The 57671-nt window shown below is 36.6% G+C and carries 47 protein-coding genes, 1 riboswitch and 1 other annotated feature (2 of these 49 cut by a window edge); of the genes, 7 read left to right on the plus strand and 40 right to left on the minus strand.

Annotation, left to right across the window (positions count from 1 at the left end):
- Window positions 1-355, plus strand: partial view of an AI-2E family transporter gene (locus tag IGI43_RS04815; protein WP_438756692.1) — the final stretch only. Its footprint begins 701 nt before the window's first position; 355 of the gene's 1056 nt are visible here — the last part of the coding sequence; its start codon lies off the left edge, out of view; its stop codon occupies window positions 353-355.
- Window positions 356-513: 158 nt separating this feature from the next.
- Window positions 514-716: a binding site (T-box leader), on the plus strand.
- Between the two features lie 51 nt (window positions 717-767).
- Window positions 768-2036 (plus strand): tyrosine--tRNA ligase, encoded by a 1269-nt coding sequence (gene tyrS, locus IGI43_RS04820; RefSeq protein ID WP_438756693.1) that lies wholly within the window; start codon window positions 768-770, stop codon window positions 2034-2036.
- 176 nt (window positions 2037-2212) lie between these two features.
- On the opposite strand, the gene lpdA is transcribed toward tyrS, so the two are convergent.
- The 12 genes from lpdA to IGI43_RS04880 form a co-directional block, all read right to left on the minus strand.
- Window positions 2213-3619, minus strand: coding sequence for a dihydrolipoyl dehydrogenase (lpdA, locus tag IGI43_RS04825; RefSeq protein WP_438756694.1), 1407 nt, complete (start codon window positions 3617-3619; stop codon window positions 2213-2215).
- Between the two features lie 7 nt (window positions 3620-3626).
- On the minus strand, window positions 3627-5270 hold the full coding sequence (locus IGI43_RS04830) for a dihydrolipoyllysine-residue acetyltransferase (protein WP_438756695.1): 1644 nt from the start codon (window positions 5268-5270) through the stop codon (window positions 3627-3629).
- A gap of 135 nt (window positions 5271-5405) precedes the next feature.
- Window positions 5406-6383, minus strand: a complete 978-nt coding sequence (locus IGI43_RS04835) for an alpha-ketoacid dehydrogenase subunit beta (RefSeq protein WP_438756696.1) — start codon at window positions 6381-6383, stop codon at window positions 5406-5408.
- A 2-nt stretch (window positions 6384-6385) separates the two neighbouring features.
- Window positions 6386-7501: a pyruvate dehydrogenase (acetyl-transferring) E1 component subunit alpha gene (pdhA, locus tag IGI43_RS04840; RefSeq protein ID WP_438756697.1), complete on the minus strand. Its 1116-nt coding sequence runs from the start codon at window positions 7499-7501 to the stop codon at window positions 6386-6388.
- Window positions 7502-8059: 558 nt separating this feature from the next.
- A complete protein-coding gene (gene mgtA, locus IGI43_RS04845) occupies window positions 8060-10696 on the minus strand; it encodes a magnesium-translocating P-type ATPase (protein ID WP_438756698.1) in 2637 nt (878 codons plus the stop codon).
- Window positions 10697-11237: 541 nt separating this feature from the next.
- A riboswitch (M-box (ykoK) riboswitch) is annotated at window positions 11238-11406 on the minus strand.
- 65 nt (window positions 11407-11471) lie between these two features.
- Window positions 11472-11864: a DUF1398 domain-containing protein gene (locus IGI43_RS04850; protein ID WP_438756699.1), complete on the minus strand. Its 393-nt coding sequence runs from the start codon at window positions 11862-11864 to the stop codon at window positions 11472-11474.
- A 112-nt stretch (window positions 11865-11976) separates the two neighbouring features.
- Entirely contained in the window at window positions 11977-12909 is a 933-nt protein-coding gene (gene trxB, locus IGI43_RS04855; RefSeq protein WP_438756700.1) for a thioredoxin-disulfide reductase, read from the minus strand.
- A 298-nt stretch (window positions 12910-13207) separates the two neighbouring features.
- Window positions 13208-14992, minus strand: a complete 1785-nt coding sequence (locus IGI43_RS04860; protein ID WP_438756701.1) for an ABC transporter ATP-binding protein — start codon at window positions 14990-14992, stop codon at window positions 13208-13210.
- Window positions 14992-16743 (minus strand): ABC transporter ATP-binding protein, encoded by a 1752-nt coding sequence (locus IGI43_RS04865; RefSeq protein WP_438756702.1) that lies wholly within the window; start codon window positions 16741-16743, stop codon window positions 14992-14994. The genes IGI43_RS04860 and IGI43_RS04865 overlap by 1 nt, the downstream gene beginning before the upstream one ends.
- 164 nt (window positions 16744-16907) lie before the next feature.
- The gene (locus tag IGI43_RS04870) at window positions 16908-17129 is read right to left on the minus strand and encodes a YneF family protein (protein ID WP_010760812.1); all 222 of its coding nucleotides are present in this window, start codon (window positions 17127-17129) and stop codon (window positions 16908-16910) included.
- A 295-nt stretch (window positions 17130-17424) separates the two neighbouring features.
- Complete coding sequence (locus IGI43_RS04875; protein WP_438756703.1) at window positions 17425-18315, minus strand: deoxyribonuclease IV; 891 nt, start codon at window positions 18313-18315, stop codon at window positions 17425-17427.
- A gap of 365 nt (window positions 18316-18680) precedes the next feature.
- On the minus strand, window positions 18681-19127 hold the full coding sequence (locus IGI43_RS04880) for a DUF1801 domain-containing protein (RefSeq protein ID WP_438756704.1): 447 nt from the start codon (window positions 19125-19127) through the stop codon (window positions 18681-18683).
- 197 nt (window positions 19128-19324) lie between these two features.
- Between IGI43_RS04880 and IGI43_RS04885 the strand changes: the two genes are divergently transcribed.
- A complete protein-coding gene (locus tag IGI43_RS04885) occupies window positions 19325-19666 on the plus strand; it encodes an iron chaperone (RefSeq protein ID WP_438756705.1) in 342 nt (113 codons plus the stop codon).
- A 152-nt stretch (window positions 19667-19818) separates the two neighbouring features.
- Window positions 19819-22284, plus strand: a complete 2466-nt coding sequence (locus IGI43_RS04890) for a transglycosylase domain-containing protein (RefSeq protein ID WP_438756706.1) — start codon at window positions 19819-19821, stop codon at window positions 22282-22284.
- Between the two features lie 183 nt (window positions 22285-22467).
- Here IGI43_RS04890 and ccpA read toward each other — a convergent pair whose 3' ends face one another.
- Entirely contained in the window at window positions 22468-23469 is a 1002-nt protein-coding gene (gene ccpA, locus IGI43_RS04895) for a catabolite control protein A (protein WP_438756707.1), read from the minus strand.
- 211 nt (window positions 23470-23680) lie between these two features.
- Here ccpA and IGI43_RS04900 point away from each other — a divergent pair, with 211 nt between their 5' ends.
- Window positions 23681-24781: an aminopeptidase P family protein gene (locus IGI43_RS04900; protein ID WP_438756708.1), complete on the plus strand. Its 1101-nt coding sequence runs from the start codon at window positions 23681-23683 to the stop codon at window positions 24779-24781.
- Between the two features lie 42 nt (window positions 24782-24823).
- Here the strand turns inward: IGI43_RS04900 and IGI43_RS04905 are convergent, their stop codons facing one another.
- The 6 genes from IGI43_RS04905 to hprK all read right to left on the minus strand — a co-directional run bounded on the left by IGI43_RS04905 (window position 24824) and on the right by hprK (window position 30531).
- Complete coding sequence (locus IGI43_RS04905; RefSeq protein WP_438756709.1) at window positions 24824-25414, minus strand: YtxH domain-containing protein; 591 nt, start codon at window positions 25412-25414, stop codon at window positions 24824-24826.
- A 23-nt stretch (window positions 25415-25437) separates the two neighbouring features.
- On the minus strand, window positions 25438-25881 hold the full coding sequence (locus IGI43_RS04910; RefSeq protein WP_438756710.1) for a DUF948 domain-containing protein: 444 nt from the start codon (window positions 25879-25881) through the stop codon (window positions 25438-25440).
- 193 nt (window positions 25882-26074) lie between these two features.
- Window positions 26075-26971, minus strand: coding sequence for a UTP--glucose-1-phosphate uridylyltransferase GalU (galU, locus tag IGI43_RS04915; RefSeq protein ID WP_438756711.1), 897 nt, complete (start codon window positions 26969-26971; stop codon window positions 26075-26077).
- A 19-nt stretch (window positions 26972-26990) separates the two neighbouring features.
- Window positions 26991-28007, minus strand: a complete 1017-nt coding sequence (locus IGI43_RS04920; RefSeq protein WP_438756712.1) for an NAD(P)H-dependent glycerol-3-phosphate dehydrogenase — start codon at window positions 28005-28007, stop codon at window positions 26991-26993.
- Window positions 28008-28519: 512 nt separating this feature from the next.
- Entirely contained in the window at window positions 28520-29350 is an 831-nt protein-coding gene (gene lgt / locus IGI43_RS04925; protein WP_438756713.1) for a prolipoprotein diacylglyceryl transferase, read from the minus strand.
- Window positions 29351-29592: 242 nt separating this feature from the next.
- Window positions 29593-30531, minus strand: coding sequence for an HPr(Ser) kinase/phosphatase (gene hprK / locus IGI43_RS04930; RefSeq protein WP_438758815.1), 939 nt, complete (start codon window positions 30529-30531; stop codon window positions 29593-29595).
- Between the two features lie 255 nt (window positions 30532-30786).
- On the opposite strand from hprK, the gene IGI43_RS04935 reads away from it, so the two are divergent.
- Window positions 30787-31761, plus strand: a complete 975-nt coding sequence (locus IGI43_RS04935; protein ID WP_438756714.1) for a GIY-YIG nuclease family protein — start codon at window positions 30787-30789, stop codon at window positions 31759-31761.
- Between the two features lie 125 nt (window positions 31762-31886).
- Here the strand turns inward: IGI43_RS04935 and IGI43_RS04940 are convergent, their stop codons facing one another.
- From IGI43_RS04940 to IGI43_RS05030, 19 genes are all read right to left on the minus strand, one after another.
- On the minus strand, window positions 31887-32252 hold the full coding sequence (locus IGI43_RS04940; protein ID WP_438756716.1) for a phage holin family protein: 366 nt from the start codon (window positions 32250-32252) through the stop codon (window positions 31887-31889).
- Window positions 32252-32572, minus strand: a complete 321-nt coding sequence (locus tag IGI43_RS04945) for a PspC domain-containing protein (RefSeq protein ID WP_438756717.1) — start codon at window positions 32570-32572, stop codon at window positions 32252-32254. The genes IGI43_RS04940 and IGI43_RS04945 overlap by 1 nt, the downstream gene beginning before the upstream one ends.
- 115 nt (window positions 32573-32687) lie before the next feature.
- Window positions 32688-34289: a daptomycin-sensing surface protein LiaX gene (gene liaX, locus IGI43_RS04950; RefSeq protein ID WP_438756718.1), complete on the minus strand. Its 1602-nt coding sequence runs from the start codon at window positions 34287-34289 to the stop codon at window positions 32688-32690.
- Between the two features lie 522 nt (window positions 34290-34811).
- On the minus strand, window positions 34812-35483 hold the full coding sequence (gene phoU / locus IGI43_RS04955) for a phosphate signaling complex protein PhoU (protein ID WP_438756719.1): 672 nt from the start codon (window positions 35481-35483) through the stop codon (window positions 34812-34814).
- Between the two features lie 17 nt (window positions 35484-35500).
- A complete protein-coding gene (pstB, locus tag IGI43_RS04960; protein WP_438756720.1) occupies window positions 35501-36259 on the minus strand; it encodes a phosphate ABC transporter ATP-binding protein PstB in 759 nt (252 codons plus the stop codon).
- A 10-nt stretch (window positions 36260-36269) separates the two neighbouring features.
- Window positions 36270-37070 carry a phosphate ABC transporter ATP-binding protein PstB gene (gene pstB / locus IGI43_RS04965; protein WP_438756721.1) on the minus strand — a complete coding sequence of 267 codons (801 nt, stop codon included), beginning with the start codon at window positions 37068-37070 and terminating at the stop codon, window positions 36270-36272.
- Between the two features lie 16 nt (window positions 37071-37086).
- Window positions 37087-37971, minus strand: a complete 885-nt coding sequence (pstA, locus tag IGI43_RS04970) for a phosphate ABC transporter permease PstA (protein WP_438756722.1) — start codon at window positions 37969-37971, stop codon at window positions 37087-37089.
- Window positions 37971-38891 (minus strand): phosphate ABC transporter permease subunit PstC, encoded by a 921-nt coding sequence (pstC, locus tag IGI43_RS04975; protein WP_438756723.1) that lies wholly within the window; start codon window positions 38889-38891, stop codon window positions 37971-37973. The genes pstA and pstC overlap by 1 nt, the downstream gene beginning before the upstream one ends.
- 843 nt (window positions 38892-39734) lie before the next feature.
- The gene (locus IGI43_RS04980; protein WP_438756724.1) at window positions 39735-40589 is read right to left on the minus strand and encodes a phosphate ABC transporter substrate-binding protein PstS; all 855 of its coding nucleotides are present in this window, start codon (window positions 40587-40589) and stop codon (window positions 39735-39737) included.
- A gap of 171 nt (window positions 40590-40760) precedes the next feature.
- Entirely contained in the window at window positions 40761-42209 is a 1449-nt protein-coding gene (cls, locus tag IGI43_RS04985) for a cardiolipin synthase (protein ID WP_438756725.1), read from the minus strand.
- Window positions 42210-42312: 103 nt separating this feature from the next.
- Window positions 42313-43197, minus strand: a complete 885-nt coding sequence (ftsX, locus tag IGI43_RS04990) for a permease-like cell division protein FtsX (protein WP_438758816.1) — start codon at window positions 43195-43197, stop codon at window positions 42313-42315.
- Window positions 43190-43876 carry a cell division ATP-binding protein FtsE gene (gene ftsE / locus IGI43_RS04995; RefSeq protein ID WP_438756726.1) on the minus strand — a complete coding sequence of 229 codons (687 nt, stop codon included), beginning with the start codon at window positions 43874-43876 and terminating at the stop codon, window positions 43190-43192. Before ftsE ends, ftsX begins: the two co-directional genes overlap by 8 nt.
- A gap of 107 nt (window positions 43877-43983) precedes the next feature.
- Window positions 43984-45085, minus strand: a protein-coding gene (gene prfB, locus IGI43_RS05000; protein WP_438756727.1) for a peptide chain release factor 2 whose coding sequence is annotated in 2 segments (ribosomal slippage) — window positions 43984-45012 and window positions 45014-45085 — 1101 coding nt in all. Because the reading frame shifts where the segments join, the coding sequence is not laid out codon by codon here.
- An 80-nt stretch (window positions 45086-45165) separates the two neighbouring features.
- On the minus strand, window positions 45166-47697 hold the full coding sequence (secA, locus tag IGI43_RS05005) for a preprotein translocase subunit SecA (protein WP_438756728.1): 2532 nt from the start codon (window positions 47695-47697) through the stop codon (window positions 45166-45168).
- A 333-nt stretch (window positions 47698-48030) separates the two neighbouring features.
- Entirely contained in the window at window positions 48031-48582 is a 552-nt protein-coding gene (gene hpf / locus IGI43_RS05010) for a ribosome hibernation-promoting factor, HPF/YfiA family (RefSeq protein ID WP_010760772.1), read from the minus strand.
- 137 nt (window positions 48583-48719) lie between these two features.
- Window positions 48720-49409: a ComF family protein gene (locus IGI43_RS05015; protein WP_438756729.1), complete on the minus strand. Its 690-nt coding sequence runs from the start codon at window positions 49407-49409 to the stop codon at window positions 48720-48722.
- Window positions 49399-50727 carry a DEAD/DEAH box helicase gene (locus tag IGI43_RS05020; RefSeq protein ID WP_438756730.1) on the minus strand — a complete coding sequence of 443 codons (1329 nt, stop codon included), beginning with the start codon at window positions 50725-50727 and terminating at the stop codon, window positions 49399-49401. The genes IGI43_RS05015 and IGI43_RS05020 overlap by 11 nt, the downstream gene beginning before the upstream one ends.
- 179 nt (window positions 50728-50906) lie before the next feature.
- Entirely contained in the window at window positions 50907-51230 is a 324-nt protein-coding gene (locus IGI43_RS05025) for a PTS sugar transporter subunit IIB (RefSeq protein WP_438756731.1), read from the minus strand.
- 122 nt (window positions 51231-51352) lie between these two features.
- Entirely contained in the window at window positions 51353-51640 is a 288-nt protein-coding gene (locus tag IGI43_RS05030) for a DUF7662 domain-containing protein (protein WP_438756732.1), read from the minus strand.
- 177 nt (window positions 51641-51817) lie between these two features.
- On the opposite strand from IGI43_RS05030, the gene IGI43_RS05035 reads away from it, so the two are divergent.
- A complete protein-coding gene (locus tag IGI43_RS05035) occupies window positions 51818-52471 on the plus strand; it encodes a YigZ family protein (protein WP_438756733.1) in 654 nt (217 codons plus the stop codon).
- A gap of 102 nt (window positions 52472-52573) precedes the next feature.
- Here the strand turns inward: IGI43_RS05035 and IGI43_RS05040 are convergent, their stop codons facing one another.
- Together IGI43_RS05040 and IGI43_RS05045 are read right to left on the minus strand one after the other, a co-directional pair.
- Window positions 52574-53281 carry a GntR family transcriptional regulator gene (locus IGI43_RS05040; RefSeq protein ID WP_438756734.1) on the minus strand — a complete coding sequence of 236 codons (708 nt, stop codon included), beginning with the start codon at window positions 53279-53281 and terminating at the stop codon, window positions 52574-52576.
- Between the two features lie 187 nt (window positions 53282-53468).
- Window positions 53469-57671 carry the 3' portion of an acyl-CoA dehydratase activase-related protein gene (locus tag IGI43_RS05045; protein ID WP_438756735.1) on the minus strand. Its footprint extends 45 nt past the window's final position, so 4203 of the gene's 4248 nt are visible here — the last part of the coding sequence; the start codon falls outside the window, past its right edge; it ends in the stop codon at window positions 53469-53471.

The following is a 57671-nucleotide window of genomic DNA, read 5'->3' on the forward strand; positions in this document are numbered from 1 at the left end:
TTTTCTTTTGAGTCTAATACCCGTTGCAGGAGTGATTATCTCCTGTATTCCGCTAAGTTTCATCGCCTATTCACAAGGTGGTATCAACGATGTAATTTATATTTTAGTGGTGATCATCGTAGTGCATTTATTTGAGTCTTACGTATTGAATCCCAAATTTATGTCCAGCAAAACAGAATTACCGATTTTTTATACATTTGTTATTTTATTGATCAGTGAACGATTGTTTGGTGTTTGGGGATTGATTGTCGGTATCCCGATTTTTACTTTCTTTTTAGATATCTTAAAGGTCAAACCCATCCATTCTTTCACTGGAAAAATAACATATGATCCAGAAAATAATAAAGAAAAATAATTCCTTTGCTCTGCTTTCGTTTAAAAAATAGCTAAATCAACGCTTATAAAATTGTTTAGGCCGATGAATTAATGCCTAAACCAAAACTTGTAAACGTGACTCCCAAGGAAGTATTTGACAAGTTGGCTTATTTGTCGTAAAATTGCTACAAAATAACATATCAAACTTTAATAAAGCGAAGTAGCAATAATGTCCCTTTTTCAGAGAGTCAGCATTTAGTGAGAGTTGGCATATACATTTTTGTGAATTACACTTTTAGTTTCCTACCGTAAGTAGGCGTCTATCTACGATACAGATTTGAGAGGTATATGATCTTTTCATGTACAATTTGGGTGGTAACACGGCAAAGTTCGTCCCATAGGCTAAAACCTATGGGGCGTTTTTTATTTTATTTAGGAGAGGAATAGGCGAAATGAAAAACATTATTGATGAATTAGAATGGCGTGACGCCATCAACCAACAAACAGATAGCGAAGGTTTACGAAAATACGTTGAGACCGAGAGCATTTCACTATATTGCGGTGTGGATCCTACAGGAGACAGTATGCATATCGGGCATTTGATTCCATTTATGATGCTAAAAAGATTCCAAGCATTCGGACACCATCCTGTTATTTTAATCGGTGGCGCAACCGGAACAATCGGTGATCCAAGTGGACGAACAACAGAACGTCAATTACAGACAATGGACACCATCCAACATAACGTTGACTCTTTAACAAGACAGATGGAAAAATTATTTGCTGTAGATACTGACAATACATTAACATTAGTAAACAACTATGACTGGACACACAATCTTACTCTTTTAGACTTCTTAAGAGATTATGGTAAATTTTTCAACATCAACACAATGCTTGCCAAAGATATCGTAGCAAGCCGTTTAGAAACAGGAATTTCCTTTACAGAATTCACGTACCAAATCCTACAATCAATGGACTTTTTGCACTTATTTCAAAATAATAATGTCCGCATGCAAATTGGTGGCGCCGATCAATGGGGCAATATTACAGCAGGTTTAGACTTGATTCGTAAAAAAGAAGGTGCAGATGCAAAAGCCTTTGGTTTAACAATTCCATTGATGTTAAAAGCAGATGGAACAAAATTTGGTAAATCAGCTGGCGGTGCAGTTTGGCTTGATCCAAAAAAAACAACGCCTTACGAATTCTACCAATTCTGGGTAAACCAAGACGACCGCGACGTAATCAAATACTTGAAATTCTTTACCTTCTTAACGAAAGAGGAAATTGATGCCCTAGAAGTAAAAGTCCAAACGGAACCACACTTACGTGAAGCACAACGCGTACTAGCAGCAGAAATGACAAAGTTTGTTCACAGTGAAGCTGATTTAAATGATGCTCTAGCAATCTCAGAAGCATTATTTTCAGGTAACGTAAAAAATCTAACCTCCAAGCAAATTGAAGAAGGTTTTAAAAACATGCCTACTATTGAAACAGAATCGCTTGATCAAAATCTTGTAGATTGGTTGATTGAACTTGGAATCGAACCTTCTAAACGCCAAGCTAGAGAAGATATCACAAATGGTGCAATTTCAATCAATGGTGATCGTATTAAAGAATTGGACTTTACCGTTACAGCAGATCATAGCTTTGATGGAAAATTTATTATTGTTCGAAAAGGGAAAAAACAATACACTTTAGTGAAAATACTTGCTAAATAATAGGAATATTTTTGTCGTTTCAAATCAAAGAAGATGCGATCAATAGTATAAGGCAAATAGTCATTATGATTCACCAACCATTAAATAAAAAATAGTTCCAGATACGTTCTATTTAACAAAAAACAAAAGACCGAGCTTGGCTAGCTCGGTCTTTCTTTGTGTGACAAATATGCTATTTAAATATGAATTGGCAAACCTAAAGCCAACTCAGAAGCATCCATAGTAATTTCCCCTAAAGATGGGTGTGGATGGATCGTTAATGCAATATCTTCAGCATTCATGCCAGATTCAACTGCTAATGATAATTCAGAAATCATATCACTTGCGCCAACTCCGCCGATTTGTGCTCCGATAATGACATTGTCTTCGTTTGTTGTTACCAAACGTACAAATCCTTCAGTTTTACCTAAAGAAATAGCACGGCCGTTACCAGCGAATGGGAACTTGTACGCAGTTGCTTCTAATCCCGCTTCTTTGGCTTCAGCAATTGTCATACCAACACTTGCTAATTCTGGATCAGTGAAGGCTACAGCAGGCATTGCTTTGTAGTCAACTTCTACTTTTTTACCAGAAATTGCTTCTGCCGCAATTTTCGCTTCGTAGCTTGCTTTATGAGCAAGAGCAGCGCCAGGTACGATATCGCCAATAGCGAAGATATTTGATACGTTTGTTCTACCTTGTTTGTCCACTTTAACTAAACCACGTTCGCCAACTTCAACACCTGCTTGTTCTAAACCAAGATCATCTGTGTTTGGACGACGTCCAACTGTTACCATTACATAGTCAGCAGTGACAGATTCTTCTTTACCATCTACTTCATATTTCACAGTTACGCTGTCGCCATTGTCGATTGCTTCTTTAGCCATTGCTTTCGTTACAACTGTTACATTTTTCTTCTTGAAGTCATCTGTAACTAGTTTAACCATGTCTTTTTCATACGTTGGTAAGATTGAAGGGCTACCTTCTAAAATCGTTACTTCAGAACCAAGATTCGCATATGCTCCACCTAATTCCGCACCGATAACACCGCCACCGATAATAACAAATTTCTTAGGTACTTCTTTCAAGCTCAAACCGCCAGTAGAATCTAAGACACGTCCGGCAAATTTAAATCCTGGGATTTCGATTGGACGAGAACCTGTTGCTACGATTGCATTATTGAATGAGTATGTTTGAGCTGAATCCGGATGAATCACGCGTAATGTGTTTTCATCAACGAAGAAAGCTTCTCCTTCAATAATTTCGATTTTATGTTTTTTTAGAAGGAAACCAACACCGCTTGTCAAAGTATTAACAACTTTGTTGTCTTTCCATTCTTGTGTTTTTGTAAAGTCTAGCTCAACACCTTTAGCTGTTACACCAAACATAGTTGAATCTAGTGATTCTTGATAGTGATGTCCAGCTGCGATCAATGCTTTAGAAGGAATACATCCAACGTTCAAACATACACCGCCGATAAACTCACGTTCAATGATCGCAACTTTTTGACCCATTTCAGCAGCACGAATCGCTGCAACGTATCCTCCAGGACCTGAACCAATTACGACTGTATCTAATTCAATGGCGAAATCTCCTACTACCATGTGATAATCATCCTTCCATTAATAATAATTCTGGATCAGCTAATAAACGCTTGATGTTGTTCATTGCTTTTTGAGCAGTTGCCCCATCAACGATACGGTGGTCAAAACTCATTGAAAGTTTCATAACACGTCCAACAACGATTTCACCGTCTGCATTTACAACTGGTTGAGTAGCAATTGTACCTACGCCTAAAATTGCAACTTCCGGGTAGTTGATAACTGGTGTGAACCAGCCTCCGCCAACTGAACCGATATTACTGATTGTGATCGAGCCATCGCGCATATCCGCACCTGTTAATTTACCTTCGATTGCAAGAGCTGCTTTTTCGTTGATTTCATCAGCGATAGCAAACATGCTCTTCGTGTTCGCATTTTTAACGTTTGGTACATATAATCCATGATCAGTATCTGTTGCGATACCAATGTTATAGTAGTTTTTATAAACGATTTCTTGTGCTGCATCGTCAATTGATGCATTCAAGATTGGGAATTTTTGAACTGTTGCTGTCAATGCTTTTACAACGTATGGTAAGAATGTTAATTTAGTACCGTTTGCTGCTGCAACATCTTTAAATTTCTTACGGTGATCCCATAATTTAGATACTTCCACTTCGTCATGCAATGTAACGTGCGGTGCAGTATGTTTACTGTTCACCATCGCTTTAGCAATTGCTTTACGAGTTGGCGTCATTTTTTCGCGAGTTTCAGCTTCACCTAGATCAGAAACAAATGGTTTAGCCGGAGCTTTTGGTGCAGCTGTTTCAGCTGTAGCAGTTGCTTGTGGTGTTGCTGCAGTTTGTTCAGCTTGTGCTGGCGCTACTTGTCCGCCACCTGAGATAAAGCTTTCGATGTCTGCTTTTGTGACACGTCCACCTTTTCCAGTTGGTACAACTTGCGTGATATCAACGTCTTTTTCACGAGCAAATTGACGTACTGATGGCATAGCCAAGACACGTTTGTTTGGATCAGCTGCTGCTACGACACCTGTTGACGCAGCTTGTGCTGGTGCTGCTTGTTCAGTTTGAGCAGGCGCACTTGCTGCTGGTGCTGAACTTGATGCAGAGTTATGTCCAGGTGCATCGATTTCGATCAATACATCCCCAACGTTTGCTACTGTGCCTTCTGGAACCACAATATTTTTAACTGTTCCTGTTACTGGTGAAGGGATTTCTTCGACAGATTTGTCATTTTGTACTTCCAATAAAGTATCATCTTCATTGATGGTATCTCCTGCTTTAACGAACCATTTTACGATTTCGCCTTCTGCAATACCTTCACCAATATCTGGTAATTTAAATTGGAACACGCCGCCACTGCTGTCTGCTGCAGGTGCTTCTGGAACCGCTGCTGGTTGTGCAGGCGTTTGTTCTTGAGCTGGAGCAGCTGTCGGTGCTGCATCATTTTCTGGATGTCCAGGTGCGTCGATTTCGATCAACACATCTCCAACATTTGCTACTGTGCCTTCTGGTACTACGATAGATTTAACTGTTCCTGTAACTGGAGATGGAATCTCTTCTACAGATTTATCGTTTTGAACTTCTAATAATGTATCATCTTCATTGATGGTATCTCCTGCTTTAACGAACCATTTTACGATTTCGCCTTCTGCAATACCTTCACCAATATCTGGTAATTTAAATTGATAAGCCATTTTTTAAGCCTTCCCTTCCTTTATCGTATCTGTCTAACTGGAAAAATGCGGAAACAACAGCGCTAAATTTCCACGTGAAAACATGTCACGTGAAAATTCAGGCATGCTATTTAAAGCAATTTTATTCAGTTTTAATTAAAATTCTGCGATTTCTCTTGCTTTCGCTTCGATATCTTTAGCATTTGGCAACCAAATGTTTTCTGCTTGTCCAAATGGGAAGATTGTATCTGGAGCAGATACACGGCCAATTGGCGCTTCTAATGATAATACTGCACGTTCAGAAATTTCAGAAACAACCATAGCACCAACGCCAGCTTGTTTTTGAGCTTCTTGAACTACGACTACGCGACCCGTTTTTTCAACTGATTGAATGATTGTTTCAACATCTAAAGGAGCGACAGTACGTAAGTCAATGATTTCAACAGAAATATTGTCTTTTGCTAAATTGTCAGCAGCTTTGATTGCTTCACGAACCATTGCACCGTAAGTAATGATAGAAACATCAGTACCTTCACGAGTAACAGCAGCTTTATCTAAAGGCACTTCATATGCTTCATCCGGCACTTCCTCACGGAATGAGCGGTATAATTTCATGTGTTCTAAATAAACAACTGGGTCATTGCTTCTGATTGCAGAAATCAATAGTCCTTTTGCATCATATGGATTTGATGGGATAACCACACGGATACCAGGAGATTGAGCAATCAATCCTTCTAAGTTATCTGAGTGAAGTTCTGGTGTATGCACACCACCACCAAAAGGCGCACGAACAGTAATAGGCATATTACGTGTTCCGCCCATACGGTAACGAGTACGAGCCATTTGACCGACGATTTCGTCAAAGACTTCAAATACAAATCCAAAGAATTGGATTTCAGGAACTGGACGGTATCCTTCTAATGCTAAACCAAAAGCCAAACCACCGATTCCAGATTCTGCTAAAGGAGTATCAAAGACACGGTCTTCGCCAAATTTTTCTTGTAAGCCTTCAGTTGCACGGAAAACTCCGCCATTTTTACCAACGTCTTCACCGAAGACCAAGACGTTTTCGTCTTTCTCTATTTCAAGAGCTAAGGCATCTGTAATTGCTTGGATCATTGTTTTTTGTGCCATGATTATTTCGACTCCTTCGCTTCGTAGAATGCAATTTGTTCTTTAATGTTTTGAGGTTGAACTTCAAACATATTTTTCAAGAAATCAGATACTTTTTGTTTTGGAACTTTATCTGCTTCTGCAATTGCTACTTTGATTTCTTCTTTAGTTTTTTCGATTACTTCGTTTTCTTTTTCTTCAGACCATAAACCTTTGTCTTCTAGATATTTACGGAAACGAATTAGTGGATCTTTTTGTACCCATTCGTCATCCATATCTTTTGAACGGTAACGAGTTGGATCATCACCTGATAATGTATGTGGACCGTAACGGTAAGTTAATGTTTCGATCAATACAGGGCCATTGCCATTTGCAGACCATTCGCGCGCTTCTTTTGCAATTGCATAAACTGCTAATGGATCCATACCGTCAACGACGATTCCTGGAATTCCTGCTGCTACAGCTTTTTGTGCTAATGTTTTAGCAGCTGTTTGTTTTTCACGAGGTGTTGAAATCGCAAAACCATTGTTTTGGATGATGAACACGCCGTTTGCATGATAGGCTCCTGCAAAGTTGATTGCTTCATAGAAATCACCTTGGGAAGAACCGCCATCACCTGTATAAGTGAAGACAACGTTTTTCTTGCCGCGTTTTTTCATTCCTAAAGCAACACCAGCTGCTTGGATGTATTGCGCACCAATGATGATTTGCGGTGGTAGAGCATTTAATTCTGGTGCATAGTGGTTACCTGCTACATGGCCACGAGACCATAAAAATGCTTCTGTCAATGGTAAACCATGTTGAACTAATTGAGGTACATCACGGTAACCTGGTAATAGGTAATCTTCTTTTTCCATAGCAAATTGACTTGCTAATTGGCTTGCTTCTTGTCCAGCTGTTGGTGCGAAGAATCCTAGACGACCTTGACGGTTCAAAGCAGTTGAGCGTTGATCTAATACACGTGACCAAACCATACGAGTCATTAATTCTACTAATTCGTCATCTGATAAATCTGGTACAGCGTCTTTGTTTACGATTTTCCCATCTTTATCTAAAATTTGAAATGTTGGGAAATCAGCGTCGACTTTTTCCATAAGTGCTTTAAAGTCAATAGGTTTTTGTTTCTTTGCCTTTGCCATTTTGTCACACAATCCTCTCTGTTACGTTTCTTTTTTTCGTAAAAAATAAAACAGCATCAAAAACTGTATTACTTTTTATCGACTACACTTACAAATTATCACTAATTAGGTAAAAGAGCAAGTAAAAAGTGAGCATTTCTTCAAATTTGATTAAAATACCTGAAACCTATCGTACCAAAGGTTAGTGATTAAAATCACAAACAAGAAACCGTTTTATAAAAAGCTCTCCCAATCATATCTTTTGACATTACTCTGTTATAGTCGATGTAATCCTTGTTATGCTACAGTAGATTTTTAAATTAGAAATTATTTGCTGAAAACAGAGTAGTTTTTTTCAAGCATACTAAAAAGAACAAAGACAAAATTCTTCTAATTTTGTCTTTGTTCCCCAAAAAACGAATATTAATATCTAAAAACCTATTTTTCTCTTCTCTTTACGAATAACAACTTTAAACACAATGAAATTTTTCGTTATTTCTTTCGAGTTTTCTATTCCTGAAAAATAATTATTTCACTCGATTTATTTTTTACTAAAATGAGGTATGAACATTTTCTACATTAAATCCACTCTTTAGTAATATGGATATAAAGTCGTTTGGCAACCTCTACTGTGATCAAATATAGTACAATGATCAAAATGAACCAGCCCCAATAATTAGCTGGAAGTTTCACAAAGTCGAAAACCTCCCGAATTGGTGTCAAGACAATCAATAATCCTAAGGCAACTGCACCTAAGCTGGAAAGAATCACAGCAGGTGAGGCAATACTTTGAATAAATGGTAATTTTCGAGTACGAACCATTTGAACAACTAATGTTTGACTGACCAAGCCCACGACAAACCAACCTGTTTGGAATAAATGTTGACTGCCAACAGTATTTGCACTAAATACAAACCACATCACAGCATATGTCATAATATCAAAAATACTACTTACTGGCCCAATACATAGGGTAAATTTCATTAATCCATTGGTTTCCCAACGTACAGGTTTTAATAAATCTTCTTCATCAACATTATCCCAAGGAATCGCTAATTGTGCGATATCATAGATTAGATTTTGAATCAATAGTTGAATGGAAAGCATTGGTAAAAACGGTAAAAATGCACTTGCAAGTAATATTGAGAAAACATTCCCAAAGTTAGAACTGATCGTGATTTTAATATATTTCATCATATTACTAAACACTTTTCGACCTTCGATCACACCATCTTCTAAAACATTGAGACTTTTTTCTAGTAAGATGATCGAACTTGCATCTTTGGTAATATCAGCTGCTGTGTCAACAGATATTCCAACATCCGCTTTACGAAGTGCTGGCGCATCATTGATCCCATCTCCCATAAATCCAACTGTATGACCATTATCTTGTAAGGTTTCAATAATTCGCGATTTTTGCATCGGATTCAACTTAGCAAATAAATTAGTCTTTTCCACTTCTTCTTTCATTTGTTCATCCGACATATTATCAATGTCCGATCCAAGTACAACATGTGACACTTCTATTCCTACATCACTACAGACTTTTTTAGCGACAATATCATTGTCTCCTGTTAAAACTTTTACGTTTACGCCATGCTGATGCAAAGACTTAATAGCAGTGATCGCTGATTTTTTAGCTGGATCTAAAAAGCCCATAAAACCGATCAAGGTCATTCCTTGTTCATCTTCCACACTATAGATAGCTTCACTATGAACATCTTTTTTTACAGCTACAGCTAATGCACGCATCCCTTGTTCATTCATGCGAATATTGACTTCACGCATTCTTTTTTGTAATGCTGGTGTTAGAGGGACGATTTCGCCATTGATTTCTGCGTGTGTGCAGACAGCCTCCATCTCTTCAACAGCACCTTTTGTGATCATAAATTGATGACCATCAGCATTAACGACTACCGTTAAACGACGGCGAGAAAAGTCAAACGGAATTTCATCCAATTTTGTGACTGAGCTATATGGGCTTTGATTATTATTTTCTTCATAAAAGTTGATTACAGCGATATCCATTAAGTTCTTCCAGCCTGTTTGGTAATGAGAATTCAAAAAAGCCATATCTAATACTTGGTCATTGATTTCGCCTAAGGGATCTAGGTGTTGCACCAAGACGACTCTGTCTTCTGTGATCGTTCCCGTTTTATCCGTACAAAGAACATCCATACTACCTAAATTTTGAATAGAGGGTAATTCTTTCACAATCACTTTATGCTTAGATAGACTCAATGCACCTTTTGCTAAATTGCTTGTTACGATCATCGGCAACATCTCAGGCGTCAAACCAACTGCCACAGCAATTGCAAAGAAAAATGCCTCGCCCCATTCCCCTTTAGTAAGACCATTAATCAAAAATACGATAGGAAACAAGATCATAACCATTCTTAATAAAAATTTGCTAACTTTAGTCAAACCAATATCAAAGGAAGTTTTTCCACGTTGCGTTGTCGCATTTTTGGCAATATCACCGAAGAACGTATTTTGCCCGGTCTTTAAAATAATCGCTTTACCTTGTCCACTTAATACGTCAGTTCCCATAAAAATCAAGTCTTGCATATCTAAAGCAGAGATAGAATCTGAATTTTTATCAATGCCTGCATCCACAAATTTTTCTACTGGCATTGATTCTCCAGTCAACGATGATTGATTGATAAATAAATCCTTTGTCCAGATCAACACAGCATCTGCTGGGATCATATCCCCTGTTGCAAGTGTTACGATGTCTCCTGGCACCACTTCATCCATCGGAATCTCTTTGGTTTGCCCGGCACGTGTCACAGCTGTTGTATTTTCGATTAGTTCTTTTAGATTCAAACTTGCTTTTTGAGAACGATATTCTTGAATAAATGCAATAATAACACTAGCTAAAATCATAGTTCCCATAACAATTGCTGCTTCAAAATCTTTTGTTGCAGCTGATACGACCATTAATAATGCTAATACATAAACAAACGGATCTTTAAAGGCTTCTAAAAACATAATAATTGCGGGCGTCGGTTTTTGTGCGGATACCTCATTTGGTCCATATTCTTCTAAACGATTCTTGGCATCTTCTTCAGATAAGCCCTTTTCTGAGGTACGAAGCTCCATCATCAATTCTCGTTCAGAGAGTAGTGCTAATTTTCTTAATTCTTGGTCTTTTGTTAATTTCTTGGCATCTGCTATTTTTTTGTTCATCATTTTCTTTTCCTCCTTTTGCTTCATCTTATTTAGAAGGGGCAGGAAAAAATCATTTCGATTCCATCGTTTCTAAGATGAAGGCTACATTTCTTTTATTTCTCGACTGACTGGGGTCTTCCATGAGTCTCTTCCTCTCTTTTGTTTATTTTGGAACGATGAAATTTTTTGTTAGGTGGGTATTTTGTTATATTGAATACTGCTCCATATACTTTTTAACATCAGCTCTGGCGGAGCCAGTTGATCCTTCTGGTCTTAAAGCTTTGGCTAGCTGATTCTGATTTTTCTTTTGGCTGTTTATTTCTTTTTGCGGAACTTCGCTCCCTTTGGTCGCCAAGTACTGTTCATCATCAGCTCTGGCGGAGCCAGTTAGTCCTTCTGGTCTTAGGGCTTTGACTAGCTAATTCTGATTTTTCTTTTGGCTGTTTGGTTCTTTTTGCGGAACTTCGCTCCCTTTGGTCGCCAAGTACTGTTCATCATCAGCTCTGGCGGAGCCAGTCGCTGTGATTCACAGCAAAACAAAAACGCACACTCAACAATAGAGTGTGCGTGAAATAGCAACTTAAATAAAGCTTCTCTATCGTTGAGCTTTAGCACTATAGAGCGTAGATAATTTCTTATCAGCTACATTATGAATGACCTTCACGATCATTCCTGTTCAACCAACTAAGAGTCTCTCGATTCTTTCGCGGCAGTAGCATATGTCAAAATAGGAGCCTCACCTAACAATTATTCAGTTCTTAATCCGTATTCATAATAGTTCATATATCAAAAATTGTCAAAAGAAAACATACTTCTCCATTTAAACTTCTGGAATTGGTTCACTTAACAAAATTTCTCCACTTTGACCAAAGTAATCCACTTTCATTGCAAGTAAATCTGTCCGCCAATACGCTACGCCTGCAACTCCAGCAAGTTCTGTAAATTTTTCAAATGTAATGTCACCTGCTTGTGCTTTTAAAACGGCTCTTTTTATTTCTGTAGAAGACTCAGTTGCCGCCACTTTTTTAGGTTTACCATTCAGTTGGATTTCAATGTATGATGCCTCATCATAGTAGCGATACATACCTGCTTCTACTAAATAATCATATTTTTCAACACCGATCTTTTTAAAATCACGGATCAACTCAGAAAATCCACCTGCATTTTTTTCTTTATTGACGACTTCTTCGATTGCTTTTAAATCAAGGCTCATCAGATTCACTCCTATTAGATAGTATAAAAAAAGAGCTAAGTCAAAACGTATCAAGCTTTGACCTAACTCTTGGTCAATCAAAATTATAATGATGCTTCAATAAAATGATTGATTATTTCACTTCTTCAACTTCTGTCATATCTTCAATATATTTATAGACTTGCTGCCCTGCAATTCCGCCTTCTCCAACAGCTGTTGTGATTTGACGTAATGTTTTTTCACGAACATCTCCAATGGCAAAAACACCTGGCATACTTGTTTTCATCTCTTGATCTGTTTCGATCCAGCCTTCTGCATTTGTTAATCCAGATTCTATGAACGGCTCTGTTAATGGATCAAGTCCAACATAGATAAAAACACCATCTGCTGAAATTTCTTTCACTTCATCCGTCAAGACGTTTCTTAGTTGTCCACCTGTTACGACCATATCATTTCCAACGATTTCTTCTAAAACAGTATTCCATTCAAACGAAATTTTTTCATTAGCAAACGCACGGTCTTGAATAATTTTTTGGGCACGTAGTTCATCACGACGATGTACGATTACAACTTCTGAAGCAAATTGTGTTAGATAGATCGCTTCTTCAACAGCTGAATCCCCTCCGCCAATCACTAAAAGTTTCTTATTGCGGAAGAATGCACCATCACAAACTGCACAATAAGAGACACCGCGACCTGCAAATTCTTCTTCACCTTTAACACCTAATTTACGGTGTTCACAACCTGTTGCAATGATCACCGTTTTTGTTTGGTACGTTTTATCATCACAAATGACTTCTTTATAAGCACCTTGATCTTTGATATCTTTCACAATGCCATATGCATTTTCAGTGCCAAACTTCTCAACGTTTTCGTACATTTTATACGCCAAATCAGGTCCCATGATCGAATCAAAACCTGGATAGTTTTCTACTTCGGCTGTATTATTCATTTGTCCGCCTGGCGCACCGCGTTCGATCATCAATACTGAAAGATTAGAGCGTGACGCATATAGCGCTGCAGTCATCCCAGCAGGCCCTGCTCCAATTATAATTACATCATACATAAGTTTTTCACCCTCCAAAATTTTCAAGTACATTCACTTTACAACTTAACGTGTTGATTGTCTATATTTCTGCCCAATGATAGTATCTGCTTAAAACAAATTTATTTTGAGACGTTTATTTTCGTTTTTCATTATATCATGCTTTTTTCTGGAGAGCATCTCTTTTGTACTTACTATTAATAAGAAAATAGTGTAGAACAAAACGAAACATCCGTTTTGTTCTACACTCCAAATTCGACGAAACAGCGAGAAAAAATCAGCTACTCTTCGCTTAGAGCACATCGAATTTTAGTATCTTTTATCCTTCACTGTTTTGCAATTTATACATATCTGCATACAACCCATTTTGGGCTAATAAATGTACATGATCCCCACGTTCGACGATCCGACCTTTATCCAACACTAAAATTAAATCAGCATCTCGAATGGTGGATAGACGATGAGCAATCGCAATCGTTGTTCTACCTTGACGCATATTCGCTAAGCCTTCTTGGATCAATCCTTCTGTTTCAGTATCGATATTCGCTGTTGCTTCGTCTAATACTAGGATTTTCGGATCAGTTACAATCGTTCTAGCGAATGAAATCAGCTGACGCTGACCACTTGAATAACTTGCGCCTCTTTCGATGACTTTTGCATGATATTTTTTTGGTAAGGTTTCAATAAATTTATCTGCTTGCACAAATTCCGCTGCGACTTTGATTTGTTCATCCGTGATTTCTGGATTCAACATTCGAATATTCCCAGCGATATCGCCATAGAACATAAATGCATCTTGTAAAACCAATCCCAATTTTTTCCTCAACTCAGCTAAAGGATACTCACGAATATCACGATCGTCGATCAGAATTTCACCTTCATAAAATTCATAAAAACGCATCAAAACGTTAATAATCGAGCTCTTACCACTTCCTGTATGTCCGATCAACGCCACAGTTTCACCAGGGTTGGCAATAAAACTAATATTATTCAAAACATTATTCTTACCATCATAAGAAAAGCTAACATTACGAAACTCGATTTTCCCACGCATAATTTCTGCGTTAGCTCCTACATTTTGTTGCGGAGTCAATTCTTCATTATCAAAAATTTTCAAAATTCGACTCCCTGCAACCATCCCATCCGTAAAAACACTTAAAAAATCCATCATTTGTGTCATTGGATTAAAGAAAGCCTGCACATAGGTAACAAAAGCATAAATCATTCCAGCTTCTACAGGAGAATGCAATGCATCAAATCCAAATAATGTTAGTGTTAAGGCAATCGCCAACGTATAAAGGAAATTAATGATTGGACCTAACAACAATGAGTTGGTTTTGATCATTGAAAAACGTGTACGCAAATAATCATTATTCGTCTCTTCAAATTCTTTTTCCAAACGGTGTTCCTGTCTAAATTGCTGAATAATCTGCATGCCGGAAATATATTCGTTTAACTTCGTATTTAGCTGACTTAATTTTTCACGCATACTTCTATAGATTCTAGAACTAAATTTTTGATAGTACCAAATCACGATCAATAAAATAGGTAAGAAAACCAGATTATACAACGCAATTTTCCCGCTGATTTGAAACATCGCAATAAAGGAAGAAACTACGGCAAAAATCCCGGTTAAAACCATTAAAAATACATACCAGAATTCAAATAATGTCTCCGTATCATTCGTTACACGAGAAACAATCGAGCCTGCTGGTGTTTGATCAAAATAACGCATTCCTAAGGTTTGCAACTTTTCAAACAACTTCACACGAATATACTGATACGTTTTGAGTGAAGCGGTAGAATATAAAAACCATTGGAAAAACCAGACGATACTTTTCACGATCACACCAAATAGATACAAACCAGCAAAAAAGAAAATCACTTGATTGGTTGCTGTTTTTGGTGTCAAATAATTATCCATAAACGTTTGAATAATTCTCGGTAAAAGAATATTGATGATGGATAAGACCAATGCAAACAAAATAGCCGTTATAAACGTACGACGAAATGGCTGTGCAAATTTAAGCAATCGCTTAACGATCGAGACTTGTTCTTTTAAAGGAACTGATTTTGTCCATTCTGATTCATATTTTTCTTCCATTATGCTTCACTCCCTTCAATCTTCGCTTCTAATTGTTGTTTATCCCACATCCGCTTGTACCATCCAGCTAAGCTTAACAACTCTTGATGCGTACCGCGTTCAACGATTTTCCCTTCATCTAAAACGATGATTTCTTTTGCATGCATCACACTACTTAATCGATGGGCTGAAATAATCGTTGTTTTTTCTTTTCTAGCTTCTTTTAAATTTGAAAGAATCGCTTCTTCTGTTTTTGCATCCACAGCAGATAAGGCATCATCTAGAATCAATAACTCTGGATCTACGATCAAGGCTCTAGCAATTGAAATCCGTTGTTTTTGCCCACCTGATAAAGAAACCCCACGTTCTCCAACTAACGTATCATATCCTTTAGGGAAAGCCTTGATTTCATTATTGATAAACGCCATTTCAGCAGCCTGTTCAACTTTTGCTTCAGTAAAATCAGGATTAGCAAAACGAATATTATCTCGTACTGTCATAGAAAACAGAAAATGATCTTGAGGAACATACCCCATTGAGTTCATCAAAGCATCCAATGAATATTCTTTGATATCATGTTCGCCAAACATCACACGGCCTTGATAATGATCGTATTCACGCATCAATAATTTTAAAATTGTCGTTTTACCAGCGCCAGTTTTCCCAACGATTCCTAATGTTTCTCCCACACCCACAGTGAATTTGATTTGTTCTAGTGTAGCTTGATCATCTTTAGGATACGTGAACTGAGCAATTTCCATTGATAAACGACCTTTAGCTGGTATTTGGATCGCATCTTTTTTCTCTGTAATATGTGTTTTCTCATGTAGTAATTCATTCACACGGTCATAACTCGCATTTCCACGCTCAAGTACATTAAACAAGCGACCAATCGCGAACATTGGCCAAACGAGCATCCCAATATAACTTATAAATGAAATCAACTGCCCAATCGTAATCGTGCCGTTCATAATAAAACGTCCGCCCACAATGATTGTTAAAACATAAGAAATCCCAATGATCAATGTGATAAACGGATCAAATAAAGCATCTAGAAAGTTGACTCGTTTATTTTTAACGATAGCATCCTCAATTTTCTCTGTAAAATCTTGGATATCTTCCTGTTCTTGCCCAAACGTTTTGATGACCTTAATGCCTGTGATGCTCTCTTGTGTCTTATCATTGATCGTAGAGAACGCTGCTTGAGAATCACGAAAAGCATCATGCAATTTTGATCCCAAGACTCTTGAGGTCACAGCTAATAATGGTAAGGGAATCAGCGCAATCAACGTTAAGCGTAAATCCACAAATAAAATCATGGCAACAATCGTGGCACCACCTGTGATGAATGAATCTGCAAAGGTTAAAATACCTGCTCCAGCAACATTCTGGATGGCATTTAAATCGTTCGTTGCATGAGCCATCAAATCTCCCGTTCGATATTTCTGATAAAAAACATTGTCCATTTTTGTGAAATGATGGAATAATTGCTTTCTTAAATCTTTTTCCAATTTTGCAGCACTTCCCCAAATATGTGTCCGCCAAATATAACGAAAAATATATTGCGCTATAGCTGCCGCTAGTAGAATAGTAACCCAAAATAAAATAGGTTTGATCGTCAGATTCTTTGAAGTGATCTTATCAACGACGATGCCAATGACCTTTGGCGGAACTAATTGCACAAGCGCTACCATAATTAATGAAAATACCCCAATGATGTAACTTTTTTTCTCTTGCTTGAAAAACCACCCTAACTTTTTAAATATAGACATGTACATTCTCCTCTTCTAAATTGACTACTGTGCGCTCACATCTTTTATTTGTTGTTTTCCCATTTTCATACAACTCCTTTCATTTGCTAAAAATAAGTGCAAAAAAACGGACCAAAAAAAACGGCCCGTTGTGCGCTTGAAATCCGATTAGCTTCTGAAAAACCTTATTTGTCTCCTTGGTTTTTCATTTGCTGCATCATTTGACGAATCTTCTTCTCAGAAGGTTTTTGTCCCATAGACATCATCATCATTCGTAACATTTCCTCATTAACGGGAGGATTCTTTTTGAAATAATCTTGCATATATTTGCGCGCAAGGAAAAATCCACCTGCTGCACCTGCTAATAAAGCGATAATCGCGATTAGTACTACTAAACCTGTTGACATATAAATTTCTCCTTTCTATTAGAAAAGTTGAATAAGAACTTCTGCTTGTCGTATGATGCAGTCACTATTCTTATCAAACTTACTGTTTCTCATTCTAAATAGGGTTATACATTCCCATTTTAATAAATTGCTCTCAAGAAATCATTTTACTAGAAACAGACCAAAAAGAAAAGCTCTTTTGTCATATTCCTCACAAGAAATTTACGAAAGACCATTTCTTCCTATTTTTATCTAACTTCACGAATGATTCTTTGTAAAAAAAGCGAATTTTCATAGAGATTGATACCATATCATATTACTGTGCTTCAATTTTTTCCAATAAATTCGGATCGAATTTTTGTGACTTCAACATTGCAATTTCGAAGCCATAAGGTGGTTTGCTTGTTTTTTTGTCTGCGCCAACGTAAGGTGTTTCTAAAATTTTAGGTAACTCTTTCAATTTTTCATGATGAACGACTTTATTTAGTGCCTCAAAACCAATTGTTCCAAAACCGATGTTTGCATGGCGGTCTTTGTGTGAGCCCATTGGATTTTTAGAGTCATTCACATGGACCACTTTCAAACGATCCAAGCCAATGATCTTATCAAATTCTTCTAAAACACCATCAAAATCATCTTTTACGTTATAACCAGCATCGTTTATATGACAAGTATCCATTGTGACAGATAATTTTTCATTTAGTTTCACTCCGTCAATGATCGTTGCCAACTCTTCAAATGTCCGACCTAATTCAGTTCCTTTACCTGCCATTGTTTCCAGCGCAATTTGTGGCACTTGTTCTTTCCATAATACTTCATCAAGCCCCTTGATGATTTGCTTCAATCCAGCATCAACACCAGCTCCTACATGAGCTCCTGGATGAAGTGTGATTTGTTTTGCACCTAATGCATGCGCACGCTCAATTTCTTGACGTAAAAAAGAGGTAGCAAATCCAAAATTCTCTAATTTGATCGTATTCCCTAAATTAATAATATAAGGCGCATGAACAACAATATTGCTTAAGTCATGTTCAGCCATATACTTTTGACCGGTTTCAATATTCATTTCTTCAATTGGTTTACGGCGTGTATTTTGCGGCGCACCAGTATAGATCATAAAGGTTGTTGCACCATAACTTGCAGCTTCTTCTGCTGAACCTAATAACATTTTTTTACCACTCATACTAACATGTGAACCTAATAACATAATGATCCTCCTAATTTTAAAAGCTGAATGAGTTCGCTCAGCCTCGACTGGAAAATAGGAAAAAATGACTGAGATGCTTTTTATCTCATTCCTTTTTTATCTTTTTACCGAGAGGCTAACTCGTGAAGCTAGATAATTTTAAAAGCTGAATGAGCTTGCTCAGCCTCGACTGGAAAATAGGAAAAAATGACTGAGATGTTTTTTATAACAAGTCCACTTCAGCTTTTTTCCAAAGATTAACCTGATTTTTGGTTGACTCTCTACATCGTTTTGATAAAATCAACGAATCTTACACCCTTTAAAAGAGTACGGGAAACCAGTAAAAAAAACAATCTTTTTGCTTTTTGAATCAAATGATATCTACTTTATATTTTTTCTGTAGAACAGGTGTAACAAGTGATCCATTCTTCTACCGAAAGTTTACGAACTAATTCTCCAATCAACTCATAAGGAATATTTTTTGGATTGCTAAACCGAATACAACTTTTTCCCATATTCAGCTTTGTTGGAACAGTTTTTTGGTATTCTTCTTGAAACCAAGATAATAATTCTTTATTTTCCATGATTCCCATATGATACAATGATAAATGATTTTTCTGAGCAGCTAAACTAATAAAGGGCAACGGTTCATCTTCTCTACCTAAATACCCATTCGGAAAAACGCTCAAAGGAACAACATAAGTAGGCATCCCATACTGCATTTGCAGCACAAAGCCTTCTGGTATATTCTCAGCAATGACTTTTGCTAACTGCTGATAAGAATCTTGCCACTTCTCATCAATATTTTTTACATATTTTTGAACTTCATCCATAAAAACTCATCTCCTATTTGGTCCTTTTTGTATCTAAATGATTTTTAGCCTTCTATTCGATTCTACAATGCAGCATTATTTTACCATATAAATAGGACTTCTTCATTCTTTACATTTTATCTAAATAGAAAAATAATCCTTCATGACACCGTGGTATACTATACATGTTAATTAAATGAAGAAAGTAGGAAGACCTTATGACTATTATTGAAGATTATATCGCAAACACACCAGAAGATCGCCAAGCAAAACTTACACAACTCTACATTACGATCAAACATCTTATTCCAGAAGCTACAGAAAAAATGTCTTATGGAATGCCAACTTTTTATTTGAATGGTAACTTAGTTCATTTTGCTAATGCTAAAAACCATATTGGTTTCTACCCTGCTCCGAGTGCTATTAAAGCGTTCCAAAGTGAATTAACTGAATTTAAAACCAGTAAAGGCGCGATTCAATTTCCTTTAAATGGTGAATTACCCGTAGAATTGATCAAAAAAATCGTCTTATTTAGATTAGAAGAAAACACTCAAAAATAAAAACGAGTGTAAGTGTATCCTAATCTTTTTATGAAGCAAACCAAGACTAAACTTATCTTTTTTGTCTATTTATATTAAGTTTTTTTGATTAAATCATCATAAATACTTGAACAACTGTTCAATATAGACTTTTTTTGCTATAATATCACGGAATGTATCATTATATTGAGGTGAAGCTTTTGGACAACCAGAATAATTCCCATAAAACGGAACAACATTCTAAAAAAGTACCAGAAAAGAAAAAGATTTTTTTAATTATAAATGTAGTGATTCGTGTATTGCAATCATTATTTGTCTTAGCGGTTGTTCTTCTACTTTTAGGTGGCGCTTTAGGACTTGGAGTCGGTATGGGGTATTTTGCTTTTCTAGTTGAAGATACGCAACCACCAACCAAAGAAGAACTCCAAACAGAAATCAGCGATATCAGTGAAGTTTCCAGAATGACATATGCTGACGGTACGAACATTGCGATGATTAAATCTGATTTAGTCAGAACAAGAGTTGACGCAGAACATATCTCCCCTCTTTTGAAAAAGGCGATTATTTCTACTGAGGACGAATACTTCGAAGAACACAAAGGTGTGGTTCCAAAAGCAGTGATTCGTGCTTTGGTTTCTGATGCGACAGGTATCGGCGGATCGTCTGGGGGATCGACATTAACACAGCAACTAGTTAAGCAACAAATTTTAACAGATGAAACAACGTTCAAACGAAAAGCCAATGAAATTCTGCTGGCCTATCGTATTGAAAAGTATTTTTCAAAAGATGAGATCGTCACTACTTATCTAAATGTTTCTCCGTTTGGACGAAATAACAAAGGAGAAAATATCGCAGGTGTTGAAGAAGCAGCGAAAGGTCTTTTTGGCAAAAATACCAATGATCTAACTCTTCCTCAAGCAGCCTTCATTGCTGGGCTTCCACAAAGCCCAATCGTTTATACACCCTACAGTAATACTGGAGCCTTGAAAGAGGATGAAAACTTAGCTTATGGGATGAAACGAAAAGATTTTGTTTTATTCAGTATGTATCGTGAAAAAGCTATTACAAAAGAAGAATATGAAGCCGCGAAAAATTATGATTTGAAACAAGATTTCCAACCGCAGCAAGAATCTAATCAAAATACTGAAAGCTACCTATACAATGCTGTGCTGGAGCAAGCGACTAATACAGTGATGGATATCAATATTGAAAAAGCCGGTGTAAAAAAAGAAACTCTTGATGAACTTGGGCTTTCTCAATATAAAGATCAAGCACGAAAAGAAATTCAAAATCGTGGTTATACGATTCAATCCACAATTGATCAAGTTGTTTATGATAGTATGCAAAATGCTGTAGCAAACTTTGGTTATATGCTAGATGACGGTTATGGCGCAGGACTTGTTGAGACCGGAAATGTTTTGATGGACAATAAAACGGGTAAAATCATCGGCTTTGTAGCTGGTCGTGACTTTAATGTTAGCCAAAGTAATCATGCCTTAGACACAGTCCGGCAAGTTGGTTCCACGATCAAACCTATTTCAGTTTATGGACCTGCAATCGATCAAGGAATGATTGGGTCAGAAAGTCGATTAGCCAATTATCCTACTACATACCGTAGTAGCGGCAAAGAGCTAGCTAATGCTACAAATTCTGGAACAAATACATTTGATACCGTTCGTCATTCATTAGAATGGTCGTATAATATTCCCGTTTACCATCTAAATGAAGCAATGAAAGCACAGATGGGCGATGATAATTTTTCTTACAATAACTATCTAAGTAAAATGAATTACCCTGCTAGCGATGCTTGGGCTTATGAATCGGCACCTTTAGGGTCAGTTGAAACAACTGTTCTAACTCAAACGAATGGTTTTCAGACACTGGCCAACAAAGGACAATATCAAAAAGGCTATATGATCGATAAAATCACAGACAACAGCGGAAACGTTATTTATGAACACAAAGATGAGCCTGTTCAAGTCTATTATGAAGCCACTGCTTCAATTATGAATGACATGATGCGTTCAGTCTTAGACTCAAAAATAACAACCCCATTCAAAAATATGGTCAACGGACTCAACCCTGCGTTTGGAAATGTCGACTGGATCGGTAAAACAGGAACAACAGATGCATACAAAGATGCTTGGTTAGTCGTTTCTACACCAACTATCACCTTAGGTTCGTGGACAGGTTATGATAATCCTACAGCAATGAGTCCAAATAGTGGTGATCAAAATAGTGCCTATTTAGCTAATCTAGCAAATGCTATCTATTCAGTGAGACCTGATCTATTCGGTGCTGGTGAAAAATTCACCCTTTCAAAAGACGTAATCAAGTCAAATGTCTCAAGTTTTACAGGAGAAAAACCTGGAACTTTCACTTATGATGGTGGAACGTACACAGCTCCTGGACCAAATATTGAATCATTTTATGCAAAAGACGGCGCTCCGAAAAGCCAATACAAATTTGGGTATGGCGGATCAGATGCCAATTACAATGCTTATTGGGGGCGTTACGCAAAACCCTCTCCCCCTTCTTCAACAACTCCATCCTCTTCAGAGAAGAAAGAAGAAAAGAAAAAAGAAGAGGAGAAAAAAGAAAATACGACTCCAACATCAAGTAAGACTAATAATGAATAAAAAAAAACCGCTGATTTCTCGGCGGTTTTCTTTTTTTGATATAGAAAAATTTATACTACAAAAAACGAGGCTAAGATCTAACTCTACGAGTTAGATCCTAGCCTTAAATCCGAATAAACGGTGAGAGCAGCAACTCCTCTTTTTTCTCGGAGTTAAACCTTTGTCTCACTCTCGTTAAACGTATTATTTAGTTGAACCTTTTTGATCCATACCATATGGTAAGATGACCGTCATATCTTCGATTTCTTCTTTGTTCATTAGTTTTGTCAATAAACGCATTGATACAGCACCGATATCATACAAAGGCTGTGTCACGCTTGAAAGACGTGGACGAGAGACTTCAGTTAGCAATGAATTATTACTTGTGATGATTTCGAATTCTTCTGGCACTTTCACACCAGCATCGATCATACCATCCAATAAGCCAATCGCTAATTCATCATCCGTCACATAAGCTGCTGTCGCACCACTATTTCGAATACGTTCAGCTAATGAGATACCTGCTTTAAACTTATACTCAGATTCAAAAATCAAGCCTTCGTTGTAAGTCAAACCATTATCAGCAAGCGCTTCTTTATAGCCTTTGATCCGATTTTGACCATTGATCGGATCAATCAATGCACCACTGACAAATGCAATTTTTTTATTGCCATTTTTAGCTAATAAGTTTGTTGCATCTTTTGTTGCTTCCTTGTAATCAATATTTACACTACCTACTTGTTCATCAGGATCAATTGAACCGGCCAAAACAACAGGTGTTTTAGAGCGAGAAAACTCACCGCGGATTTCATCCGTGATATGATGCCCCATAAAAATGATTCCATCAACTTGTTTCGCTAAAAGATTGTTTAATACATTGACTTCTTTTTGATCGTTGCTATCCGAATTTGCTAAAATAATGTTGTATTTATACATTGTTGCAACATCATCGATTCCTCGAGCTAAAGAGGCAAAAAAGATATTACTAACGTCTGGGATGATAACTCCCACAGTCGTAGTCTTTTTGCTTGCCAAACCACGTGCTACAGCATTAGGACGATAATCCAAGCGATCAATTACTTCTAACACTTTTTTTCGCGTAGCGGGTTTTACATTGGGATTACCATTGACTACACGGGATACTGTCGCCATCGATACATTCGCTTCACGAGCAACATCATAAATGGTGATTGTTTGTTTTTCCATGTTAATTCTCCTAAATATTTATATTTTTTCATTTTCTGAAAATGCTGTTTACATTTCTCACTAAGAATATCAGAGTTTTTTTGTTTTTGCAACCGTTTTATCCTATTTTCATGAAAATTTACTCTATATTTTAAAAAGCGCTTTATGCCATTTCGTGGTATCATAAAGGTAAGTTTTACAGTAATTAGCTTTAAAAGAAAGAAGGATATCTATGAATCAAGAAAAATTGAATGATCTAAAAAAATGGATGGCAAGTGAAAACATCGAGCTCACTTATATTAGTGACCCTGGGCATATTGCTTATTTTTCTGGCTACAAAAGTGATCCTCACGAACGAGTGTTAGCATTGTTTATCCCATTAAATCATGACCCTTTTTTATTTACCCCAGCTTTAGAAGTTGAAGATGCTGAAAAAAGCTCATGGTCATATCCCGTCTATGGCTATCTTGATAGCGAAAATCCATGGGAAAAAATCGCCAGTTTAATTAAAAAAAATGGAAACCCAAGTAAAATTGCCACTGAAAAAGACTCTTTAACAGTTGCCCGCTTTGATAGTTTAAACTATTACTTCCCAAACAGCGATTTTTCAGCTAATGTTACACCTCTCATTGAAAAATTACAATTACTGAAAACCCCTTCTGAAATAGCTAAACTGATGGAAGCTGGAGATTGGGCGGATGTTGCTTTAGAGATCGGTTTCAAAGCGATTAAAGAAGGCGCCAGAGAACAAGAAATACTAGCCGAAATCGAATATCAACTAAAACGACAAGGAATTCGTTCAATGAGCTTTGATACGTTAGTCCTAACTGGAAAAAATGCAGCGAGTCCACACGGTAACCCCGGAAGTACAGCTATTGCCAAAAAAGACTTAGTTTTATTTGACTTAGGTGTAGTTTACAACGGTTATTGTAGTGACGTAACACGAACAGTTGCCTACAAAGAACCTACTGATTTTCAAAAAGAAATCTATTCAATCGTTTTAGAAGCACAATCAAAAGCGATGGATGCTGTTAAACCTGGAATCACAGCAGGAGAATTAGATGAAATCGCTCGTGGTGTCATTAGCAGTTATGGCTATGGTGAATACTTCAATCACCGTTTAGGTCACGGTATTGGAACTACAGTTCACGAATACCCTTCTTTAGTAACCGGAAATAATTTGGTTATTGAAGAAGGTATGTGCTTCTCTATCGAGCCAGGTATTTATATTCCAGAAAAAGTCGGTGTTCGCATCGAAGATTGTTTACATGTCACTAAAACTGGTTGTGAAGCTTTTACAAAAACACCAAAAGAATTAATAATTATCGATTAAAAAAAAACCAGCACTCTAATTAGAATGCTGGTTTTTTCACGGCTATTTACCTTTAACATCTTCTACTGTTTCTTTAACAGCTTTTTTTGTTTCATCTTTTGCTTCTTCTGCTTTTTCAGGAACATCTTTCGTAACTTCTTTAGCTTCTGTAACACCTTCTGAAACTGTTTCTTTCGCTTTTTTCGCTGATTCTTTGACATCAATAAAGATATCATCAGACGCATCTTCTGCGATGTCACCTAATTCATTGACTTGATCATTTACATCTTGAGCAGTCTTTTTAAAATGGTCAGATAAATCGTCTGTCTGTTTTTTAAATGATTCTAAAACAGTATCTGAAACACCTTGTGCTTTACCTAATGAATCTTTCGTCTTGTCTTTCACATTACCAGCTAAATCACCTGCTTGCTCTCCAAGCTCACTCGCTTTTTCTTTAGCGATCGATGATAATTCAGAACTTTTTTGCACAGCATAATCTGTATAATCCGTTGCTTTATCTTTAAAATCGTCTGCTTGATTTGCTAAATCTTCACGTAACTCTTTACCTGATTTAGGTGCTAATAAAAGAGCTGCCACCGCTGCTGCTGTCCCACCAATAATTGCTCCTAAAAAAAATCCGCCTTTTTTCGCCATGTCTATTCCTCCATTATCTTTTATTATTTAGTTGTTTCACTTACTTTTGATGATTTTTTTGAGCGAAATGCTCTAAAAGCCGCGCCGCCTACTTTACTTACAACACCTGCTTTAGCCGTAGTCTTGCCGACTGACCCGACTTTTCCTAACAAATTTCTGCTAGAATAATTCAACTCAGAAACACTCTCACTTAGTTCTGCAACTGCAGCAAACAACGGATCGATTGTTGCTACTTTTTTATTGACATCATCTAGCAATTCGTTACTTTTTACTAAAAGTCCCTCCACTTGTCTAGATAAAACATCTACATCATTCGTTACAACCTCAATTGTTTTATTTGCTTCATCAACTGTAGCGGTAACGCTATCTACTGTTTTACTTATTTTCATTAATACTAAAACAATAAATACTACTAATACAGCAAATGCCACTGCAGCAATAATCGCTGCAACCTCTCCACCTGTCATCTTCTTGCTCCTTCCATCAATTATTCCATGTTCTTAGAATAACACCAACTGGGATTTTTCACAAATCATTCAATTAGCTTTGTTATCTGAATTATAACAATTTGCAAACAAAGTCTCCACCTTGTTTTTACAGAAAAAGACAGAACAAATTTTGCTCTGTCTAAAAATGAAGCTATCTTATCGAACATTTCGCTTATTTATGCTTAGATTCGTCTTCTTTAGCAAGTTTAGCACCTAATTCAATAATATAGTCACGTAGATTGTCCTTCACTTCTGGGTGAACTAAGCCGTATTCAATGCTTGTTTTCATGAATCCAAATTTATCGCCTACATCATAACGTTTACCGGTAAACTCTCTGGCAAATACACGTTGTGTTTTGTTCAATGTATCGATGGCATCGGTTAATTGAATTTCGCCACCAGCTCCTGGTTCTTGTGATTCTAATACGTGGAAAATTTCTGGTGTCAACAAGTAGCGACCGATAATTGCTAAATCACTCGGTGCTTCTTCTGGCGTTGGTTTTTCTACAAAATTATTTACATTATACAATCCTTTGGCAACTTGGGCTTCTGGATTAATAATGCCATATTTTGATGTTTCTTCATGTGGAACCTTCATTACCGCAATCGTTGATGCATGCGTTTCTTCATAATCATTCATCAATTGTTTTGACAATGGAATTTTGTCTTCCATGATATCATCACCTAACATGACAACAAATGGCTCATTTCCAACAAATGCCTTCGCTTGTAAAACTGCATGTCCCAATCCTTTAGGATGAGATTGACGGATAAAGTGAAGATTTACATCTGTTGTTTCTTCCACTAATTTTAGTAAATCTGTTTTATTTTTCTCACGAAGATTGCTTTCTAATTCAAAGTTTGCATCAAAATGATCTTCGATCGGACGTTTTGCTTTTCCGGTAACGATCAAAATATCTTCGATCCCTGATGCTAATGCTTCTTCCACGATAAATTGGATCGTTGGTTTATCAACGATTGGTAACATTTCTTTTGCCATCGCTTTGGTTGCTGGTAAAAATCTTGTTCCCAGTCCAGCTGCTGGAATAACTGCTTTTTTTACTTTCATGCCAATTGGCCTCCTAAATTTATATAGAGAACTCGTTTTCTGTTTTACCATCACGCAGCATGATATCTTTTGCCGCTTTCTTTACATCTTCACCTTCATACAATACCTTATAAATCGTTTCTGTAATCGGCATTTCAACATTTAACTGTTTGGATAATTCATATGCTGCTTTTGTTGTTGAGACACCTTCAACGATCATCCCCATGTTTTCAAGCACTTCGTCTAAGCTATGCCCTTTTCCAAGAAGATTCCCTGCCCGCCAATTGCGCGAGTGAACACTGGTGCATGTAACAATCAAGTCACCAACTCCGCTCAACCCAATAAAAGTCAACGGATTTGCTCCCATCGCTACACCTAAACGACTGATTTCAGCTAAACCACGAGTCATGATTGCAGCTTTGGCATCATCACCAAATCCTAAGCCATGAATTGCACCCGCTCCCAAAGCAATAATATTTTTCAGTGCAGCACCCGTTTCGACACCAATCACATCATCATTTGTATAAATTCTAAAATAGTCATTCATAAATAGTGATTGAACATATGTCGCTGCGGCTATTGTCTCACTTGCAGCAGTAATCGTTGTAATATCATGAACAGCTACTTCTTCTGCATGACTTGGACCAGATAAAACAACCACTCCACGTCTTTTTTCAACTGGAATTTCTTCCATCAAAACTTCCGATATCCGTTTATGACTACCTTGTTCCAACCCTTTACTTGCATGAATGATCAAAGGTTGATTTTTGCATTTTTTTGTAAATTCTTGAGCCACTGCTCGAATTGCTTTCGTCGGAACAACAAACAAAACTGCATCTGCATCTTGAATACATTCCTCTAATGATATCTTTCCTTGGATCGATTCTGGGATCACTAAATCAGGTAGATAATGACGATTGGTATGGTGCGTATTGATTTCATCAATTTGTGCTTTATTATGTCCCCAGATGCGAACCTCATGACCATTTTCTGCTAAAACCTGTGCCAATGCAGTTCCCCATGAACCAGGACCTAAAACAGCAACTTTTTGTTTCATTGGTGAAAATCTCCTTTCAAAATAAGAAAAGCTGAGCGAACTTGATCAGCTCTGACAGAAAGATAGGAACACTTGATTGAGCCGTTTTTTGGCTCCTTCAATTGTTATCTTCTTTCCGAAGAGCTAGTTTGTGAAGCTAGATCATAGAAAAGCTGAGCGAACTTGACCAGCTTTGACAGAAAGATAGGAAAAACTGATTGAGCCGCTTTTTGGCTCCTTCAATTGTTATCTTCTTTCCGAAGAGCTAGTTTGTGAAGCTAGATCATAAAAAAGCTGAGCGAATTTGACCAGCTTTGACAGAAAGATAGGAAAAACTGATTGAGCCGCTTTTTGGCTCCTTCAATTGTTATCTTCTTTCCGAAGAGCTAGTTTGTGAAGCTAGATTAAAATATTTCTATAAATATATCTACCATTCAACTTCTTATTTCTTTAACTAACCAAATTAAATGACAAATTTTATAACTTTCATATTCATTTAACATTTTACCATAGCTCAGCTGTAATAGGCAGTTCTATGCAGCCTTTTTTACAATTCCTTTATCGCGGTCATAAAATTTTACTGTGCCTGTTTTACGTCGAATGATCACAAGCAAAATCGCACCGAAAAATAACACAAGAGAAACAAGTTGGGACACTCGAATACTTCCAAATGCATACAAACTATCTGTACGCATACCTTCTATGAAGAAGCGACCGAAAGAATACCAGATAATATATCCTAAGAAGACTTCGCCTTCTTTTAAGAAAGCCTTCTTTTTCCTTAAAAGAATCAATAGAATAAATCCTAGGACATTCCAGACAGATTCATATAAAAAAGTCGGTTGATGGTAAATCCCGTCAATATTCATGTTATCAATAATAAATTTTGGTAAATGCAATCTTTCCAAAAAGCTCCTTGTTGTCGCTGGACCATAAGCTTCATGATTCATAAAATTACCCCAACGTCCAATCGCCTGCGCCAAAATAACACTTGGTGCTGCAATATCTAAAAATGTCCACGTGGAAATAAAACGATGTCTTGTGAAGAAAAATAACGCAATTCCTCCACCAATCAGTCCACCATAAATTGCGAGTCCGCCATTTCTAGTCAAAATAATCTCAATTGGATTATCAACATAATCTTGCCATTGAAAAATCACATAATACAAGCGGGCACCAATAATAGCACTTGGCAAGCCCCACAACATAAAATCAATCACGTCATCTTCTTTCAAACCGACGCGAACTGCTTCTCTACTACTTAGCCAAACAGCTAGTACGATTCCTGAAACAATAATAACTGCATACCAGTAAACAGATATTCCAAAAAAATTAAAAGCTACTGGATTTACTTGTCCTAACATTTGGCTTCCTCCTAATTTAAAAGCTGAATGAGCTGTCTTGCATCGACGAAAAATAGGAAAACATGACGGTGACGCACTTGGTCACTTTCAGGTTTTATCTTTTTTCCTAAAGGCTAACTCATGCAGCTAAGTAATACATCATAGTAACAACGTTCCGCTTGGCTACTATCAGATTTAATTCCTCTAAGCTTTAGCTCTTAGGAATTGATGAACGAGGAAAATAGTATGGTACTTCATCTCAACTAAAGAGCGTCAGAATTTTCCTCAATCAATCTTGTCAAACGGTCCTCAAAGGACTTTGTTGCATCATAGCCCATAGTTTTAGCACGGAAATTCATTGCTGCCACTTCAATAATGATTGCTACATTTCGCCCTGTTTTAACAGGAATGCGAATTTGAGGAACATCCACACTCGCAATTTCCACCATCGTATCATCAGATCCTAAACGATCATATTTCTTATCCTTTTCCCAAGCCTCTAGATAAACTACGAGTTGTACCTGCATAAACCCTCGAACAGCACTTGCACCAAATAAATTCATTACATCAATGATCCCGATCCCACGAATTTCAATTAAATGCTGTAAAATCTTAGGTGGTTCACCAACAACGGTTAATTCATCTTGCTGATAAACATCCACTCGATCATCTGCAATCAATCGATGACCACGTTTGATCAATTCCAATGCTGTCTCACTTTTACCGATACCGCTATCTCCTTGAATCAGAACACCTAGCCCATAAACATCAACTAGCACACCATGTACACTAGTTCTCGCCGCTAAACGACTATCTAGATAGCTCGATAATTCTCCCAATAATCTTGACGTAGAAATTGGTGAACGTAAAACTGCCAATCCTTTTTCTTTTGCTGCTTGTACCATTTCCTCTGGCGCTTCTAGCCCTCTAGAAATAATAAAGGCTGGCGTATCCTTTTCACACAGACGACGCATCACCATCAACCGCTCTTCTGGTATCATTCGTTCAGAAAATGTGATCTCTTTACTACCGAATAATTGCAAACGATTATGAGGATAATAATTAAAATAACCCGTTAGTTCCAATCCAGGACGGGAAATATCTCCAGTTGTGATTTCTCTATTTAAACTTTCTTCATCGCCATAAACGACTTCTAAAGAAAGTTTTTGCACCAGTTGATGAATTTTTACAATTTCTTCCATCTTTATCATTCATTCCTTTCCTGTTTCCTACTCGTTCCATTTTATCATTTCATATGGTAAGTTTCTAGCTATTCGAAAGATTGTCTTTGTTTTGTTTGTATTATTCGTGTATCCGTTCTTTTTATCCTCATATTTTTATTCTGAAATAGGTTTAAAAAATTCAAATACTCGTTATTCATTGACTAACCTAAATTAATTCGTATACTTAGTTTTATCACTGTATTCGGTCAAAAACAATAAATTGGATGTGCTTTCATGAAAAACAGCTTAAAAGAGCAAGTAAGAAATCTTCCACTAAACCCTGGTGTCTATTTAATGAAAGACAAACACGGTACAATTATTTACGTAGGCAAAGCAAAAAAACTGCGGGAACGCGTTGGTAGCTACTTTGTTAAAAACAAACAACACTCAAAGAAAACAATTCGTATGATTCAACAACTGACTGATTTTGATGTCATTGAAGTTGACTCTGAACTCGATGCACTCTTGCTTGAATGTCGACTAATTCAAGAATATCGCCCAATTTATAATCGGCAGATGAATTCTTTTGAAAGATACCAATATATTGAAATCAATACCGAATCTGAAGAAGTATCAATCATTATTCGTACTATACCCTCGAAAAAAAATTGCTTTGGTCCTTTTTCGACCAATCGAAAACTTTTTGAATTAAAACAAATTTTAGAAAACGTCTATGAATTAAATAAAAAAAATTATTGGCAGCAATCTTTCTCTAAAAATACAACATCATCATTTGACCAAGATATCGTAGCTTCAGAAATACTTGGTGCATTCACCTTAAACAATCAGCAGCCACAAAATCGCTTAGAAGCAAAAATGATTGCAGCTTCAGAAAATAATTCATTTGAAAAAGCACTAAAATTCCGTGAAGAATGGCAGTTTCTTACCCGCTTTTTTAATCAAAATAAAAAATTAGTTCTAGCTTCTCAAACTGATTGGCAATTTTTGTATATTCCGATTGGTTCAAAAATGAAATGTTATCTGATTCATCAGGGTCTGATCATAAATAGCCGAAAACTGACAAGACAAACTTTTTCTAAATACAAACCGAGCGAACTTGCGAGAAAAATGCTTCCTAATAATAAGCCCGAAACTATCACGCAATTTTCCAAAGAACAAGTTGATTTTATTACTATTTTATATAACTACATTAATCGACATAAAGATTGTCAACTACTCGAGCTAGCAGATCCCTTTTATGAAGAATAGGGCAAAAATACTACATATGATCAATACGAAGATTTTTACCAATGTTCTTCAAAATCAGATATGTTTTTTAAATTACTTATTTTCATCTATAAAAAAAGGATAAAACCCAACTTATCGTTTAGGTTTTATCCTTGTCCACTATATTTATCTATATTACGTTCACTAACGATCATATTAACTAAAGACATGATCACTGCCATTAGAACAGCTGCTCCAAAACTGGAAAAGCCAAAATTCATTTCTCCAACGAATGAAGAGGTCATCTTTAAAATCGCCGCATTCACTATGAAGCTAAATAAGCCAAATGTAAGTAGCGTAAATGGAAGCGATAAAATGGTCAACACTGGTTTTACTAACATATTCAATATAGATAGCACAAAGGCTGCAATAATCGCCATCCAAATACTTCTCACAAAAATCATATTTGGGAAAATCACTGAGAGTGAAACAAACGTCAACGTATTAACGATCAAACGCTGAAAATAGGTCATTAGAAGTCACTCCAGTCATCGTCGTTCACTTTTTCCGCTTCTTTTCTTTGTTTTTGTCCGTTCGCATGCGGATTTGCATTACGAGTGTTTCTATTGTAAGAATTTTTATGCCCATAATTGTTGTAGTTTTTATTTCTACCTGAAGGAATCAAGATAGCTAAAACAATATATAGTAAAATTGGACTGCCAATAAAGATAAAACTGGCTACCACATAAATCACACGTACAATCGTGGGATCAATCCCTAACCATTCTGCAATTCCAGCTAGGGTTCCTGTTAATACCACGTTATCGGGAGATTTTGTCAATCGTTTTCTCATTTTTTTCACCTCTCATCTCTTAGATTTTACTTTTCTCTTCTAGCGATAGTCAAGAGAAATACTCTTGACTATCGAAAAAGAGAGATTTTATTTCAAGCAATCAAGTTCTACCCACTTATTTATCTGTATCTTTTAAATAAATGTTTCCTGTTGTTGTAGAAGCATTGATTTGTGCCATTTCATCGTCATTTAATCGTCTAAATTGTAATAGTTGATTGGTTCTTTCTTTCTTCTCACGAATTACCTCATAGTCACTTAAACGGCTATTGATGCTGCCTAAACTCGTTTTTACCGTACCTTCAATGCCTAATTCAGTTGGTAATGCAATTTTGACATTACCATTGACAGAACTTGCTTCTACTTTACGTAGTGTATTTTCTTTCGCTGTAATACGTACGTCACCATTGATCAATGAAACGCCGATTGTTTGAGGCGTCGCAGCTATCGTTATCGTCCCATTAACCGTTTCAATGATATTATCTAAGATTTCACCATCCAAGACTTTGATATCACCATTGACACCTTCTATTTCAAGCATTGTTGCATCAATTTTATTAAATGTGATTGAGCCATTTGTTGATTTAGTATAGACATCTTTTGCTTTCAATGTTTCAACGGTCACATTGCCATTTAATAATTTAATGGATACGTGATCAAATGTACGTTCAGGTAAGTAGAAAACCAAATCTGCGCGAACACGTTTATTTGGAATTTGGAATGAAATCACTTCATCATCCACGTCGATCTGACTTCTTTCTAAGAACGCTTCAAGCGGTGTTTCAGCATCCATTTTACCATAAAGTTTGATTTTTCCTTCTACTTTAACATCAGGTTGATCCCATGTTTTGAATACGATATTTCCATTTGCTACTTTAACATCGATCAAACTTGCAAGTGGTGCTGGGTAGTTAAATTCATGTTCGAATTTTGTTGTAGCAACACCTGGAACTTTAAAACTAACGTCTTTCCATTCCATATTGTCATTCATTGTTTCTGAAAATGTGCTGAACGTTTTTTTGAGGAATGAACCTAATTGAGATCCAGCTTCACTCATTTTTTCTCCGACTTGATTGATCGTATCAGTTGCTTGGTCTTTCCAATCATCAGGGATATCAAATTTTGAAGCGACGCGATCTTTCGTGCCGGACCATTGTTCTTTGCGAATGTTTTTCAATTCAGCTTCAAGAGCAATTTTTTCTTGAATTCGTTCATCTAAAGAATCTTCTAAAGATTTAATTTCAGTTTCTAGTGATTTTCGTAACTCTAAATCTTCATTTGTTAATTCACTTAATTCTTCTTTGGTATTTAATTCCATCAATTTTTCTTGTGATTCTTTGATTTCTTCTTTAACACCAGCAATTTCTGCGTTGATTTCATCTAGCTCAACAGATGTACGATTGGCTTCTGTTGCTAAATCATCTAGAATTTTTTCTAAACGTTCATGATCTTGCGCTTCTTTTGCTTTAACATCTTCTTCAGAAATCTCAGGTTCAACGGTTTCGTCTTCTTTTTGACTTTCTAGCTTATTTAGTAAATCTATGACTTTATCATTTTCTTTTGTATCAACAGTTGTATTTGTTACGTTTACTTGGTCAGCAGCTTTTTTGATTTGTTTTTCATCTTTTTCTGTCGCCATGTTTTCTAATAATACTAAAGCTTCCTCTGAAGATAGGATACCTTTTTTAACTAAGTCTAATACTCTTTCTCTTTCTTTCATGGAAATTGCCTCCTTAGCAAATTTTTCACCCGAGGGTGTTTTCCTTATGTACCTATTATGCCTTCTTTTTTATTATTTGTCATAGGACTTAAGAATGAATTTTACCCTGTACTTCCGTACAGTATCAAAAAAGTTGTATAAATGTAAAAAAAGAAGAAGATCATGCACTATACGTGCTATCTTCTTCCTTTAGTGATCGTGTAAACTAATCAACCATTTTTAAAAGTTTCTATGATCAATGGTGAATAACAGTACAAATATCTACGCCAGAATGTTTTAATTCAGTATTAGACAACTTAACCCAATAAAGATTCACACAAGCTGATATTCTTTTGCTTCTATAATAAAGTTTCACAATCATATCTTTTTGATTCAGGTTTTAATACTTGGTCAATCATTTTTGCACTAGCCATTATTACAATCCTTTAGTTTGGATAAATGCATGATACACTCAGTTAGAACATTTGAAAAAACATTGTCAAATTATGTTATGTTTCTTCTTTAGTACTAATCTATTAGTATTTATTCATCATGGTTAGTATTTAACTCTGTAATTTTTCCAGTTGCTAGATAAACAATCCATTCGCAAATGTTCGTTACATAATCCCCAATACGCTCCAAATACGTTGCTACATGCAGATAATCCGTTCCACTGATCACTGTTTCTGGATTTGACTGCATCGCCTTAATCGAATGGCTATAAATACTAGAAAAATACTCATTCACTCGAGAATCCATTTTAGCAATCATTCGAGCATCTTTTTGATCAGTTTTTACATATGCAATCAAGACATTATCCACCATTTTTTTCACGTAATCTGACATATCGGAAATTTCTTTTTCGATCTCAGGAATTCTTGTTTCACCTTTTAGACGAATCGTTGATTTCGCAATTGATACTGCGTGATCTGCCATTCTCTCTAAGTCAGAGCTAGCTTTCATAACAGTGATGATCATTCTTAAATCAGTTGTTACTGGTTGTTGTAAAGCAATCATTTCAAAACTCTTTTTTTCTAATTTAACTTCCATATCATTGATTTCTACATCATAATCAATTACTTCTTGCGCTATTTTTTTATCGTGGTTGATATACGCACGTACTGATTTATGCACTGCACTACTAACCATCATTCCCATTTCGTAAAATTGATTATGAAGATTCAATAATTCTTCTTCAAATTGACTACGCAACATGGATGTTCCTCCTTTATTTAACCAAATTTTCCAGAAATATAATCTTCTGTTTGTTTTTCTTTAGGATTCAAGAATATTTTCTTCGTATCATTAAACTCTATCAATTCACCTTGCAAAAAGAAAGCAGTTTTATCAGAAATTCTTGAGGCTTGGGACATATTATGTGTCACCATGATCATAGTATATTTTTCTTTCAGCGTCAAAAGCATGTTTTCGATTTTACCGCTTGAAACAGGATCAAGCGCACTCGTCGGTTCATCCAATAAAATAATCTCAGGATCAACTGCTAAAACACGAGCGATACAAACACGCTGTTGCTGTCCACCAGATAGGGACAATGCGCTTTTATGCAATTTATCTTTGACGTCATCCCAAACAGAAGCAGCTTTTAAACTATTCTCTACCGCTTCATCTAGTACTTGCTTGTCTTTCTCACCTTTCAAACGTAAACCATAAATCACATTTTCATAGATAGAAAATGGGAACGGATTTGGTTGCTGAAAAACCATGCCAATTTCTTTACGTAAGTCTACGATATCCGTTTTTGGACCGTAAATATCTTTACCTTTGTAGACCACACTTCCAGTAATCGTCACTCCAGGAATCAAATCATTCATTCGATTCAATGAACGGAGATAGGTCGACTTACCACAGCCAGACGGTCCAATCATCGCAGTGATTTCTCCTTGATTAACAGTCAAATCAATTCCCTTTAATGCTTCTTTTTTACCATAGTATAAGTGCAAATCTTTTGATGAAATAATTTCTTTTGTCATCTTGCTCCTCCTAACCAAAATGTCCAGAAACGTAATCTTCTGTTGCTTGAATTTTTGGTCGTGTAAAGATTTTTCTAGTCTCATCGTATTCAATCACTTTACCTAAGTAGAAAAAGGCAGTGTAATCACTGATACGGGCAGCTTGCTGCATATTATGTGTTACGATAATGATTGTATAATCGTCTTTTAAATTCACTAATGTTTCTTCAACTTTTCCTGTTGAAATCGGATCTAGCGCACTAGCTGGTTCATCTAAAAGTAAAATATCCGGCTTCATCGCAATCGCCCTAGCGATGCATAAACGTTGTTGTTGACCACCAGACAACGCTAAAGCACTTTTGTTCAAATTATCTTTGACTTGCTCCCAAAGGGCTGCTTGTTTTAAACTTGTTTCCACAATTTCATCTAGTTTTTTCTTATCTTTTACACCATGTTGTTTGAGGGCAAATGTAATATTCTCATAAATCGATTTACTGAATGGATTGGGACGTTGAAAAACCATACCGATCCGTTTACGCATTTCATAAACATCAACTTCTTTTGTATTCACATTCACATCTTTATACATGATATTCCCAGTTACTTTAGTATTTGCAATACCATCATTCATCCGATTTAACGAACGTAGATAGGTTGACTTACCACAACCAGAAGGGCCAATCAAAGCCGTGATTTTGTTTTTTTCAAACTCTAAATCAACTCCCTTGATGGCTTCATTATCACCATACCAAACATGTAGATCATCGGTATGCAAAGCAATCGGTTCTGGCAATTTTATGATATTTGTGTCGTTTAAATTATATTCTTTCATTCTGATTCCCCTAACATTAGGCTGATGTCATTCTTTTATATAATCTGTTTCCGATAAAACGTGCGCCGAAATTAAAGAGTAAAACGACTAAAATCAGAACAGCAGAAGCACCTGCAGAAACAGCTGCACCATCTGGCATTGTGCCTTCTGTATTGATTTTCCAAATATGAACAGCTAAGGTTTCAGCTTGACGGAAAATACTGATTGGGCTTGATACACTTAATGGATTCCAATTACTGAAATCTAAGGCTGGTGCACTTTGTCCTGCAGTATAAATCAAAGCAGCCGCTTCACCAAAAATTCTTCCCGAACTCAAGATCACTCCTGTTAAAATACCTGGTAAAGCTTCTGGAACAACCACTTTTAATACTGTTTCCCAGCGAGATAAGCCCAAAGATAAACCAGCTTCCCGTTGGGTGTAATGCACCGCTTTTAATGATTCTTCAACGTTTCTTGTCAATAAAGGCAGGTTGAAAAATGTTAACGCCAACGCTCCTGAAATAATTGAAAAACCATAACCCAGCTGTACGACAAAAATCAAGAAACCAAACAAACCAACAACTACTGAAGGCAGTGAGCTTAAAATTTCGATCGATGTACGAATCACATCCGTTACCCAGTTTTTCTTCGCATACTCAGATAAATAAATACCTGCACCTAACGAAATAGGAAAACTGATCAGCATCGTAATCAACAATAAGTATAATGAGTTAAATAATTGAATGCCAATACCTCCGCCCGCTTGATAGGCTTTAGAAGGTTTAGTCAAAAAGTCCCATGAAATATGCGGAATACCTCGAATTAGAATATAAAGTAGTAATGCTGCCAAAATCAGCACGATCACGCCTGAAATCGCATATAAAACACCTGTTGCAATTTTATCTGCTTTTTTTGCATTCATTATTTCAAGGCTCCTTTCCTACCAATGATTCGAATAATAATGTTAAAGAATAATGACATCAACAATAGGATCAAAGCAAGTGACCAAAGCACATTGTTTTCTACAGTTCCCATAATTGTATTCCCAATTCCCATTGTCAAAATACTTGTCAATGTTGAGGCTGGTGTTGTTAAACTAGACGGCATGATTGCTGCATTTCCAATAACCATTTGGATTGCTAAAGCTTCACCAAAAGCACGTGCCATACCAAAAACTACTGCAGTTAAAATCCCTGGAACTGCGGCTCTTAAAACTACTTTATAAATTGTTTGCCAACGTGTTGCACCTAAGGCAAGTGAGGCTTCACGGTAATGACGCGGAACTGCTTTTAATGCATCTACAGTCATAGTCGTAACAGTTGGCAGAATCATAACAAATAGTACAAATGTTCCAGCTAAAATCCCGAAACCTGTACCACCGAATATCGAACGGATAAATGGCACAATTACTGATAAACCAATAAAACCATAAACAACTGATGGAATCCCAACTAATAATTCAATTACAGGCTGTAAAATTTTCGAGCCTTTTTTCGGTGAAATTTCTGTCATAAAAACAGCAGCCCCAATTGCAAATGGTGTTGCAATAATTGCAGACAAAAACGTTACGATAAAAGAACCGGCAATCATAGGTAAAGCACCTACCATTGGTTTACCATCTGTTCCTGTTTCGCTTGGATTCCAATTTGTACCGAATAAAAAGTCAGATACTTTGATATCATTTGTAAAAAAAGTCGCTAAACCTTTACTTGCTACAAAATAAAAAATCGATAAAACAACCAAAACAATCAAAGCAATACAAAGAAAACTAATAAATTTCCCTCGTTGCTCCATTCTAGCGCGCTTTGATTTTGTTAATAATGTCTTCTGCACATCTTCCAAGAAAATTCCTCCTTAATTTAAAAGCGTAACGGGCTCGCTTAGCTCTGACAGAAAAATAGGAAAAATTGTCTGTGACGCTTTTTGTCACATACCTTTTTTATCTTTTTTCCGAAGAGCTAGCCCGTGGAGCTAGATAGCATTAAAAGCGTAACGGGCTCTTTTAGCTCTGACAGTAAAATAGGAAAAATTGTCTGTGACGTTTTTTTGTCACATCACATTTTTATCTTTTTTCCGAAGAGCTAGCCCGTGGAACTAGATAGCATTAAAAGCGTAACGGGCTCGCTTAGCTCTGACAGAAAAATAGGAAAAATTGTCTGTGACGCTTTTTGTCACATACCTTTTTTATCTTTTTTCCGAAGAGCTAGCCCGTGGAGCTAGATAGCATTAAAAGCGTAACGGGCTCTTTTAGCTCTGACAGTAAAATAGGAAAAATTGTCTGTGACGTTTTTTTGTCACATCACATTTTTATCTTTTTTCCGAAGAGCTAGCCCGTGGAACTAGATAGCATTAAAAGCGTAACGGGCTCGTTTAGCTCTGACAGTAAAATAGGAAAAATTGTCTGTGACGCTTTTTGTCACATCACATTTTTATCTTTTTTCCGAAGAGCTAGCCCGTGGAACTAGATAGCATTAAAAGCGTAACGGGCTCGTTTAGCTCTGACAGTAAAATAGGAAAAATTGTCTGTGACGCTTTTTGTCACATCACATTTTTATCTTTTTTCCAAATAAATTCCCATACGCTCAACACTTTTCATAATAAACTCAGTGTAACTTTCGAACATAAATTTGCGTTTAATAACATGTAAATCTTATGTTAAGTTTGTAAATTTTGTGTAAAGGTCGATTAATCAATGAGGTTTCCTTGCCAATCTCGTTCCACTTCCATTTTAGAAACAGGAATATATCCTAATTGAGCAATAATTTTTTCCTGTACATCGTCTGACAACATAAATTCTAAGAATTCATCTGTTAATTGTTTTGGTTTTCCTAAAGTGTACATATGCTCATAGGACCAAATTGTCCATTTATTCGTTACAACATTCTCATCAGTCGGTTTTACCCCGTCAATACTTAATGTATTGACTTCATCATTAACATAAGAAAAAGCAGTATAACTGATTGCTCCTGGTGTATCTGCAACAATTGAACGGACCATGCCGCTTGAATCTTGTTCTTGGGCTTGAATTGCTGTTTTGCCATCTAATACCCATCGTTCGAACGTAACACGTGTACCACTTCCTGCTGCACGATTCAGCATGACGATCGGAATGTCTTTTCCACCAATTTCTTTCCAATTGGTTATTTCACCTAAAAAGATTTTTCTCAAGTTTTCCAATGAAATATCGGATACCCCAACATTCTTATTAACAATTGGCGTAATCCCTACTACAGCAACTTTATGATCCGTCAATTTAGAGGCGTCAATTCCCTTTTTCTCTTCTGCAAATAAATCTGAGTTTCCAATATCCACTGCACCAGACTGAACTTGACTCAATCCTGTACCGCTTCCTCCTCCTTGAACATTGACAAACCGTCCAGGATTTTGATTTTGGAACTCTTCTGCTGCGGTCTCAACTAAAGGCTGTAGTGCTGACGAGCCGACTGCTGTAATCGATTCACCTCGATCAATCCATTTTGCGCAACCTGATAATGTTAGTACTCCAATTAGACTAAAAAATAATAGCATTTTCTTTTTCATTTATCTGATAATCCTCCAAACTCAATTCAATCAATTCATTTTAACATTAACTGTTTCAGTTGAAAATTATAAGTTTTCGAAGTGAGTGTGTTTTTTTAATAAAATAACAAAAAAACACTTCAAAAATTAAAAAGCACAACTGAATCCTCAGGTTGCACTTTTGGCATAAATTTATAACAATGGAGAAATCAGGCGAGCTAACCCTTCTTTCAATTTGATAAACATACCGCGATTACGGTATTTTTCTTCTGTTAAAAGCTCTGATACTTTAGAATCTTCATAAAAAGCATTTCTGACTTTTTCTGAAAATTTTTGATCATAAATAATTGTATTGACTTCAAAATCAAGTCTGAATGAACGAACATCGATATTCGCTGATCCAACAGAAACAATCCCGCCATCAATGATCATTGTTTTGGCATGAATAAATCCATGTTCATATGTTTCAATAATAGCCCCATACTCTAATAGTTCTGCTGAAAATGAATACGTCGCCCAATAGACTAACATATGATCTGGCTTATTTGGTATTTGCATACGTACCTTGACACCCGACAGTAAAGCTAATTTTAAGGCTTCATGGATTGAGGCATCTGGTATATAATAAGGTGTTTGAATCAAAATTTCTTTTTTGGCTATTGAGATCATTTTTAAATAGGTCATCTTGATTTGCTCGTGTTCTGAATCTGGACCACTAGTCACTACTTGAACTGCTTTTTTTCCATCAGAATAAATAGGAGGGAAATAAGCTGAATCGTAGCTCAACTCTTTTCGATGTTGTGAATTCCAATCCATCAAAAAGCGATTTTGTAAGCTGTAAACAGCTTCACCATGAATTCTTAAATGATTATCTCGCCAGTATCCAAACTTTTTAACTTCACCAAGGTATTCATTCCCAACATTAAAACCGCCAGTATAACCAATTTTACCATCGATGACCACAATTTTTCGGTGATTCCGATAATTGATTCTTGGGTTTAAGTACGGAACAAATAATGGAAAGAAGAAGGCAATTTCACCACCAAGACTTTTTAGCTCCTCAAAAAATTTCATGTTTACTTGCGTCGAACCCCAAGCATCTAGAAGTAACCGGACTTTTACATTTCTTCTCACGGCATTGATTAATTCCTGACGAATTTCTTTGCCCAATGTATCGCCACGGTAAATATAATATTCCATATGAACGTGGTCTTTGGCTTGTCTGATATCTTTGATCAAACCGTCAAATTTTTCTCTCCCATCCGTATATAAATGAACCTCATTATTGGTGGTGTAAAGAGAACTTTCAAATACGGTCAGCATATAGATCAGCTGCTTTGAATCCACCTCTCCTGTTGGCGGATGAGGAAACAATCCCCTTAATAATGATTGTTTCTCTGATTGAATTTCAGCATTCATACCGATCTTAGCTTGCATCTTCATATCAAATATCTTATCTTTTGAAATACCTCGGCCTAAGAAAATATACAGAATAAACCCTAAAACTGGAATAAACATCAATACAAGTAGCCATGACCATGTTTGAGCTGTTTGTTTCCGTTCACGAAAAACGATAACCAACGATAATAGCATATTCGCAATAAAAATAATAAAAAATAAATTATCATATAAAAATTTCATTCATACACCCCAATCACTTCACTCGTATATTCCCCAATAAAGCATAACTAACTTATGAAAATAAGTAAAGAAAAAGCAGACAAAAATGTCTGCTTTACCCTTATTAAATTTTTAAGAAACGACGCATAGAAATGATCGACCCAAGAGAGCCTATTGTCATTCCAATCACTATCATTAATAAATCAATCTGCCAAACAAATGATTCAGGTTTTAATAATGAATAGTTTGAGCTTAGGAGTTGTGGGTTGAACAACGTGTAGAATTGTTGATACCCAAAAGTCAGTACCAAGATTGGGATAATTGCGCCAATTAAACCGATCCAAGCTCCTTCTATAAAGAATGGCCAGCGGATGTAACCATTTTTAGCCCCAACCAAACGCATAATTTGAATTTCTCTTTGACGAGAAAGAATCGTAATACGAATCGTATTAGAGATCAAGAATACTGCAACAAACAATAGTAAGATCGCAGCGCCCAACCCCCATGTTCTAACTTTACCTGCAATACTGAAAATTTTATCTGACGAAACACCACCATAATCGGCTTTAAAGACATTCGGCAATTTAGCTGCTTTATCAGAAATTTCTTTCGTATCTGACGGCTCTTTGGCACTTACATAGTAAACATCATACAATGGGTTGCTATCACCTTCGAATAAGTTCCACGCTTCACCCATTTGTTTTTGGATTTTCTGTAATTGCTTATCTTTATTTGAATATGAAATAGTCTCAACATTGTCGATTTTATTTAATTCTTTTTCTAATTTTTGCATTTCATCCGGTGTTGTACCGATATCCACAAAAACAGAAACTGTTACGTTTTCTTCGATATCTTTTGCTAATTTTGTTGCATTAAAAATCACTGCCATAAAAAGTCCAACAAGAACTAAAGTAATCGTAACGGCACTAGCAGAAGCAATTGTCATCCACCCATTACGTTTTAAACTTTTGATACTTTCTAGGACATGGGAAAAGAATGTTCTAATCATCGTAGCCATAGTCTCCTTCCGCTTGGTCTCGAATAATTCGACCATTTTCAATGGCGATTACGCGATGACGGATCGTATTTACAATCGTGCTATTGTGTGTGGCCATTACAACCGTTGTTCCTTGTGCGTTAATCCGATCCAATAGTTTCATGATTTCCCATGAATTTTCTGGATCAAGATTTCCAGTTGGTTCATCAGCAATTAGCACTTTAGGTGTATTTACGATTGCCCGAGCAATTGAAACACGTTGTTGTTCCCCACCAGATAATTCACTTGGGAATACTCTGACTTTATGTTTTAAACCAACAAGATCAAGAACTTCCATTACTCTCTTTTTGATATCTCTCGGCTTACGACCAACAACTTGCATAGCGTAAGCAACATTTTCGTAGACAGTCTTTTTCGTCAATAATTTATAATCCTGAAAGACAATACCGATTTCTCTTCTAAGGTAAGGAACTTCTGAATTTTTTATTTTCATTAAATCATGACTCGCAACTTTCAAACGTCCTTTTGTAGCTTTTTCTTCACGGTACATCAATTTGATAAATGTTGATTTTCCGGCCCCAGAAGGTCCTACAACATAAACGAATTCACCTGGTTTTATTTCTATTGAAATATTTCGGATCGCTGTTGTACCATTCGAATATTTCTTCATTACATCTTTCATTTCAATCATGGCGCACTCTCTCCATCTCTGTTTTCTAGGCTATCAATCATTATAACATGACTTTGTTTCAAGGCTCTTTCAACAGTTTACAATTTTGTTTCATTTCTGTGAATTGATCAATTTAATTTTTGTTTTAAGTAGGCATCAATAAAACCATCTAGGTCTCCATCCATTACTGCCTGTACATTTCCCGTTTCATAATTGGTACGATGGTCTTTGACCATTGAATACGGATGAAAGACATAAGAACGAATTTGTGAGCCCCAACCAATCTCTAATTGCTCCCCACGTAATGATGCAGCTTCTTGCGCTTTTTTATCCATCTCCAATTGATAAAGTTTTGCTTTAAGCATTCCCATCGCTTGTTCTCGGTTTTTTAATTGTGAACGTTGCGCTTGGCTGGCTACTACTGTTCCAGTAGGGATATGTGTGATTCGAACAGCTGATTCTGTTTTATTGATATGCTGTCCGCCTGCTCCGCTTGCACGATACGTATCGACTTTTAAATCGTCTGTATTGATATCGATCTCTACGTTTTCATCTAATTCGGGCATAATATCAACTGAACAAAACGAAGTATGACGGCGTTTAGCGGAATCAAATGGTGAAATGCGTACTAAGCGATGAACGCCCTTTTCAGATTTTAAATATCCATACGCATTATATCCTTTGACCAGAAGCGTAACACTTTTGATGCCTGCCTCATCTCCTGACTGGTAGTCTAATGTCTCTACTTGAAACCCGTGACTTTCAGCCCATCTGGTATACATCCGAAGCAACATACTGCCCCAATCTTGGGATTCTGTGCCGCCAGCTCCTGGATGAAGTTCCATGATAACATTATTTTTGTCATATGGCTCGTTTAAAAGTAAAGAAAGTTCATAAATACTTAATTTTTCTTTTAAAGCTAGCAATCGTTCTTCTAATTCTTCTTGAGTATCTACATCATATTCTTCTTGTTGCAACTCACTCATTATTTCCAATTCTTCCAATTCATCAGCAAATTGATGAAATTGTTGAAATTTTTCTTTATAAGAATTAGTTTCATTGATCAATTGTTGCGCCGTTTCAGAATTATCCCAAAAACCAGGCTCTGCCATTCTGTTTTCAGCCTCAGCAATGTCTTCTTCTAATTGATCTAAGTCAAAGAGACCTCCTGAAACTTGTGATTGATTGGTTCATTTCATCCAAAAGAGTTCGAATTTCAGCATTTTCCATGATATTGATCTTCCTTTCACTTTCTACACTTTCTTACACAACAAATGAAGGCGAGGCAGATGCCTCACCTTCATCAATTTTTAAAGACCTTTACCGTGGCAATTTTTATATTTTTTACCACTACCGCATGGACAAGGATCATTGCGGCCTATTTTTTCATCAACATGAATTGGTTGCTTTTTAGCACTTGTGTTACTTTCAGGTTCTTCTTCATCTGATGGATGAACAGCTTCACCTTGCGCTACTTGCTCACGTTGAACATTTTGACGGATTTCTGATTTCATGAATAGACGAGTTACTTCAAATTCTATTGCTCCAATCATTTCTTCAAACATGTTGTATCCTTCTGTTTGATATTCAACTAATGGATTGTTTTGTCCATAGGCACGTAAACCAACTGATTGGCGTAATTGATCCATTGCATCGATATGGTCTGTCCATTTTGTATCAACAACACGTAGAATAACAACTTTTTGGAATTCCAAAATTTGTTCTGGACCATTTAATTGTTCTACTTTGACATCATAAACTTCTTGAGCACGTTTTACTAGATACGCTTTGATTTCTTCTGGCGATTTGCCTTCTACATCTGCTTTAGAAATAGAGTCTTCATGAACTAATGTTGATGAAGCGAAATCAACGATACCATCAAGATTCCAATTTTCTTTCTCTAATTGTGTATGGCTATCTACCACACGAGTAATCGTACGTTTTACCATATTTAACAATGTTTGAGTCAACTCTGTATCTTCCATAATAACTTCTTGACGTTGTGCATAGATAACTTCACGTTGTTCACGCATCACATCATCATATTGCAAGACATTCTTACGTGTATCATAGTTATTCCCTTCCACACGTTTTTGAGCTGATTCTACTTGTTTGCTTAACATTTTACTTTGGATCACAGCATCTGATTCTTCAATGTTCATACGATCCAAGAATGCTTTGATTCGTTCAGAGCCAAAACGTTTCATCAGGTCATCTTCTAACGATAGATAGAATTGAGAAACCCCAGGATCTCCCTGACGACCAGCACGCCCACGTAATTGATTATCGATACGGCGTGATTCGTGACGTTCCGTACCAATAACGGCTAAACCGCCAAGTTCGATAACACCAAGACCAAGCTTGATATCTGTACCACGACCAGCCATATTGGTAGCGATCGTTACCGCACCTTTTTGACCAGCATTCATAATGATTTCAGCTTCTTTAAAGTGGTTTTTCGCATTCAATACTTCATGCGGTACCTTTTCTTTATTTAATAACTCCGATAATAACTCTGAAGTTTCAACAGCAACTGTACCAACTAAGACTGGTTGACCATTATGGTAACGTTCTTTGATGTCTTGAACAACTGCTTTGAATTTACTTTCTAGTGTTGGGTAAAGTAAATCTGCACGGTCATCACGAATGATTGGACGGTTTGTCGGAATTTGGAAAACTTGAATATTGTAAATTTCACGGAATTCTTCTTCTTCTGTTTTAGCCGTACCTGTCATCCCAGCTAATTTTTTATACATACGGAAATAGTTCTGGAATGTGATAGTTGCCATTGTTTTTGTTTCGTCTTCGATTTCTACGCCTTCTTTAGCTTCAATCGCTTGGTGCAAGCCATCTGAATAACGACGGCCATCCATGATACGACCAGTAAATTGGTCAACGATCAATACCTTGCCTTCTTGAACAACGTAATCAATATCACGAAGCATGATAAAATTCGCGCGTAATGCTTGATCCATATGGTGCGTCAACGCTGTATTTTCAATATCATAAAGGTTATCTAAACCAAAGTTTTCTTCAGCTTTTTCGATACCAGCTTCTGTTAAACTAATTGTTTTAGACTGAACATCGATTTTATAATCTTCTTCTTCTTTTAAACGTTTAACAAAAGTATCTGTACGTGTATAAAGTGCGGTTGATTTTTCTGCTTGACCAGAAATAATCAATGGCGTACGGGCTTCATCAATCAAAATTGAATCAACCTCATCTACAATCGCATAATTTAGCGGACGTTGTACCATTTGATTGCGGTAAACGACCATGTTATCACGTAAGTAATCAAATCCTAATTCATTATTTGTACTATAAGTAATATCACAATTATAGGCATCACGTTTTTCTTCTGATGTTTTTGAATTGATATTCAATCCAACAGTTAGACCTAAGAAATTGTACAATTCACCCATCTCATCTGAGTCACGTGTTGCCAAATATTCATTGACTGTTACGACATGGACACCTTCGCCAGTCAATGCATTTAAATACACAGGCATTGTAGCGGTCAAGGTCTTCCCTTCACCCGTTCTCATTTCAGGGATATTTCCATCATGTAAGACTATACCCCCCATTAACTGAACAGGATATGGATATAATCCTAAGACACGTTTGGCTGCTTCACGGACAACTGCAAATGCTTCTGGTAATAATTGATCCAGTGTTTCACCTTTTTGATAACGAGCTTTGAACTCGTCTGTCTTTGCTTTTAATTCATCATCACTTAATGCAGCAATAGCTGAAGCGTGAGATTCTACTTGATTGGCAATACCCTCCAAGCGTTTTAGTTCCTTTTTATCATTTTCGATCATCTTTTTTAAAAAATTAGCCATGTTTTAAGTGTTCCTTTCAATAAGCTCTATTTATTTTTTGCACTGAATGCACAATCATCCTGTCCATTTTATCACTTCTTGGTAAGAAATGAAATAACTTCTCTTAATATTAATAATATATTATGTCATTTTTTATGTATATAGACTTAAAACAAGGAAAAGAGACTTCGGCAAAACGTATGCCGTCCTGCTTCAGTCTCTTAAAAAACGAATATCCGAGTATCACAGACCTCGATAACAATTTTTCTAAAAATATCTAATTGAGTACAAAGCAACTAGATATTTTTAGCTCTTCCTCATTAAATCAACGTCAAATGATCCGATTTATTCAATTTAATCTGTTTCGATCAAACCATATTTCCCATCTTTACGACGGTAAACAATGCTAGTTCCGTTTGTTTCTGAGTCTTCAAAGATAAAAAAGTTATGTCCTAACATGTTCATTTGTAAAACTGCTTCTTCACTATCCATTGGTTTCAATGAAAGACGTTTTGTACGAACAATGTCTAATTCTGGCGTTTCATCTGGTGTCTCTTCACCGTTTAAGAAAATTGCTGCTTTAGCAGTATTCATCCCTGTTTCACGAGATTTACGGTTAATTTTTGTTTTAAATTTACGAATTTGTCTTTCTAATTTATCGACAACTAAATCAACACTTGCATATAAATCTGGTGATGTTTCTTCGGCACGTAAAACTAAATAAGGTAGAGGAATAGTAACCTCAACTTTGGCTGTTTTTTCAGTATAGACTTTTAGGTTCACATGAACCGTAGCTTCAGGTGAATCACTGAAATAACGTTCTAATTTACCTACTTTTTTCTCTACATAGTCTCTTATCGCTTCAGTAACTTCGATGTTTTCTCCACGCACATTATATCTAAACATAACGATTACCCCTTTCATCTGCTGCTAAAGAAGGAATAAAAGGACCACTCTGTTATCCTTCTTCTTGATTCTATTATAACGAATTATATTACTTTTGCCAACAAAATTGCGGTTGATTTTTTATTTTGATCGTTCTTCTATCTTGAGAGAGAAAACGTATACAGTTTTGAAGGTGTATTTTCTAAAATAACTTGAGCTGCATGAAAAAGCGTTCTTCCTGTGGTATAAATATCATCAACTAAAAGAACTTCTCTCGCGATGATTGCCTCTTGCCCTTCTTTCGTCAATTTGAAAGGTTGTTTCAACGCCATTCGATCTTTTCTTGTTTTTTGTACTTGAGAGTCTCCGTCTATAAAACGTACCAGATAAGGCTGGTACGCAATATTGGCTGCATCTAACAATCCCTCAACTTGATTAAAGCCTCTGACCTTCATTCGTTCTGTTGAAATCGGCATCGGAATCACTAGAACATTCTTTTTTTTCTTAAAGTAAGCCTGCAAAAATACTGCAAAACTATATCGAAGCCTATAGTTTCCTCTAAATTTATATTCTTCAAACCATTCTTGCATTGTTTTATTATAGACAAAAAGAGCTTCATGATGAAAATCATACTCTGGATAACGTCGTTGCCACATTATACAATCATTACAATATGGCGTAGTTGACAACTGACGTTGACATCCTAGACAGCTACCTTTTTTCTCCAATAATTGGAATCCTTTAGCACACGATAGGCACAATTGTTCTGCTGCTATTTTTTCAGGCAAAAAAATTTCTTTGATTGTTAGATTTCTACTAATCATTTGACCACAATAGTTACATATCATCTATCAACCCTCTTTCAATACCTAACGTATTCATTTTTTTGATTTGCTTGATCGCTTCTTTCATCGCTTTTGTACAACCGTCATGTAAAAACCAAACCTCCCCAGCAGTATAATCCATTCTACGATCAACTCGCCCTGCAATCTGAACAAGCGCAGATGTTGCAAATACAGGGTGATTTGCGCCTAAAACAATCACCGAGACACCATCAAATGTTACACCGCGTTCTAATATAGTTGAAGTCATCAGAATCCGATATTCTTTGTTTCTCATCTTTAAAACTTTTTCTAAACGCTCTGGATCTTGTGAATGAACACAAGCTAAAGCTACTTCAGGAAATTTCTTTTCAACAGCTCCTTTGAGCTGTTCCATTAAAGAGATACTGGGACAAAAAATCAGTACATCATTTTTAATCACTAGTGAATGAATTATAGCTACTAATGCTTTAGGTGTATTGCCTTTTTTGATTTTTTTATACCATTGATGACACCATTTTATTTTGGGAACCGGCAAAATTCTTCGGTGATATCGTGCTGGTAAAATGCTAGTCTTTAATTCATTTTTATCTGTTTTTTTAGTTAGCTCTTTGGTTGGCGTTGCAGTGAGATAGACAAGTGAACTATTTTTTTTGATTGCTTGTTTTACACCATACTGCAATAGTTGATTGCCAACAAAAGGAAATGCATCTACCTCGTCGATAATCAATACATCAAACGCATGAAAGAAGCGTAATAATTGGTGCGTCGTACAAACTAGCAATTTAGTATAACGATAGCATTCCTCCATCTTGCCATGAAGTAGTATCGCAGGTTCTTCTGGAAAAACAGCATGTATTCTAGGAAACAGTTCCAGACATACGTCTACTCTAGGCGAAGCAATTGCCACTCGATAACCGCATTCTAAAGAATAATGGATCGTTTTAAACAGCATTTCCGTCTTTCCGGCACCAGTAACTGCCCAAATCATTCTAGATTCATGATTTTTTATCGAGGCTAATAAATCATCTGAGACTGCTTGCTGTCCATCCGTAAGTGTCCCATCCCAAGCAAAATGAACTGTTCTTTTGACAGGTGTTGGTTCTGGCAAATAATAAAATTTCTGGCTAGTATCCACTCTGCCTAACTGGATACATTTAGGACAGTAATAATGTTCTGTCACTAATTGAACTGTATTCTTACTATGAATCTGACCACAACGCAAACATTGAATTGTTTTTTCACTCACTTCTTGCATAGTCAATAATTTTTGACTCTTTTTTTCGATGTTTTTGATCGTTTCAATTTCTCTTTTTAAGACTTTTCTTCCCCATAATTCTTGCATTCTTCCCTCCTTATTTAAACTACGCATTTTCTACTTTATTTTTTTATTTTTCTCAAAAAAAGGGTTATCATTTTTTCCATTGCAAAAAACTCGACCCATTCACTTTTCCAGCAAATTAGTCGAGTTTTTAGTTAAAATGAGGCATCACTTGAACAAACGGTAGGTGAAGCCCTTATTTTTTAATCTTTTCCAATCAAATTTAATGCTTGCTTTAACACATTCTCTCCGTTCATCATGCCATAATCTGCCATATTGATTACTTCTAGAGGAATTCCTTTTGGCTCTAGTCGTTTTTCAAAATCACCTTTCATGAAACGAACTTGGGGGCCCAATAATAACACGTCCACCGTTTTACTCTCCAAATTGTTATCAGCATCCGAAGCAGAAACTGCAAATATATCTGCATCCAAACCTTGGGCGTCAGCCGCTTTTTGCATTTTAGTTACAAGCAAACTTGTACTCATTCCAGCAGAACATACAAGCATAATTGTTTTTTTAGCCATAATAGCCATCCCCTTTTTTCTATTGATAACATAACAAACATTATATTTCTCTTTAATCATAGTATAGTGAAATGATAGCTTTTGTCAACGCTCCCTACTTTTGATTTATCCATATTTTATAATTATAAAAGCCAGTTTGATTTGAGCAGTTTATTAAAAACAACATATTCTTTCTCAATGTTGACTTGGACAACTTGATATCCTGCATTAAGCCAACCATAAGCTCCTTTTTCTGGATATTTATGATCATTTGCCCACCAATCAATATCTGTACGTGCAGTTCTAGGAAGTCCTGATTGAGGGAAAAGTAACTCGTCAAACTGCGTAAACGTTAAAGTTACTTGTGACCCGCCATTAGTTGTTAAATAATGGGTAACGCTATCATATTTTTTCTGACGTTCTTTTGCCAAATCATTCACTCCCTTATTTTATTCCTACTTTCCTTGAATTGGATATGTCTTTAATCATTATCTCATAAAATTTTAAAGAAGCAAATGAAGGCCTTTTCACAGTTCTTAAAGAGAATAGTTGCTTCTCACCTTTATTTTTTTTATACTTAACGTATTATGTAGTAAAGGACTGAGCAAATGCTTGATAGTTATTTTACCATTCGTTCGGATGGAGAAAGTGAAATTGAAATCAAAAAATCACGTTTTATTTGTTCTCTCAAACGAGTCTCTTCAGAAGATGAAGCAAAGGAATTTATTGCTCAAAAGAAAAAAGAACATTGGAAAGCCAGTCATAATTGCAGTGCTTTTGTCATTGGTGAAAAAAGTGCTATCCAGCGTAGTAGTGATGATGGGGAACCGAGTGGAACCGCTGGCATTCCTATGTTAGAAGTGTTGAAAAAACAGGAATTAATCAATGTGGCAACTGTTGTCACACGTTATTTTGGCGGGACTAAATTAGGTGCAGGTGGACTAATCAGGGCATATAGTCAAGCTGTTTCTCATGCATTAAGCAGTATTGGACTTGTCCAAGGAAAATTGCAACAGGAAATTCGTTTAACGATCCGTTATCAAAATCTTGGAAACGTTCAAAATTTCATGGAAAATCATCCCTACACATTAAAAGACACGATTTACGGAGAACATGTTGATGTTATTTGCCTTGTAGATGAAACGACCTCCGAACAATTTATGGCAGAAATCGTTGAACTATTAAGTGGACAAGTGACTTTTGAAGAAGGCGAATGTTCGTATCATGAATTACCAATCGAAAAAAAGGAGCCAACTTTGTAAGTGAAGGTTGGACCTGTTTTGAATTATACATTTTACCACTAAAAAATGAACGCAGACGACTTCTCTATACAGATGCGTCGACAAACGTTCATTTTTTTGCGTTTATTTTTCTAAATAAAATTCAAAACGATTGCCTACGTATTGGGTTCTAACATACTCAAACGGTGTACCATTTTCAAAATAAGAAATTTGGCGTAAGCGAAGTATCGCATCTCCACGTTTGATTTTTAAATAATCCGCAATTTGTTCTGAGGCTAGCATGGCAGAAACTGTTTGATTGGCACGGCCAATCTTGTTCCCACCTTTTTCTTCTAAAGTTTTATAAAAAGAATTTGTGATTTCGGTCTTGCTGTATTGATCGACCAAAGAATAAGGCACACTAGCCACTTCAAAACAAATAGGCAAATCATCCGCAAAACGAACTCGCTCCATGCGAACTATTTGGTCATGTTCTTTTAGGTTTAATTTTTCCATCTCACTGGAACTTGGTTTGGCTACATAATAGGATACGGTACGACTGGATGGAACTCGATTTTGGGAAAGCATAATATCTGTAAAACTTGTAGTTCCCGTCATTTTTTCTTGAACTTTTTTGCGGGCAACATAGGTACCAGATCCGATTTTCCGCTCTAAAATCCCCTCATCAGCAAGTGTTTGAATCGCTTGTCTCAACGTCATCCGACTAACATTAAACTGGGTCGAAAGCTCGCGTTCTGATGGAAGTCTGTCCCCAATCTTCCATACACCATGTTCAATGTCGTTTTTTATTTTATCGTGTATTTGAATATAAACTGGTAAACTTGACACCATCTTATTTCCTCCTCTTTATTCCCTTTTATTATAACTGGTATATACCTCATAAACAACCAAAAGTTCCAAATTACAGTAAAGAGAGGGTTTATCTACTAAATTTGGTATGGACAAAGTTAGTATTTAGTCATTGTCTGCAAAAAAATAACCTAAATTGCTTCTGACACGCAACTTAGGCTACCTATTTTTAAATACGAGCTTTTTCTTCATCCATCATTTTGTTAGCTGTCGCCATCATCAAACGAATTCGATTTAACTGATTTACTAATGATACTCCTGGATCATAATCAATCGGTGCAATATTGGCTTTAGGATATTGACGACGCAACTCCTTGGTAACCCCTTTACCTACAACGTGATTTGGGAGGCATCCAAATGGCTGCATACAGACGATATTATTTACATCTGATTTCAATAACTCGATCATTTCTCCTGTTAAAAACCAGCCTTCACCTGTGTGATTTCCGATTGAGAGGATTTTTCCTGCATCTTCTGCCAATTCTTCGATAGAGCTAAGTCCCTCAAAGCGTTTAGAATTTCTTAGCGCTTTATCCATTGGTTTTTCAACATATTCGATGATTCGAATCGCAAATTGAGCTAGATTTTTACTTTTTTTGGACATGCCCATATTGTCATATTTCCATATTTGGTTGTACAAAGAGTAATTCATAAATCCAATAATATCTGGCACAACCGCTTCTGCCCCTTCAGCTTCTAATAAACGAACGATATCGTTATTGGCAGTTGGTGAATATTTAACCAAAATTTCGCCAACAATTCCAACTTTTGGTTTCTTCACTTCATTTAGAGGGACTTCATCAAATTCTTTGATAATTTTTTTCATATTTCGATTGAATAAAGTCAACGAACCATTACGGACATTATTTTCAATCTGTTTTAGCCATTTAGCATGGAGCGCATCAATCATGCCAACTTGTGTTTCATACGGACGTGTTCGGTACACAACCCGTTCAAATAAATCTCCATATAAAAAGGCTACGGCAACGCGTTTCAACATGGGCAGTGTAAATTTAAATCCTGGGTTCGATTCTACTCCTTTATTCCCCATCGAAACGGAAACGACTGGAACTTGTGGAAATCCTGCGTCATTCAACGCTTTTCTTAGTAATGGAATATAATTTGTTGCACGACAACCGCCGCCTGTTTGCGTCATCATGACACTGACATGATTTAAATCATATTCCCCGCTTTCGAGTGCCTCAACTAATTGACCAATCGAAATGATAGCTGGATAACAGGCGTCGTTATTCACGTATTTCAGACCAACATTTACTGCTTCACGATCATCTGCTGGTAAACAAACAACATTATAGCCCGAAGCTTTTAAAGCAACATCGACCAAGCCTGATTGATGGATGGGACTAAGCATCGGTAATAATAACGTATGCGTTTTTTTCATGTCCTTCGTGAAGATAATTTTTTCTGGTTCTTCATGCTGTAATTTTGGTTCAAAATTCATTTTTTCTCGCTCACCAACTGCAGCTTTTAAAGAACGTAAACGAATACGAATTGCACCTAAATTCGATCCTTCATCAATTTTCAGGACAGTATAAATTTTCCCATACTGATCCATGATTTCTTCTACTTGATCCGTCGTGACCGCATCTAAGCCACAACCAAATGAATTCAGTTGAACGAGTTCAAGATTTTTAGATTTAGCAACAACGCGAGCTGCTGCGTATAAACGAGAATGATACACCCATTGATTGACAACACGTAAATTTCCAACATCACTAAGATGAGAAACACAATCTTCGGTCAATACATGGAAGCCTTCTTGTGTGATTACATCTGCAATTCCATGATTGATTTCAGGATCTAAATGGTAAGGTCGTCCAGATAAAACGATTCCCTTCTCTCCTTTTTGATTCAACATCACTAAGGTTTCTTCTCCTTTATTACGGACATCTTCTTTGAACGCATCTAATTCTTCATAACCATGTCGTAAAGCTTGAGCAACTTCATCTTCTGAAATACCTAGATCCGCAAATGTTTCGCTTAGCACTTTCGCTACGGATGCTTCATTAGCTAAATTAATATACGGATTACGGTAATCCACTTTACCATCGCGAATATCATCCACGTTATTGCGAATAACATCAGGATAACTTTGCACAATTGGACAATTAAAATGATTATCCGCTTCTGCTGATTCTTGACGTTCAAAAACGACACCGGGGTAAAAAATCATTGGCACCTTTGAATCGATCAGCGCTTGAATATGACCATGGGAAATTTTGGCTGGATAACATGCCGTATCACTAGGGATCGTTTCCATTCCTTGTTCATACAATTCTTTATTTGATCTTGGTGACAATTCTACTCTAAAACCTAGATCAGTGAAAAAAGTATGCCAAAGCGGATAATTTTCGTACATATTTAAAACACGTGGAATTCCGATCCTACCATAAATCGCATCTTTTTCTTTCAATGGACGATACTTAAATAACTTGCGGTATTTATAATCCACTAAATTGACTTTGCGGTCTTCTCTTTTTACTTTGATTCTGGCGCCACGTTCACAGCGATTTCCAGTGATAAATTGACGGCCATCAGAAAAGATCGTCACCGTCATCATACAGTTATTTTCACATAAACCACAATGGGTAAATTCTTTATCTGCTGTGAAAGTATTCAACTCTTCAAGCCCCAAGATGGTAGTTTCCTGTCCTAATTCATAATTTTCTAGTGCAATCAAAGCAGCCCCATAGGCTCCCATAAGACCTGCAATAGAAGGACGAACGACTTCACGCTCACTGATTGTTTCAAAAGCACGCAAAACAGCTTCATTATAGAATGTCCCACCTTGGCAAACAATTTTCTTGCCTAACTCTTCTGGGCGACGAACTTTGATTACTTTATAAATCGCATTTTTGATCACTGAGTAGGACAAGCCAGCAGAAATATCACCGACAGATGCTCCTTCTTTTTGGACTTGTTTGACTTTTGAATTCATAAATACGGTACAACGAGAACCTAGGTCAACTGGCGCTTTCGAACTTAATGCTTCTAAGGCAAAGTCTTTTACATCAAAATTTAACGATTTGGCAAATGTTTCGATGAACGAACCGCACCCTGAAGAACAGGCTTCGTTTAGTTGGATCGAAGACAACACACCATCTTTGATCGTCATCGCCTTCATATCTTGACCGCCGATATCTAAAATAAAATCAACGCCGGGCTGAAAATGATCTGCAGCTTTGTAATGAGCCATCGTTTCAACTTCACCAATATCGACTTTCAATGCATTTTTAATCAAATGCTCTCCATACCCAGTAACAGCTGATTTTCCAATAAATACATCTTCTGGTAATTTTTGGTATAACTCTTTTAAGACACTCATTGTGGTTTCTAATGGTTGCCCTTGGTTATTTCCATAAAATGAAAATAATAGATTCCCCTCTTCATCAATCAATGTAACTTTTGTCGTCGTAGAACCTGCATCGATCCCTAAAAAAGCTACACCATGATGATCCGCTAATGCTTTTTCTTGCGCTTTCGCTTGGTCATGACGTGCTCTAAAAACGTTTAGTTCTTTTTCATCATTAAATAGTGGCTCTAGTGTATCCGTTGGCTTTAATTGTTTTTGATCGCCTTTGGTCAAACGATAGATCAAATCAGCTAAAGTCGTTGGATTCGCTCCTTCAGAATAAATTGCAGCGCCCATCGCAACAAATAGTTGTGGATTTTCTGGAAAAATGACATCCTCAGGCTGTACATCTAACGTTTCGATGAATCTCTTTCTAAGTTCTGACATAAAGAACAGTGGACCGCCTAAAAAAGCGATTTTTCCTTTGATCTTTCGACCAGCTGCAAGTCCTGCAATCGTTTGGTTGACTACTGCTTGAAAAATACTTGCCGAGATGTCTTCTTTAGCGGCTCCTTCGTTGATCAAAGGTTGCACATCTGTCTTAGCAAACACGCCACATCTTGAGGCGATTGGATAAATTGTTTGGTAATTTTTAGCTAATTCGTTGACCCCGTTTGCATCGGTTTTTAACAGCACTGCCATTTGATCGATAAAAGCGCCAGTCCCACCAGCACAACTGCCGTTCATTCGTTGCTCTAACGCCCCTTCAAAAAAAGTGATCTTCGCATCTTCACCGCCAAGTTCGATGGCCACGTCTGTTTCTGGAATGATTTCTTCTACTGTTTTTGTACAAGCAATCACTTCTTGAACAAAAGAAATATTCAGAACATCTGCTAGTCCCATCCCTCCAGAACCTGTGATCGTCATTGTGATTGGGGTCTCTTCACCTAGTTTCGTCATTGCTTCGTTTAAAACTTTTTCGGTTGCAGCTTTTACATCTGAGTAATGTCGTTCGTATTTAGCGAATCTCGTATGATTTTTTTCGTCAATAATTACTAA

Source organism: Enterococcus sp. AZ126 (assembly GCF_051714545.1).
In the GTDB taxonomy this organism is placed as follows: domain Bacteria; phylum Bacillota; class Bacilli; order Lactobacillales; family Enterococcaceae; genus Enterococcus_L.

Coding starts and splice junctions, on each gene's coding strand:
- tyrS (WP_438756693.1), top strand. CDS start 768: ATGAAAAACATTATTGATGAATTAGAATGGCGTGACGCCATCAACCAA.
- lpdA (WP_438756694.1), bottom strand. CDS start 3,619: ATGGTAGTAGGAGATTTCGCCATTGAATTAGATACAGTCGTAATTGGT.
- IGI43_RS04830 (WP_438756695.1), bottom strand. CDS start 5,270: ATGGCTTATCAATTTAAATTACCAGATATTGGTGAAGGTATTGCAGAA.
- IGI43_RS04835 (WP_438756696.1), bottom strand. CDS start 6,383: ATGGCACAAAAAACAATGATCCAAGCAATTACAGATGCCTTAGCTCTT.
- pdhA (WP_438756697.1), bottom strand. CDS start 7,501: ATGGCAAAGGCAAAGAAACAAAAACCTATTGACTTTAAAGCACTTATG.
- mgtA (WP_438756698.1), bottom strand. CDS start 10,696: ATGAAGCAAAAGGAGGAAAAGAAAATGATGAACAAAAAAATAGCAGAT.
- IGI43_RS04850 (WP_438756699.1), bottom strand. CDS start 11,864: ATGAGCCTTGATTTAAAAGCAATCGAAGAAGTCGTCAATAAAGAAAAA.
- trxB (WP_438756700.1), bottom strand. CDS start 12,909: ATGTATGATGTAATTATAATTGGAGCAGGGCCTGCTGGGATGACTGCA.
- IGI43_RS04860 (WP_438756701.1), bottom strand. CDS start 14,992: ATGGAAGAAAAATATGAATCAGAATGGACAAAATCAGTTCCTTTAAAA.
- IGI43_RS04865 (WP_438756702.1), bottom strand. CDS start 16,743: ATGTCTATATTTAAAAAGTTAGGGTGGTTTTTCAAGCAAGAGAAAAAA.
- IGI43_RS04870 (WP_010760812.1), bottom strand. CDS start 17,129: ATGTCAACAGGTTTAGTAGTACTAATCGCGATTATCGCTTTATTAGCA.
- IGI43_RS04875 (WP_438756703.1), bottom strand. CDS start 18,315: ATGTTATTAGGTTCACATGTTAGTATGAGTGGTAAAAAAATGTTATTA.
- IGI43_RS04880 (WP_438756704.1), bottom strand. CDS start 19,127: ATGGATGAAGTTCAAAAATATGTAAAAAATATTGATGAGAAGTGGCAA.
- IGI43_RS04885 (WP_438756705.1), top strand. CDS start 19,325: ATGACTATTATTGAAGATTATATCGCAAACACACCAGAAGATCGCCAA.
- IGI43_RS04890 (WP_438756706.1), top strand. CDS start 19,819: ATGTATCATTATATTGAGGTGAAGCTTTTGGACAACCAGAATAATTCC.
- ccpA (WP_438756707.1), bottom strand. CDS start 23,469: ATGGAAAAACAAACAATCACCATTTATGATGTTGCTCGTGAAGCGAAT.
- IGI43_RS04900 (WP_438756708.1), top strand. CDS start 23,681: ATGAATCAAGAAAAATTGAATGATCTAAAAAAATGGATGGCAAGTGAA.
- IGI43_RS04905 (WP_438756709.1), bottom strand. CDS start 25,414: ATGGCGAAAAAAGGCGGATTTTTTTTAGGAGCAATTATTGGTGGGACA.
- IGI43_RS04910 (WP_438756710.1), bottom strand. CDS start 25,881: ATGACAGGTGGAGAGGTTGCAGCGATTATTGCTGCAGTGGCATTTGCT.
- galU (WP_438756711.1), bottom strand. CDS start 26,971: ATGAAAGTAAAAAAAGCAGTTATTCCAGCAGCTGGACTGGGAACAAGA.
- IGI43_RS04920 (WP_438756712.1), bottom strand. CDS start 28,007: ATGAAACAAAAAGTTGCTGTTTTAGGTCCTGGTTCATGGGGAACTGCA.
- lgt (WP_438756713.1), bottom strand. CDS start 29,350: ATGTTAGGACAAGTAAATCCAGTAGCTTTTAATTTTTTTGGAATATCT.
- hprK (WP_438758815.1), bottom strand. CDS start 30,531: ATGGAAGAAATTGTAAAAATTCATCAACTGGTGCAAAAACTTTCTTTA.
- IGI43_RS04935 (WP_438756714.1), top strand. CDS start 30,787: ATGAAAAACAGCTTAAAAGAGCAAGTAAGAAATCTTCCACTAAACCCT.
- IGI43_RS04940 (WP_438756716.1), bottom strand. CDS start 32,252: ATGACCTATTTTCAGCGTTTGATCGTTAATACGTTGACGTTTGTTTCA.
- IGI43_RS04945 (WP_438756717.1), bottom strand. CDS start 32,572: ATGAGAAAACGATTGACAAAATCTCCCGATAACGTGGTATTAACAGGA.
- liaX (WP_438756718.1), bottom strand. CDS start 34,289: ATGAAAGAAAGAGAAAGAGTATTAGACTTAGTTAAAAAAGGTATCCTA.
- phoU (WP_438756719.1), bottom strand. CDS start 35,483: ATGTTGCGTAGTCAATTTGAAGAAGAATTATTGAATCTTCATAATCAA.
- pstB (WP_438756720.1), bottom strand. CDS start 36,259: ATGACAAAAGAAATTATTTCATCAAAAGATTTGCACTTATACTATGGT.
- pstB (WP_438756721.1), bottom strand. CDS start 37,070: ATGAAAGAATATAATTTAAACGACACAAATATCATAAAATTGCCAGAA.
- pstA (WP_438756722.1), bottom strand. CDS start 37,971: ATGAATGCAAAAAAAGCAGATAAAATTGCAACAGGTGTTTTATATGCG.
- IGI43_RS04980 (WP_438756724.1), bottom strand. CDS start 40,589: ATGAAAAAGAAAATGCTATTATTTTTTAGTCTAATTGGAGTACTAACA.
- cls (WP_438756725.1), bottom strand. CDS start 42,209: ATGAAATTTTTATATGATAATTTATTTTTTATTATTTTTATTGCGAAT.
- ftsX (WP_438758816.1), bottom strand. CDS start 43,197: ATGATTAGAACATTCTTTTCCCATGTCCTAGAAAGTATCAAAAGTTTA.
- ftsE (WP_438756726.1), bottom strand. CDS start 43,876: ATGATTGAAATGAAAGATGTAATGAAGAAATATTCGAATGGTACAACA.
- secA (WP_438756728.1), bottom strand. CDS start 47,697: ATGGCTAATTTTTTAAAAAAGATGATCGAAAATGATAAAAAGGAACTA.
- hpf (WP_010760772.1), bottom strand. CDS start 48,582: ATGTTTAGATATAATGTGCGTGGAGAAAACATCGAAGTTACTGAAGCG.
- IGI43_RS05015 (WP_438756729.1), bottom strand. CDS start 49,409: ATGATATGTAACTATTGTGGTCAAATGATTAGTAGAAATCTAACAATC.
- IGI43_RS05020 (WP_438756730.1), bottom strand. CDS start 50,727: ATGCAAGAATTATGGGGAAGAAAAGTCTTAAAAAGAGAAATTGAAACG.
- IGI43_RS05025 (WP_438756731.1), bottom strand. CDS start 51,230: ATGGCTAAAAAAACAATTATGCTTGTATGTTCTGCTGGAATGAGTACA.
- IGI43_RS05035 (WP_438756733.1), top strand. CDS start 51,818: ATGCTTGATAGTTATTTTACCATTCGTTCGGATGGAGAAAGTGAAATT.
- IGI43_RS05040 (WP_438756734.1), bottom strand. CDS start 53,281: ATGGTGTCAAGTTTACCAGTTTATATTCAAATACACGATAAAATAAAA.